Origin of the sequence: Kitasatospora sp. NPDC093550 (genome assembly GCF_044764985.1) — a bacterium.
Classification (GTDB): Bacteria; Actinomycetota; Actinomycetes; order Streptomycetales; family Streptomycetaceae; genus Kitasatospora.
Genome location: NZ_JBIWJF010000008.1, coordinates 56436 through 114106, shown reverse-complemented (window position 1 = coordinate 114106; position 57671 = coordinate 56436). Strand labels below are relative to the sequence as shown.

The 57671-nt window shown below is 73.6% G+C and carries 46 protein-coding genes and 3 tRNA genes (1 of these 49 only partly in view); 12 read left to right on the top strand and 37 right to left on the bottom strand.

All coding sequences use genetic code 11. The features are described from left to right. From ACIRD3_RS14985 to ACIRD3_RS14975, 3 genes are all read left to right on the top strand, one after another. Positions 1-1104 carry the 3' portion of an ABC transporter ATP-binding protein gene (locus tag ACIRD3_RS14985; RefSeq protein ID WP_402216346.1) on the top strand. 795 nt of this gene lie to the left of the window's left edge, so 1104 of the gene's 1899 nt are visible here — the last part of the coding sequence; its start codon lies beyond the left edge, outside the window; the stop codon is at positions 1102-1104. Between the two features lie 207 nt (positions 1105-1311). Further along, positions 1312-2223, top strand: coding sequence for an RNA polymerase sigma factor SigJ (sigJ, locus tag ACIRD3_RS14980; protein WP_402215786.1), 912 nt, complete (start codon positions 1312-1314; stop codon positions 2221-2223). A gap of 107 nt (positions 2224-2330) precedes the next feature. After that, on the top strand, positions 2331-3413 hold the full coding sequence (locus ACIRD3_RS14975) for an NAD(P)/FAD-dependent oxidoreductase (protein WP_402215784.1): 1083 nt from the start codon (positions 2331-2333) through the stop codon (positions 3411-3413). Between the two features lie 130 nt (positions 3414-3543). On the opposite strand, the gene lepA is transcribed toward ACIRD3_RS14975, so the two are convergent. Then, positions 3544-5412, bottom strand: coding sequence for a translation elongation factor 4 (gene lepA / locus ACIRD3_RS14970; protein WP_402215782.1), 1869 nt, complete (start codon positions 5410-5412; stop codon positions 3544-3546). 189 nt (positions 5413-5601) lie between these two features. On the opposite strand from lepA, the gene ACIRD3_RS14965 reads away from it, so the two are divergent. The 3 genes from ACIRD3_RS14965 to ACIRD3_RS14955 all read left to right on the top strand — a co-directional run bounded on the left by ACIRD3_RS14965 (position 5602) and on the right by ACIRD3_RS14955 (position 7516). Continuing rightward, positions 5602-5907, top strand: a complete 306-nt coding sequence (locus ACIRD3_RS14965) for an antibiotic biosynthesis monooxygenase family protein (protein ID WP_402215779.1) — start codon at positions 5602-5604, stop codon at positions 5905-5907. Between the two features lie 159 nt (positions 5908-6066). Beyond that, positions 6067-6336: a 30S ribosomal protein S20 gene (rpsT, locus tag ACIRD3_RS14960; protein WP_329931122.1), complete on the top strand. Its 270-nt coding sequence runs from the start codon at positions 6067-6069 to the stop codon at positions 6334-6336. A 508-nt stretch (positions 6337-6844) separates the two neighbouring features. After that, positions 6845-7516 carry a hypothetical protein gene (locus tag ACIRD3_RS14955; protein ID WP_402215777.1) on the top strand — a complete coding sequence of 224 codons (672 nt, stop codon included), beginning with the start codon at positions 6845-6847 and terminating at the stop codon, positions 7514-7516. A 122-nt stretch (positions 7517-7638) separates the two neighbouring features. Here ACIRD3_RS14955 and holA read toward each other — a convergent pair whose 3' ends face one another. Further along, positions 7639-8637: a DNA polymerase III subunit delta gene (gene holA, locus ACIRD3_RS14950; RefSeq protein ID WP_402215774.1), complete on the bottom strand. Its 999-nt coding sequence runs from the start codon at positions 8635-8637 to the stop codon at positions 7639-7641. A gap of 135 nt (positions 8638-8772) precedes the next feature. Between holA and ACIRD3_RS14945 the strand changes: the two genes are divergently transcribed. Further along, positions 8773-9009 (top strand): hypothetical protein, encoded by a 237-nt coding sequence (locus ACIRD3_RS14945; protein WP_402216343.1) that lies wholly within the window; start codon positions 8773-8775, stop codon positions 9007-9009. 586 nt (positions 9010-9595) lie between these two features. Here the strand turns inward: ACIRD3_RS14945 and ACIRD3_RS14940 are convergent. The 15 genes from ACIRD3_RS14940 to ACIRD3_RS14870 all read right to left on the bottom strand — a co-directional run bounded on the left by ACIRD3_RS14940 (position 9596) and on the right by ACIRD3_RS14870 (position 25858). Continuing rightward, complete coding sequence (locus ACIRD3_RS14940) at positions 9596-12235, bottom strand: ComEC/Rec2 family competence protein (protein WP_402215771.1); 2640 nt, start codon at positions 12233-12235, stop codon at positions 9596-9598. A gap of 43 nt (positions 12236-12278) precedes the next feature. Then, positions 12279-13382: a helix-hairpin-helix domain-containing protein gene (locus ACIRD3_RS14935; RefSeq protein WP_402215768.1), complete on the bottom strand. Its 1104-nt coding sequence runs from the start codon at positions 13380-13382 to the stop codon at positions 12279-12281. A gap of 257 nt (positions 13383-13639) precedes the next feature. Continuing rightward, positions 13640-14485, bottom strand: coding sequence for a DegV family protein (locus tag ACIRD3_RS14930; RefSeq protein ID WP_402215765.1), 846 nt, complete (start codon positions 14483-14485; stop codon positions 13640-13642). Positions 14486-14622: 137 nt separating this feature from the next. Next, the gene (locus ACIRD3_RS14925; RefSeq protein WP_402215762.1) at positions 14623-15444 is read right to left on the bottom strand and encodes a hypothetical protein; all 822 of its coding nucleotides are present in this window, start codon (positions 15442-15444) and stop codon (positions 14623-14625) included. Between the two features lie 373 nt (positions 15445-15817). After that, positions 15818-18706 (bottom strand): leucine--tRNA ligase, encoded by a 2889-nt coding sequence (gene leuS, locus ACIRD3_RS14920; protein WP_402215760.1) that lies wholly within the window; start codon positions 18704-18706, stop codon positions 15818-15820. Positions 18707-19161: 455 nt separating this feature from the next. After that, entirely contained in the window at positions 19162-20457 is a 1296-nt protein-coding gene (locus ACIRD3_RS14915; protein WP_402215757.1) for a hypothetical protein, read from the bottom strand. 98 nt (positions 20458-20555) lie between these two features. Beyond that, positions 20556-20628: transfer RNA gene (locus ACIRD3_RS14910), tRNA-Ala, on the bottom strand. 401 nt (positions 20629-21029) lie between these two features. Further along, positions 21030-21102, bottom strand: a tRNA-Ala gene (locus tag ACIRD3_RS14905). 43 nt (positions 21103-21145) lie between these two features. Continuing rightward, positions 21146-21218, bottom strand: a tRNA-Ala gene (locus ACIRD3_RS14900). A 182-nt stretch (positions 21219-21400) separates the two neighbouring features. Then, positions 21401-22051 carry a histidine phosphatase family protein gene (locus tag ACIRD3_RS14895; protein WP_402216340.1) on the bottom strand — a complete coding sequence of 217 codons (651 nt, stop codon included), beginning with the start codon at positions 22049-22051 and terminating at the stop codon, positions 21401-21403. Beyond that, on the bottom strand, positions 22048-22506 hold the full coding sequence (rsfS, locus tag ACIRD3_RS14890; protein ID WP_402215755.1) for a ribosome silencing factor: 459 nt from the start codon (positions 22504-22506) through the stop codon (positions 22048-22050). Before rsfS ends, ACIRD3_RS14895 begins: the two co-directional genes overlap by 4 nt. Before the next feature lie 138 nt (positions 22507-22644). Beyond that, positions 22645-24561: an LCP family protein gene (locus ACIRD3_RS14885; protein WP_402215753.1), complete on the bottom strand. Its 1917-nt coding sequence runs from the start codon at positions 24559-24561 to the stop codon at positions 22645-22647. A gap of 14 nt (positions 24562-24575) precedes the next feature. Continuing rightward, on the bottom strand, positions 24576-25208 hold the full coding sequence (gene nadD, locus ACIRD3_RS14880) for a nicotinate-nucleotide adenylyltransferase (RefSeq protein WP_402215750.1): 633 nt from the start codon (positions 25206-25208) through the stop codon (positions 24576-24578). 146 nt (positions 25209-25354) lie between these two features. Then, on the bottom strand, positions 25355-25510 hold the full coding sequence (locus ACIRD3_RS14875) for a hypothetical protein (RefSeq protein WP_179852881.1): 156 nt from the start codon (positions 25508-25510) through the stop codon (positions 25355-25357). Between the two features lie 201 nt (positions 25511-25711). Beyond that, on the bottom strand, positions 25712-25858 hold the full coding sequence (locus ACIRD3_RS14870; protein ID WP_360509512.1) for a hypothetical protein: 147 nt from the start codon (positions 25856-25858) through the stop codon (positions 25712-25714). 248 nt (positions 25859-26106) lie between these two features. On the opposite strand from ACIRD3_RS14870, the gene ACIRD3_RS14865 reads away from it, so the two are divergent. Beyond that, positions 26107-27216 (top strand): M48 family metallopeptidase, encoded by a 1110-nt coding sequence (locus tag ACIRD3_RS14865; RefSeq protein WP_402215746.1) that lies wholly within the window; start codon positions 26107-26109, stop codon positions 27214-27216. Positions 27217-27344: 128 nt separating this feature from the next. On the opposite strand, the gene ACIRD3_RS14860 is transcribed toward ACIRD3_RS14865, so the two are convergent. From ACIRD3_RS14860 to proB, 5 genes are all read right to left on the bottom strand, one after another. Then, positions 27345-28334 (bottom strand): hypothetical protein, encoded by a 990-nt coding sequence (locus ACIRD3_RS14860; RefSeq protein WP_402215744.1) that lies wholly within the window; start codon positions 28332-28334, stop codon positions 27345-27347. Between the two features lie 240 nt (positions 28335-28574). Then, on the bottom strand, positions 28575-29159 hold the full coding sequence (locus ACIRD3_RS14855) for a hypothetical protein (protein ID WP_402215742.1): 585 nt from the start codon (positions 29157-29159) through the stop codon (positions 28575-28577). A gap of 157 nt (positions 29160-29316) precedes the next feature. Then, on the bottom strand, positions 29317-30639 hold the full coding sequence (locus tag ACIRD3_RS14850) for a glutamate-5-semialdehyde dehydrogenase (RefSeq protein ID WP_402215739.1): 1323 nt from the start codon (positions 30637-30639) through the stop codon (positions 29317-29319). Between the two features lie 270 nt (positions 30640-30909). Next, positions 30910-31434, bottom strand: a complete 525-nt coding sequence (locus ACIRD3_RS14845) for a hypothetical protein (protein WP_402215737.1) — start codon at positions 31432-31434, stop codon at positions 30910-30912. 175 nt (positions 31435-31609) lie between these two features. Further along, a complete protein-coding gene (gene proB / locus ACIRD3_RS14840; RefSeq protein WP_402215734.1) occupies positions 31610-32746 on the bottom strand; it encodes a glutamate 5-kinase in 1137 nt (378 codons plus the stop codon). A gap of 312 nt (positions 32747-33058) precedes the next feature. On the opposite strand from proB, the gene ACIRD3_RS14835 reads away from it, so the two are divergent. Then, positions 33059-33838 (top strand): hypothetical protein, encoded by a 780-nt coding sequence (locus tag ACIRD3_RS14835; RefSeq protein WP_402215731.1) that lies wholly within the window; start codon positions 33059-33061, stop codon positions 33836-33838. Positions 33839-33922: 84 nt separating this feature from the next. Here ACIRD3_RS14835 and obgE read toward each other — a convergent pair whose 3' ends face one another. The 6 genes from obgE to ACIRD3_RS14805 form a co-directional block, all read right to left on the bottom strand. Next, the gene (gene obgE / locus ACIRD3_RS14830; protein ID WP_402215728.1) at positions 33923-35404 is read right to left on the bottom strand and encodes a GTPase ObgE; all 1482 of its coding nucleotides are present in this window, start codon (positions 35402-35404) and stop codon (positions 33923-33925) included. 121 nt (positions 35405-35525) lie between these two features. Then, the gene (gene rpmA / locus ACIRD3_RS14825; RefSeq protein ID WP_030058248.1) at positions 35526-35783 is read right to left on the bottom strand and encodes a 50S ribosomal protein L27; all 258 of its coding nucleotides are present in this window, start codon (positions 35781-35783) and stop codon (positions 35526-35528) included. Positions 35784-35797: 14 nt separating this feature from the next. Beyond that, entirely contained in the window at positions 35798-36115 is a 318-nt protein-coding gene (rplU, locus tag ACIRD3_RS14820; RefSeq protein ID WP_045696828.1) for a 50S ribosomal protein L21, read from the bottom strand. A gap of 228 nt (positions 36116-36343) precedes the next feature. Then, positions 36344-39844: a ribonuclease E/G gene (locus ACIRD3_RS14815; protein ID WP_402215724.1), complete on the bottom strand. Its 3501-nt coding sequence runs from the start codon at positions 39842-39844 to the stop codon at positions 36344-36346. Between the two features lie 398 nt (positions 39845-40242). After that, positions 40243-41043, bottom strand: coding sequence for a TIGR03936 family radical SAM-associated protein (locus ACIRD3_RS14810; RefSeq protein ID WP_402215721.1), 801 nt, complete (start codon positions 41041-41043; stop codon positions 40243-40245). 254 nt (positions 41044-41297) lie between these two features. Next, on the bottom strand, positions 41298-43226 hold the full coding sequence (locus tag ACIRD3_RS14805; protein ID WP_402215719.1) for a TIGR03960 family B12-binding radical SAM protein: 1929 nt from the start codon (positions 43224-43226) through the stop codon (positions 41298-41300). Between the two features lie 493 nt (positions 43227-43719). On the opposite strand from ACIRD3_RS14805, the gene ACIRD3_RS14800 reads away from it, so the two are divergent. Beyond that, complete coding sequence (locus tag ACIRD3_RS14800) at positions 43720-45018, top strand: M14 family zinc carboxypeptidase (RefSeq protein WP_402215717.1); 1299 nt, start codon at positions 43720-43722, stop codon at positions 45016-45018. A gap of 103 nt (positions 45019-45121) precedes the next feature. On the opposite strand, the gene rodA is transcribed toward ACIRD3_RS14800, so the two are convergent. The 8 genes from rodA to ACIRD3_RS14760 form a co-directional block, all read right to left on the bottom strand. Next, positions 45122-46321 (bottom strand): rod shape-determining protein RodA, encoded by a 1200-nt coding sequence (rodA, locus tag ACIRD3_RS14795; RefSeq protein ID WP_402215714.1) that lies wholly within the window; start codon positions 46319-46321, stop codon positions 45122-45124. Continuing rightward, entirely contained in the window at positions 46318-48621 is a 2304-nt protein-coding gene (gene mrdA / locus ACIRD3_RS14790) for a penicillin-binding protein 2 (protein WP_402215711.1), read from the bottom strand. The genes rodA and mrdA overlap by 4 nt, the downstream gene beginning before the upstream one ends. Positions 48622-48672: 51 nt before the next feature. After that, positions 48673-49317 carry a rod shape-determining protein MreD gene (gene mreD, locus ACIRD3_RS14785; RefSeq protein WP_402215708.1) on the bottom strand — a complete coding sequence of 215 codons (645 nt, stop codon included), beginning with the start codon at positions 49315-49317 and terminating at the stop codon, positions 48673-48675. A gap of 3 nt (positions 49318-49320) precedes the next feature. Further along, positions 49321-50256 (bottom strand): rod shape-determining protein MreC, encoded by a 936-nt coding sequence (gene mreC / locus ACIRD3_RS14780; RefSeq protein ID WP_402215707.1) that lies wholly within the window; start codon positions 50254-50256, stop codon positions 49321-49323. Between the two features lie 95 nt (positions 50257-50351). Then, entirely contained in the window at positions 50352-51377 is a 1026-nt protein-coding gene (locus tag ACIRD3_RS14775; protein WP_030233797.1) for a rod shape-determining protein, read from the bottom strand. A 320-nt stretch (positions 51378-51697) separates the two neighbouring features. Then, the gene (ndk, locus tag ACIRD3_RS14770; protein ID WP_402215704.1) at positions 51698-52111 is read right to left on the bottom strand and encodes a nucleoside-diphosphate kinase; all 414 of its coding nucleotides are present in this window, start codon (positions 52109-52111) and stop codon (positions 51698-51700) included. 110 nt (positions 52112-52221) lie between these two features. Continuing rightward, positions 52222-52575 (bottom strand): DUF4233 domain-containing protein, encoded by a 354-nt coding sequence (locus ACIRD3_RS14765; RefSeq protein WP_402215701.1) that lies wholly within the window; start codon positions 52573-52575, stop codon positions 52222-52224. A 1-nt stretch (position 52576) separates the two neighbouring features. Then, positions 52577-53968: a bifunctional folylpolyglutamate synthase/dihydrofolate synthase gene (locus ACIRD3_RS14760; RefSeq protein WP_402215699.1), complete on the bottom strand. Its 1392-nt coding sequence runs from the start codon at positions 53966-53968 to the stop codon at positions 52577-52579. Positions 53969-54177: 209 nt separating this feature from the next. On the opposite strand from ACIRD3_RS14760, the gene ACIRD3_RS14755 reads away from it, so the two are divergent. Next, positions 54178-55611, top strand: a complete 1434-nt coding sequence (locus tag ACIRD3_RS14755) for a glycosyltransferase family 2 protein (protein WP_402215696.1) — start codon at positions 54178-54180, stop codon at positions 55609-55611. Positions 55612-55678: 67 nt separating this feature from the next. After that, a complete protein-coding gene (gene wecB / locus ACIRD3_RS14750) occupies positions 55679-56824 on the top strand; it encodes a non-hydrolyzing UDP-N-acetylglucosamine 2-epimerase (protein WP_402215694.1) in 1146 nt (381 codons plus the stop codon). A 22-nt stretch (positions 56825-56846) separates the two neighbouring features. Here wecB and ACIRD3_RS14745 read toward each other — a convergent pair whose 3' ends face one another. Continuing rightward, a complete protein-coding gene (locus ACIRD3_RS14745; protein WP_402215691.1) occupies positions 56847-57371 on the bottom strand; it encodes a hypothetical protein in 525 nt (174 codons plus the stop codon). Positions 57372-57671: the final 300 nt, after the last annotated feature.

Below are 57671 nucleotides of genomic sequence, written 5' to 3'. Positions count from 1 at the left end.
CGCCAGCGCGAGGCCGCCGCCACCTTCCGCGAGCACAACGAGGCTCTCTACCAGGCCAGTTACCAGGCCCAGTTCATCTCCGGGATCATCCAGCCCGCGATGATGCTGATCGGCAACCTGCAGTACGTGCTGGTCGCCGTCGTCGGCGGCCTGCGGGTCGCCGGCGGCGCGCTGTCCATCGGCGACGTCCAGGCGTTCATCCAGTACTCCCGGCAGTTCAGCCAGCCGCTCACCCAGGTCGCCAGCATGGCCAACCTGGTGCAGTCCGGCGTCGCCTCCGCCGAGCGCGTCTTCGAACTCCTCGACGCCCCCGAACAGAGCCCCGAACCCGCCATGCCCGAGAAGCCGGACACCGTGCACGGCCGGGTCGCCTTCCAGGACGTCTCCTTCCGCTACGACCCCGACAAGCCGCTCATCGAGGACCTCTCCCTCAAGGTCGAACCCGGCCACACCGTCGCCATCGTCGGCCCCACCGGCGCCGGCAAGACCACCCTGGTCAACCTGCTGATGCGGTTCTACGAGGTCAGCTCCGGCCGGATCACCCTCGACGGGGTCGACATCTCCGCGATGTCCCGCGAGGACCTGCGCTCCGGCATCGGCATGGTCCTCCAGGACACCTGGCTGTTCGGCGGCAGCATCGCCGACAACATCGCCTACGGCGCCCAGGGCGCCACCCGCGAACAGGTCGTCGAAGCCGCCAAGGCCGCCCACGTCGACCGCTTCGTCCGCACCCTCCCGGACGGCTACGACACCGTCATCGACGACGAGGGCACCGGCGTCAGCACCGGCGAGAAGCAACTGATCACCATCGCCCGGGCCTTCCTCGCCCAGCCGTCCATCCTCGTCCTCGACGAGGCGACCAGCTCCGTCGACACCCGCACCGAGGTGCTCATCCAGCGGGCCATGGCCCGGCTGCGCACCGGCCGCACCAGCTTCGTGATCGCCCACCGGCTCTCCACCATCCGGGACGCCGACGTGATCCTGGTGATGGAGAACGGCTCGATCGTCGAGCAGGGCTCGCACGACGAGCTGATCGCCGCCGGCGGCGCCTACGCCCGGCTCTACCAGGCGCAGTTCGCGGAGGCCGTGGCCGAGGTGGACTGACGCGCGAGTCACCCGACGGGCCGGGGCGGAGCCTTCCGCCCCGGCCCCCGCGCGTCGGGGGCCGCTCGTGCGTCCGGGGCCCGGCTGTCCGTCCGGAGCACGCTCGTGCGTCCGGGCCCCGCTCGCGCGCCCGCTCCCCCTCGTGCGTCCGGTGCCGCCCCGCCCCCGGTCGTCGCCATCGGCGTCAGCGGGCGCTACCTTGGGCCCGTGACCGACGACCAGGCCCCGCCCGCCCCGGACGCCTTCGAGGCCAACCGCCGCTACCTGGGTTCGGTCGCCTACCGGCTGCTCGGCTCCTTCACCGACGCCGAGGACGTCCTGCAGGACGCCTGGCTGCGCTGGCAGGCCGCCGACCGCTCCGCCGTCACCGACCCGCGCGCCTTCCTGACCACCGTCGTCACCCGGCTCTGCTACGACCAGCTCGGCTCCGCCCGGGCCCGCCGCGAGGCCTACTACGGCGAGTGGCTGCCCGAACCCGCCGTCACCTACGCGGACGTCCCGGACACCCCCGCCGAACTCGCCGAGCGCGGCGAATCCGTCTCCCTCGCCCTGCTCGCCGTCCTCGAACAGCTCTCCCCCGCCGAACGGGCCGCCTTCGTGCTGCACGACGTCTTCGCGGTCGGCTTCGAGGAGATCGGCAGCTCGCTGGACCGCTCCCCCGACGCCGCCCGCCAGCTCGCCTCCCGGGCCCGCCGCCGGGTCAAGGACGGCCGCCGCCCCGGCGGCGGCACCGACCGGGCCGAGCACCGCCAGGCCGTCGAGGCCTTCGCCGCCGCCACCACCCGCGGCGACATCCTCGCCCTGATGGAGGTCCTGGACCCGGACGTGGTCTGGCACTCCGACGGCGGCGGCATCGTCCGGGCCGCCGTCCGCCCGATCCACGGCGCCGACCGGGTGGCCCGTACGGTCACCGGCCTGATCGCCAAGTGGTTCACCCCCGACATCGCCACCGGCCCCGCCCTGGTCAACGGCGAACCCGGGCTGGTCTGGTACGACCTGCCCACCGGCACCGTCGGCGGCGTGCTCGCCTTCACCGTGGCCGACGGCCGGATCACCGAGGCGTACGTGGTGGTCAACCCCGAGAAGCTCGGCCGCATCAGCCCCGTCACCGCCCCCTGACACCCCTCCGGCGGATGTGACGCGGGTCACGGTCACATCCCGAACGGCCGCGTCGTCCCCCTCCCGAAGAGCGCTCCCCGAGGGCGCACCGAACGGAGGCGGACGAGATGAGCAGCACCAGCAGCAGCCCGAAGCGGATCGTCGTCCTGGGCGCCGGCTACGCCGGACTCACCGCGGCCAAGGGCGCCGGACGGCACCACGACGTCACCCTGGTCGCCCCCGAGGAGCGGATCCTGCACCGCATCCGCCAGCACGAGACGGCGGCCGGCCGCGGCCGCGACTGGCCCGCCATCGGCGACCTGGTCCGCGGCCGCCGGATCCGCCACCAAAGGGCCCGGGCCGTCGAACTCGACCTGGCCGGACACAAGGTCGTCCTGGACGACGGCACCACCCTCGACTACGACACCCTGGTCTACGCCCTCGGCAGCCGCACCGCCTGGCACGGCGTCCCCGGCGCCGTCGAGCACGCCCACCCCGTGGAGCGCGCCGCCGAGGTGCGGCGCCTGATCGCCGAAGCCCCCCGCCCCGGCACCCTGGCCGTCGTCGGCGGCGGCGCCACCGGCATCGAACTCGCCACCGAACTCGCCGAGGCCCACCCCGGCTGGCGGGTGCGGATCGTCGCCGCCGGCCAGGTCGGCGGCATCTACTCCGCCAAGGGCCGCGCCCACATCCGGCGCGTCCTCGACCGGCTCGGCGTCGAGGTCCACGAGAACGCCACCGTCACCGAGGTCACCCCGGACGGCCCGCGCACCGCCGCCGGCCCGATCCACGCCGACCTCACCGTCTGGGCCGCCTCGATGGAACCCCACCCGCTGGCCGCCGAGGCCGGACTCGCCGTGGACGAACGCGGCCGCGCCCTGGTCGACGACCACCTGCGGTCGGTCTCGCACCCGGACGTCCACGTGGTCGGCGACGCCGCCGCCGTCACCGTCCCCGGCGTCGGCACCCTGCGGATGGGCTGCGCCACCGCCCTGCCGCAGGGCCAGTACGTCGGCAAGCTGCTGGACGGACGCACCGCCGCGCCGTTCTCGTTCCGGTACGTCGTGCAGTGCCTGAGCCTCGGCCGGCGGGACGGACTGCTCCAGCTGGTCCACCCGGACGACTCGATGAAGCCCACCGTGTTCACCGGCACCGCGGGCCGGCTGGCCAAGGCCGGGATCGTCTCGGTCGTCCTCAGCGCGCTGAAGTAGCCTCCACGGCACCGTCCGAGGACGCCGAGAGGCGCGTGCCGAGGAGGCGCTCCCGGCACGCGCCGAGGACGCCGAAGGGCCCGGGCGGGATGCCCGGGCCCTTCGGTACGCCCCTGGTACCGCTTCCCCGCTACTTCTTCTCCTTCGGCGCCTCGGCGTCGGTGGACAGCGCGGCGATGAAGGCCTCCTGCGGGACCTCCACGCGGCCGACCATCTTCATCCGCTTCTTGCCTTCCTTCTGCTTCTCCAGCAGCTTCCGCTTGCGGGAGATGTCACCGCCGTAGCACTTGGCGAGGACGTCCTTGCGGATCGCGCGGACCGTCTCGCGGGCGATGACCCGGGAGCCGATGGCGGCCTGGATCGGCACCTCGAACTGCTGGCGGGGGATCAGCTTCTGCAGCTTGCCGGCCATCATCACGCCGTAGCCGTAGGCCTTGTCCTTGTGGACGATCGCGGAGAAGGCGTCCACCGCGTCGCCGTGCAGCAGGATGTCGACCTTGACCAGGTTGGCGGTCTGCTCGCCGATGGGCTCGTAGTCGAGCGAGGCGTAGCCGCGGGTCTTGGACTTCAGCTGGTCGAAGAAGTCGAAGACGATCTCCGCGAGCGGCAGGGTGTAGCGCAGCTCGACGCGGTCCTCGGACAGGTAGTCCATGCCCTGGAGGTTGCCGCGGCGGGACTGGCAGAGCTCCATGATCGCGCCGACGAACTCGTTCGGCGCCAGGATGGTGCCGCGCACGACCGGCTCGTACACCTCGGCGATCTTGCCGGTGGGGAACTCGCTCGGGTTGGTGACGGTGTGCTCGGTGCCGTCCTCCATGATCACCCGGTAGATCACGTTCGGGGCGGTGGAGATCAGGTCGAGGTTGAACTCGCGCTCCAGGCGCTCCCGGATGATCTCCAGGTGCAGCAGGCCGAGGAAGCCGCAGCGGTAGCCGAAGCCGAGCGCGACCGAGGTCTCCGGCTCGTACACCAGCGCCGCGTCGTTCAGCCGCAGCTTGTCGAGCGCGTCGCGCAGCAGCGGGTAGTCCGAGCCGTCCAGCGGGTAGAGGCCGGAGAACACCATCGGACGCGGGTCCTTGTAGCCGCCCAGCGCCTCGGTCGCACCCTTGTGCTGCGAGGTGATGGTGTCACCGACCTTGGACTGCCGGACGTCCTTCACGCCGGTGATGATGTAGCCCACCTCGCCGACGCCCAGGCCGTCCGCGACCTTCGGCTCGGGCGAGATGACGCCGATCTCCAGCAGCTCGTGGGTGGCGCCGGTGGACATCATCGCGATCCGCTCGCGCTTGGTCAGCTGGCCGTCCACGACACGGACGTAGGTGACCACGCCGCGGTAGGCGTCGTACACCGAGTCGAAGATCATCGCGCGGGCCGGGGCGTCCGCGACGCCGACCGGGGCCGGCACGGTGTTGACGATGTGGTCCAGCAGGTCCTCGACGCCCAGGCCCGTCTTGGCGCTGACCTTGAGCACGTCGCCCGGGTCGCAGCCGATGATGTGGGCGATCTCCTCGGCGTACTTCTCCGGCTGGGCGGCCGGCAGGTCGATCTTGTTGAGGACCGGGACGATCGTGAGGTCGTTCTCCAGCGCCAGGTACAGGTTGGCGAGGGTCTGCGCCTCGATGCCCTGGGCCGCGTCGACCACCAGGATGGTGCCCTCGCACGCGGCGAGGGAGCGGGACACCTCGTACGTGAAGTCCACGTGGCCCGGGGTGTCGATCATGTTGAGGATGTGCGTCGTCCCGGCGTCCGGCCCGGTCTTCGGCGCCCACGGGAGGCGGACCGCCTGCGACTTGATGGTGATGCCGCGCTCACGCTCGATGTCCATGCGGTCGAGGTACTGGGCGCGCATCTGCCGGGGGTCGACGACGCCGGTGATCTGCAGCATCCGGTCTGCGAGCGTCGACTTGCCGTGGTCGATGTGGGCGATGATGCAGAAGTTGCGGATCAGCGCCGGGTCGGTACGGCTGGGCTCTGGCACATTGCTGGGGGTCGCGGGCACCTTGGTCCGATTCTCCGTTGGTCCGGGGCCGGGGGTGTCCGGATCATCGCTGACCGGTTTCCCGGGGACCGGACAGTCTCGTCCGATCGAAATAGTTCCTCCCATCTTCCCACGACCGCCGCCCGTGCTGCCGTTCGGGCACCGCCCGGCCCTTCCCCCGGCCGCCGCCGGGCGGAAGGATGGCCTCCCGTGATCCTCGAAAGCGCCCTGCTCGACGTCCTGCCCGGCCGGGAGGAGGAGTTCCTCGCCGCCTTCGCCGAAGCCCGCCCGCTGATCTCCGGCCGACCCGGCTTCCGCTCCCTGGAACTGCGGCGCTGCCTCGACGAGGGCCGCGCCTCGCGCTTCCTCCTCCAGGTCGGCTGGGACACCCTCGCCGACCACACCGAGGGCTTCCGCACCTCCCCCGAGTACCAGCGCTGGCGCGACCTGCTCCACCACTTCTACCGCCCGTTCCCGGAGGTCGAGCACTACGGCGAGCCCCTGCTCCGCGCGTAGCGGGCGCCGGGCTCTGCGCGGGGGCGGCCGGTTTGGGGCGCGCGGCGGGCCCCTGGTAGCGTGGTCAGCTGCACCTGGCCTCGGCATGCCCTCTCAGCTGGACCGAAGGCCGTCAGGCGCAGCCCGTTCAATCCTTTTAGACAAGACTGAGGCTCCTTCGTGGCGAACATCAAGTCCCAGATCAAGCGCAACAAGACCAACGAGAAGGCGCGCCTGCGCAACAAGGCCGTCAAGTCCTCGCTGAAGACCGCTCTGCGCAAGGCCCGTGAGGCCGCTGCCGCCGGCGAGACCGAGAAGGCCGTCGTGCTGGCCCGCGCCGCCTCCAAGGCGCTGGACAAGGCCGTGAGCAAGGGCGTCATCCACGCCAACCAGGCCGCCAACAAGAAGTCGGCCATCACCAAGCGCGTCAACACCGCCGCCCAGGCCTGACGCCCCCGGGGCCCCGGCCCCACCGCCTCGGGACGATCCGGCCCTCTACCCGGACCCTGGGGCGCGCGAGACTCGCACCGTACGCGGCCTGCGTTCGCCACGCGGGTGCGGTGCAACAAGCAGTACGGCAGGCGCCGCAGTCGGCCTCTTCCCCAGAGGCCGCTGCGGCGCCTGTCGCGTTCCACGGTCCGGCCGCTATCGTCGGTCCGATGCGATCGAGGTGCGGGGGAGCGCCCCGACGCCAGGCCCAGGGGGGAACCTCATGACGACGCCACCGCCACCGCCGGCACCCAACGGGCCGGGGTACGGATTCCCGCAGCAACCGCCGGGCGCGGGGGCACAGCCTCCGGCCGGGGCGCAGCCCGTCGCGGGCGCGCCTGGCGGGCCTGGTGTGCCGGGCGCGCCGGGCGCGCCGGGCGCGCCGGGCGCGGCCGGTTTCGGGCCGCCGCCCGGGCTGCCCGCCTCGCCGGCGATACCCGGGCCGCCCGGGATGCCCACCGCTCCGGGAATGCCGACCGTACCGGGGGGCGGTGCGCCGCGCTCCGGGGGGAACCTGCGGCGCAACGCCGTCTGGGCGTTCGTCGGCGCCGTGCTCGCCTCGGCCGGCTGGGCCACCGCCGTGATGGTCATCCCCGGCATGGTCAGCAGCGACTCCTCCCCGCGCAGCCTCGGCAACTACCACCTCTCGGACGACTTCTGCACCACCGGGAAGCCCACCAAGCTGCTGCAGACGTACTCCGTCTCGGACACCTCCACGCCGACCCACCACACCGACCGGCACCCGGCCCTGGACAGCATGAACTGCTCGATGAGCCTCAAGCGGACCGGCGGCAACAGCGACAGCGAGTACGCCTCCGTCTACCTGCGCGCCGACCTCCACAAGGCCGTCAACCCCGGCCCCGAACTGACGGCCAACAAGGAGCTCTACCGGGCCCGCGGCTACCAGGTCACCGACATCTCGGGGATCGGCGAGGAGGCGTACTACCTGTACAAGGACGACGGCTCCGACAAGTACCACAGCGTCTACGCCGAACTGGACGTCCGCGACGGCGGGATGACGTACTACATCAACTACTCGGCCAGCTACACCGAGGGCAAGGGCAAGCCGCCGTCCAAGGACGACCTGCGCAGCATCCTGCAGTCCGACGCCCAGGACGCCGTCCGGGCCATGCAGAAGTAGCCCCCGCCCGGCCGGGCCCGGCTCGTCGGCTGCTTCCTCTGCCCGGTCGGCTTCCTCAGCCTGGTCGGCTTCCTCTGCCCGGTCGGCTTCCTCGGCCGGACGGCTCCCTCGGCCTCGCCGTCTCAGTAGGCGGGGCGGGAGCCGGCCCGGGCGGCTCGGGCGACGGCGACCACGGCGCGCTCCAGGGCGAAGGCCGGATCGTCCGAACCGCCCTTGACGGCGGCGTCGGCCTGGGCGATCGCCGTCAGGGCGGTGGCCACCGCGTCGCCCGTCCAGCCGCGCATCTGCTGGCGGACCCGGTCCACCTTCCACGGCGGCATGCCCAGCTCGCGGGCCAGGTCGGCCGGGCGCATGTTCCGCCCGGTGGTCGCCAGCCGCCCGATGCTGCGCACTCCGGAGGCCAGCGCGTAGGTGATCCCGGTCGGCGGCTGGCCGACGGCCAGGGCCCAGCGCAGCCGCTCCAGCGCCTCCGCGGCCCGGCCGGTGACCGCCAGATCGGCCACCTCGAAGCCGGTCGCCTCGGCCCGTCCGCTGTAGTAGCGGGCCACCACCGTCTCGTCGATCGCACCCTCGACGTCCGAGGTCAGCTGGTGGCAGGCGGCCGCCAGCTCGCGCAGGTCGCTGCCGAGCGCGTCCAGCAGCGCCTGGCAGGCCTCCGGGGTCGCCGAGCGGCCCAGCGCGCGGAACTCGCCCTTGACGAAAGCCAGTCGCTCGCTCGCCTTGGCCAGCTTGGCGCAGGCCACCTCGCGGCCGCCCGCCTTGCGCCCGGCGTCCAGCAGGCCCTTGCCCTTGGCGCCGCCGGCGTGCACCAGCACCATGATCACTTCGTCGGCCGGCGCCTCGATGTACGCCTTGACCTCCTTCACCGACTCGGCGGAGAGGTCCTGCGCGGCCCGGACGACGATCACCTTGCGCTCGGCGAACAGCGACGGCGTGGTCAGCTCGGCCAGGCTGCCGGGCTGCAGCCCGCCGGGCGGCAAGTCCCGTACGTCGGTGTCCGGGTCCGCGGCCTTCGCCGCGGCCACCACCTGGGCGACCGCGCGGTCCAGCAGCAGCTCCTCCTGGCCGACCGCGAGGGTCAGCGGGGCGAGCAGGTCGTCGGGTGCACTCTTCCTGGCCATCGCCTACCAGCATCCCACGGGCCGCGGACACTCCCGCCCGCCTGATCGGCCGGGCCGGGCGGCCTGGACAATGGGCGGGTGACCGAGAACTCCGCCACCGACCTCCCGGCCGTCGACGACCCGCACGCCCGACAGCTGCTCGTCCTGCCCGATCGCGACGCCGCCGAGGAAACCGCCGAGGAGCTCGGCGCCACCCAACCCGACATCGGCGAGCTGGAGATCGTGCGCGACGCGCTGGCCGGCGAGGACGACGCCGAGGACGCCCAGTGGCTCGTCGTCGTCGAAGCCCCGGACACCGGGTGGACCGCCGCCCTGCTGCACGCTCTCGACGCCATCGCCGCCGACCACGAAGGCTGGCGCGAGGAGGCCTGACGGGCCCGGCCGGGAATCGCCCCGCTGCTGTCCCCTGCTTCTCCCTGTCTGCCCGTCCGTTCCGGGGAGGCCGTGGGGGTTCTGGTGCGGAATCTGGAGGGCAAGTTTTGCTCCCGGCTTTCTGGGCGGGGGGGGGGGGGGGGGGGGGGGGCGGCGCGCGCGCCCCCCCCCCCCCCCCCCCCCCCCCCGCCATCACACCCCCTCAGGTCTGACCTGCCCCCGGGCCCCCTACGGCCGGCCACCGGGCCCCGGGGGGTTGCAGCTCTCCTCGGCTCTCCTCGGCTCTCCTCGGCTCTTCTCGGCTCTTCTCGGCTCTTCTCGGCGCGCTCCGGGCCCCGCCCGGAGCGCGCCGCAATCACCCTCTCCGGCCTCACCCATTGCCGGGCCCCAGCCGTTTCCGGGGCCCCAGTCGCCGGCACCATGCCCCGGGGCTCTAGCAGTTCTCCTCGGCGCGCTCCGGGCTCGGCCCGGAGCGCGCCGAAACGTTTCTGCTGGCCTCGCCCCGCCACTACCGCTCTCCTCTCCCAACCCCAACCCCCAACCCCTTTCCCCACCCACTCTGTGGTTGGGAGGAGGAGAGCGGGACTCACTCGGGCGGGCCCCGGGGTGTGCCTGGTGCCTGCCCGGGCCGGGCGGGCGCCGCCGAGCCGGCCGCGCCGCGGGGGCGCGGCTTGTGGGCGGCGCGCGTGGGGTGCGGGTGGACGGACACCCCGAGGGTGGCCGGGGAGTCGCCCGTCACGGCGATGTCGCCCACCCGGTCGGTCCGCAGGACGGTCGCGCCGAGGGCGCGAAGCCGGTCGACCGTCTTCGGAGCCGGGTGCCCGTACGCATTGCCCTCGCCACAGGAGATGAGGGCCAGGCGCGGGCGCAGCGCGCCGGCCAGGTCCCAGTCCTGGTGCCCTGAGCCGTGGTGGGCGACCTTCAGGACGTCGACCCGCCCCAGGTGGCCCGACAAGGCCGACTGGGCCGGCGGTTCGAGATCTCCGAGCAGTGCCATGCGTAGTCCTCCTGTCAGTGTCACCATCAGTGCGACGCTCGCGTTGTTCGCGCCTGGCGCCTCGACGCCCGCCCCGGGTGCCGGCCACACCACGTCCCAGGCCAACTCCTTTCCGATCGACCGCCGTTCACCACGCCCCGCCCGCAGCAGCGGGACTCCGGCGCCGGCGGCCCAGCCGGCCACGCGGGCCGCCTCACCCGGCGGCTCGTCCAACGTCGTGCCCTCGAGCGCGCCGACCTTCCGGCCCCGCAACACCCCCGGCACGCCCTCGACGTGGTCGGCGTGGAAGTGCGTCAGCAGCAGGAGGGGCACCGTCGTGATGCCGAGATCGCGCAGGCACCTGTCCGCGGCGTTCGGATCCGGCCCGGTGTCGATCACCACCGCGCTGTCCGGCGCACCGGCCGCGAGGACCACCATGTCCCCCTGGCCGACGTCGCACATCGCCAGGCGCCACCCCGGTGGTGGCCAACCGGTGGCGATCCGGGCGAGTTGCGGCGGCCGCAGCAGGACGGCCAGCAGGACCGCGAGCAGCACCCCCGTCACCAGCACCCGCACCCCTCGCCGTCGACGCCGGGGACGGACGGGGGTTGGGAGGCCGGGTTCGGCGCGTCGCGGCAGCAGGAGCGGCGCCGCCCAGCAAGCCGCCAGGACGGCCACCGCGACCGTCACCGTCCCGAACCAGCCTCCCGGCCAGGAGAGTTGGCCACCCGGCAGCTCGGCGCCTCGTCGCGCGACCAGGGCGAGCCAGCCCGCCGGCAGCCCCGCCGGCACCGCGAGCAGCTGGGCCAGGGCCGGAAAGAGCGGCTGCAGGACGAGCACCCCGAAGCCGAGCAGTGTCGCCGGGGCCACCGCCAGCTCCGCCAGCAGGTTGCAGGGGACGCCGACCAGGCTGATGTGCCCGGACAGCACCACCGTCACCGGCGCGCACAGCGCCTGCGCGGCCGCCGTCGCCGCGAGGGCGCCCGCCAGGTGGTGCGGCCAGCGCCGGGCTCGCAGGGCCTCGGCCCAGTGCGGTCCGAGGACGAGCAGCCCGGCCGTGGCGAGCACCGAGAGCAGGAAGCCGAACGACCGCGACAGGAACGGGTCCAGCAGGACCAGCACCAGCACGGCCCCGGCGAGCGCGGGCACCGCCTGCCGGGGCCGGCCGGTGGCCAGGGCGAGCATGCCGATCAGCCCCGTCCCGGCCGCCCGGAGCACGCTGGGCTCGGGCCGGCAGACGGTCACGAAGGCCAGCGTCAGCCCGGTGCCGAGCAGGGCGCCGGTGCGCAGGGACAGGCCCAGCACCGCGGCCAGCCCGCGCCGTTCCGGGGTGCCGGCCTGGCCGGGTGCACCCAGCAACGCACCGAGGACGATGGCCAGATTGGCCCCGCTGACCGCCACCAGGTGCACCAGGTCGGTGGCCCGGAAGGCGTCTTCGAGGTCGTCGGGCAGACGCGAGGTGTCGCCGACGACCAGGCCCGGGAGCAGGCCGCGTGCGTCCGGCGGGAGCCCGTCGGTGGCTGTGCGCAGGCCGTCGCGCAGCCGTCCGGCGATCCGTTGCGGCAGGCTCGGCGGTGCCAGCTGCCGGGGCGGGCCTTGGGCGACCAGCAGCGCCGCCGACTCGGTGTCGTGGCCCTCCCCCGCCGGTTGGACCTCGGCTTCCACGGCCAGTCGCTCGGACGGGAGCAGCCGCTGCCAGGGCTCGCCGTCCGCTCCTCGGACCAGGACGGTCACCGGTGTTCGCACCCGGGTGGTCGGCCCGTCCGGGAGCAGCGTGACGCGGTCGGCGACGGCGTCGACGGTGAGCAGCGTCTGTCCGCCGGTGGTGCCGGCGCGGGAGGTGTGGAGTCTGGGATCACCCGCGATGGTCAGCTCCACCTCCACCGCCAGGGGCGGCGCGGTCGGCGAGCGCGGCACGGTGTGCTCGGCCGCGCGGGCGAGTTCCGGCAGCGGCCCTCGGTGCAGGTCGGCGGTGTGCAGTGGGGTCGCGATCGCGGCGGCCGCTCCGGTGAGCAGGACGGCGGCCAGCGTCACTGCGGCTCCGTGCCGACGCAGGGGACCCGGCCGGACGAGCAGCAGGAGGGCCGCGAGTACGGCGCAGCCCGCCGCCCCGAGGGCGACCGCCTCGTAGCCCGTGTCCAAACGCAGGAGCGCCGCCGTGACCACCCAGGCCGAGACGGCGGGCAGCAACAGCCGGAAGTCGGCGCCCGAGGAGCGAGCGTGCGGGATCGATGCGGTGGTGGCGGACACGCCGGGTGCCTCCCTTCGGAGCGAGGAGCTGAGCGGAGGAGCGTCAGAGGGTGAGCAGCGGACGGAGTTCCGCGTACGTACGGGCCCCGATGCCGCTGACCTGCCGGAGCTGGTCGAGGGAGCGGAAGGAGCCGTGCGAGGCTCGGTAGGCGAGGATGCGCTGGGCGAGGGTGGGGCCGACGCCCGGGAGGGTGTCGAGCTGTTCGAGGGTGGCGCGGTTGAGGCTGACGGGCGGTCGGGACGCGGCCGGGCCGGGTGGTCCGCTGCCGGATCCGACGGCCGGGGCGGGGACGGGTGCCTGCTCGCCCACCAGCAGCTGTTCACCGTCCGTCAGGACGCGGGCCAGATTGAGGTTCCTGGTGTCGGTCTCCGGCAGCACACCGCCCGCTGCCCGCAGGGCGTCGGCCACCCGGGAGCCGCCGGGCAGGGTGTGCAGGCCGGGGCTGTGGACCCGCCCGCCGACGTCGATCACGACGGCCGCCCCGACCCCGGCTCCTGACATCGTCCCGACCCCGGATCCTGGCCCCGCCCCGCTACCGGCTCCTGGCCCGGCCGCCAAGCCCGGTACGGCGGTGTCGGGGCCGGCCGGACCGGCCCCTGATGCCTCGTCCACGGGGACGGAGGCGGCCGCCGCCCCCGGCAGTGCCGAGGAAACCGCCAGCGCGGGAACGGCGACCGTCTCCGGTCTGGCGAGCCAGAAGTGCTGGACGGCGTAGCCCACCGCGAACAGCAGCAGGATGACCAACCCGGCCACCGCCCGCCGGTCGAGCGCCACCGCGGGGGCGAACGAAGCGAACCGCGGACGCGGCCCGGGATCGGGTGGATCCGCCCGAGCGCCCGGTGGATCCGCGTCGCCGCCCCGATCCCCCGCGCCGCCCCGAGCTCGCACCCCGCCCACGCCCGGTAGCACCGGGGCCGAGCCCGCAGGAGGCCCGGTCGCCGGCCGTTCCCCCACCAGCGAGGCGGTCGCGCCCGGCGCCGGCCCCGGGGTGCCACCGTGACCGGCCACCGGCACGTCGGCCGCCAGCGGGTCATCCGGCGACAGGTCGTCCGTCGGCAGCAGCGCGGCCATCCGCAGTCGTACCGTCTCGTTGAGCGCGTGGCGCTTCGCCGCGCCCCGGCCCAAGCCCAATCCCATGGTCGTCATGCCGAGGACGGTAGGAGCCTCCCGGCGAACGTGCGGAAATTACCGAAACCCTGTGGATAACCCGGGGGTTGTGGACAAAATCCGTCACTCACACGAGTGGGAAGGCCCCGGAAAGTTGACCACACGACAGTCGGCCGGACGAAAGCCGGCCACGAGCCGGTCGACCGGACGACGCTCAGCCCGCCCAGCTCAGCCCGACACCGCCCCGCCTCGCCGCGCCCCAGCCCCTCACCCGCCGCCACCCGTCTCCGCGCCCCTCAGCGCGGCGCGACCACCACCGCGAGCAGCCCCGGCCCGACGTGCGCGCCGATCACCGCCCCGACCTCTCCGACGTACAGCTCCCGCAGCCCCGGCACCCGCGCCCGCAGCCGCTCCGCGAGCGGCTCGGCCCGGTCCTCGGCCGCCAGGTGGTGCACGGTGATGTCGACCTCCCGCTCCCCCGACCGCTCGACGGCGATCTCCTCCAGCCGCGCGATCGCCCGGGACGCCGTCCGCACCTTCTCCAGCGGCTCGATCCGCCCCGCGTCCAGGTGCAGCAGCGGCTTGACCGCCAGGGCCGATCCGAGCAGCGCCCGCGCCGTCCCGATCCGACCGCCCCGGCGCAGGTGCTCCAGGGTGTCGACGTAGAAGAACCCGTGGGTCGCCTCCGCCCGCCGGGCCGCCGCCCCGGACGCGTCGGCGAGGTCCTGCCCGTCCGCGATCGCCTCGGCCGCCGCCAGCACCGCGTACCCGAGCGCCATCCCGACCAGTCGGCTGTCCACCACGCGCACGGGTACGGGTGCCTCGGCGGCGGCCAGCCGGGCGGCTTCGACGGTGCCGGACAGTTCGCCCGAGATGTGCACCGAGACGATCCCCTTCGCACCGGCCTCGGCGGCCGCCCGGTAGGTGGCCGCGAAGGTCTCGGGGTTCGGCCGGGAGGTGGTCACCCGCTGCTTGCCCCGCAGCGCCTCGGCGACGTCCTTCGGGGAGATCTCGACGCCCTCGCTCAGTACCGAGTCCCCGACCGCGACGCTCAGCGGGACCACCGTGATCCCGTGCCGGTCGAGGGCCTCCTGCGGCAGATAGGCCGTGGAATCGGTGACAAGCGCGAGGTCGGAGGGCATGAGGCGGAGGTTACTCCCCGTTCGTGCGTGAGGACAGCGGCCGCCGGAGGGCGGAGGCGGTGCGGCCGCTGGAGGTCGGAGGCCGTGCGGCCGCCGGAGGACGGAGGTGGTGCGGACGCCCGGGCGACCGCGGGAGCTCAGCCCGCCGAGGACCCCGTCGAGGGCTTCCGCAGCCGCTGCGCCAGCTTGGCCAGCGGATCGGCCAGCCCCAGCAGCTCCTCCGCGCTCGCCCGCCCCTTCCCGTCCGTCAGCCCGGCCCGGGAAGCGCGCCCGCCGGCGCCCGCCGCCGGTCCCGCCGCACCGGTGCCCGAACCCCCCGCCGAGCCCGGGCCCGACGCCGAACCCGCCGCCGGCGCCGAACCCGAACCAGAACCCGATCCGGACCCCGCCCCCAGGCCCGCCCCGGACGTGTCCCAGTGCCGCAGCGCCCCCGCCTCGCTCTCGCACTCCTGGCTGAGCCGGCTCAGCTCGTCGTCCGCGAACCGCTGCATCCGGTCCTGTGCCGCCCAGCGCATGCTCTCCGCCGCGTGCGTGATCCGTTCCGCCCGCTCGCGCAGCTCCGGCAGCTTGGCGGCGATCCGCGCGGTGTCGGGCTCGCGTTCGAGCATCCGCAGCTCGCCGTCGAGTTCCGCCGCGTGGGCGTCGAGCCGGGTGAGCAGGGCGAGTGCCTCACCGAGTTGGCCGTCCTGGCCGAGCCCGCTCTCCAGCACCTGCCGGGTGCCGTCGAGCGAGGTGCGCAGGCCGAGCCGGACGGTGGCGATCTGCGCGGGCGGGCCGACCTTGGTGTACGTCTTCGCCTTGAGGGCGACGGTCTCCACGGCGCGCCGCGCGTTGGCCTCGTGCTTCTCGATCTTCGCTCCGACGGCCTTGGCGGCCTTGACCGTGCCGACCACCGCCAGGACGACCGCCGCGATCCCGAAGAGCAGGACCAGGCCGATCATCACGCCGAACACGTCCATCGCGTGCCACCTTCCGCTGCCGTATCGGCCCCCACCGCGCCCAACGCGGGCCGCATCGCCGAGGGTTCCACGGTAGCCCTCGGACCAGCCCCAGGGACCGTCCGAACGGCCCCGCGGACGGAGATCAGGGACAGATCCGGGATCACCCCGAGGCCCCGTCCCCACCCTCCGACCGCCGCTCCCTCGCCCCACCGAACCCGGCGCCCCGCACGCCACACACCCTCACCCCCACCCGCACACCGCGCACGCCACACCCCGCCCGCCGCACCGCGCACGCCGCACCCCCAAGCGAAACGGGCGGACGCCCCGAAGGACGCCCGCCCGCTCACCAGACCCGAGCCCGGGCCTCACACCCGGGCCCAGGGCCGCACCATCAGCCCGTGACGATGTTCACCAGCTTCGGCGCCCGCGCGATCACCTTGCGCACCTCCGCGCCGCCGATCGCCGCGACCACCGCCGGGTCCGCCAGCGCCAGCGCCTCCAGCTCCGCGTCCGAGATGCTCGGCGCGACCTCCAGCCGGGCCTTCACCTTGCCCTTGATCTGCACCACGCAGGTCACCGCCTCGTCCACCACGTACGCCGGGTCGGCGACCGGGTAGTCGGTGTGCGCCAGCGATTCGCCGTGGCCCAGGCGGCGCCACAGCTCCTCGGCGATGTGCGGGGCCAGCGGGGCGACCATCAGCACCAGCTGCTCGGCCACGGCCCGCGGCGTGGAGCCGCGCTTGACCAGGAAGTTGTTCAGCTCGATCGCCTTGGCGACGGCCGTGTTGAAGCGCAGCCCGGCCATGTCGCCGCGGATGCCGTCGATCGCCTTGTGCAGGGCGCGCAGCGTGGCGTCGTCGGGCGTCTCCTCGGTGACGACCAGTTCGCCGCTGGTCTCCGAGACGATGTTGCGCCACAGCCGCTGCAGGAAGCGGTACGAGCCGACGACGGCGCGGGTGTCCCACGGGCGGGAGACGTCCAGCGGGCCCATCGACATCTCGTACAGGCGCAGCGTGTCGGCGCCGTACTCGTCGGCGATGTCGTCCGGCGCGACGGCGTTCTTCAGGGACTTGCCCATCTTCCCGGCCTCGCGCTTGACCGGCTCGCCCTGCCAGGAGTACTGGCCGTCGCGCTCCTCGACCTCGGCGGCGGGCACCGGGAAGCCGCGCTCGTCGCGGTAGACGTCGGCGGTGATCATGCCCTGGTTGAACAGCTTGTGGAACGGCTCGACGGACGAGACGTGGCCCAGGTCGTGCAGCACCTTGTGCCAGAAGCGCGCGTACAGCAGGTGCAGCACGGCGTGCTCGGCACCGCCGACGTACAGGTCGGCGCCGCCGGCCGGCTTGGTGTCCGTCGGGCCCAGCCAGTACTTCTCGTTGGCCGGGTCGACGACCTTCTCGGGGTTGGCCGGGTCGACGTAGCGCAGCTCGTACCAGCACGAACCCGCCCAGTTGGGCATGGTGTTGGTCTCGCGGCGGTACTTCTTCGGCCCGTCGCCCAGGTCCAGTTCGACGTTGACCCAGGCCTCGTTGCGCGACAGCGGGGTCTCGGGCGAGGAGCTGGAGTCGTACGCGTCGTAGGTGCGCGGCGAGTAGTCGTCGACCTCGGGGACCTCGACCGGCAGCATCGACTCGGGCAGCGCGTGCATGACGCCGTCCTCGTCGTAGACGATCGGGAAGGGCTCGCCCCAGTACCGCTGGCGGCTGAACAGCCAGTCGCGCAGGCGGTAGTTGACGGTGCCCTCGCCGATGCCGCGCTCGGCCAGCCAGCCGGTCACGCGGGCCTTGGCGTCGACGACGCTCAGCCCGTCCAGGGACAGGTCGCCCTGCTCCCGCGCGGAGTTGACGATGACGGAGTCGTAGGTGTCGAAGGCGTCGTCCCACTCGGCCGGGTCCGAGCCCCGGCCGTCGGTCGGCTCGACGACGCAGCGCATCGGCAGGGCGAAGGCGCGGGCGAAGGCGAAGTCGCGGTGGTCGTGGGCGGGAACGGCCATGATGGCGCCGGTGCCGTAGCCCATCAGCACGTAGTCGGCGATGAACACGGGGACGGACGCGCCGCTGACCGGGTTGACGGCGTAGGCGCCGGTGAAGACGCCGGTCTTGACCTTGGCCTCGACCTGGCGCTCGACGTCCGACTTGGCGGCGGCGGTGGCCCGGTAGGCGGCGACGGCCTCGGCGGGGGTGGCGGCGCCGCCGGTCCACTCGGCGGGCACGCCCTCCGGCCAGGCGGCGGGGACGATCGAGTCGACCAGGCCGTGCTCGGGGGCCAGCACCATGTAGGTGGCGCCGAACAGGGTGTCGGGGCGGGTGGTGAAGACGGTGATCTTCTGGTCACCGGGGGCGGCGAAGTCGACCCGGGCACCCTCGGAGCGCCCGATCCAGTTCCGCTGCTGCAGCTTGATGGCCTCGGGCCAGTCCAGCAGGTCCAGGTCCTCGATCAGCCGGTCGGAGTACGCGGTGATGCGCATCATCCACTGGCGCAGGTTGGACTTGAACACCGGGAAGTTGCCGCGCTCGGACCGGCCGTCCGCGGTGACCTCCTCGTTGGCCAGTACGGTGCCCAGGCCCGGGCACCAGTTGACCGGCACCTCCTTGGCGTACGCCAGGCGGAACTCGCCCAGCACCTCGTCGCGCTCGGCGGCGGACAGCGACGCCCACGGGCGGCCGTCCGGGGTCTGCCGCTCACCGGACTCGAACCGGGCGACCAGTTCGGCGATCGGACGGGCCTTGCGGGCGTCCTCGTCGTACCAGGAGTTGAAGATCTGCAGGAAGATCCACTGGGTCCAGCGGTAGTAGTCCGGGTCGATCGTGGAGATCGAGCGGCGCGGGTCGTGGCCCAGGCCCAGCCGGCGCAGCTGCTGGCGCATGTTGGCGATGTTGGCCTCGGTGGAGACCCGCGGGTGGGTGCCGGTCTGCACCGCGTACTGCTCGGCGGGCAGGCCGAAGGCGTCGTAGCCCAGCGTGTGCAGCACGTTGTGGCCGGTCATCCGCTGGTAGCGGGCGAAGACGTCGGTGGCGATGTAGCCCAGCGGGTGGCCGACGTGCAGGCCCGCACCCGAGGGGTACGGGAACATGTCCATGATGAAGCTGTGCGGCTTCGCGGCGACGTCACCGGCGGACGGGTCGGCCAGCGCACCGGTGGGGTTGGGGGCGTGGAAGGTGCCCTCCTTCTCCCAGAGGTCCTGCCAGCGGGACTCGATCTCGGCCGCCAGCGCGGCGCTGTACCGGAACGGCTCGGTCGCGGTCTCGGCCGCGCCGGACGCAGGGGTCGTCTCGCTCATGGTCCTTCAAGCTCCATCGGTGTCGGTTGGCGAACCGCGCAGGCGGCCGGCCCGTGGACCCGGCCCGGGACGGGATCGGGGGCGGAAAACAAAAAATCCCCTCGCAGGAGGGGACGCCACGCCGACTCCGGCACCGCCCGAGGGCTCAGCCGGTCCTGGTCAGCGCGGCCGGCTAAGGAGCAGGCGCACGGTTCGCATGGGCTCAGGGTACCGCAAGCGGTCCGGCCCCCTGCGGGGTATTCCACCGGGGGCGCCGCACGAGCGGCGCCCCCGCACCGCCCCTCCACCGCACGACCGGCGCCCGGAGGCCGGCCTCTCCGCCCCAACGGGCGGCGCCCGGAGGCCACCCCTCCGCCCCGCGAGAGCCCCGCCAGAACCGCGCCAGAGCCCCGCGCTAACCCCGCCAGAGCCCCTCAAGAGCCCCCGGAACACCCGGCGGCACCCCTACCGCAGCCTCACCGCGCCGCCGCCCGCCCCGCCGCGTCGAAGTCCCGCAGCGCCTTCGCCAGCCGTTCCGACTGCATCCCCGCCGCGAGCGAGCGCGCGAGCGCCGCGGTGCGCGCCGCCTCCCGCTGGTCGCCGAGCCGCCGGTGGGTCTCGGCGAGGCGCACCATCAGCAGCGCCTTGGAGCGCGCCCGCCCCGGCCCGAGCCCGGCCACCGCCTCGGCGAGCAGCGCCTTGGCCAGCCGGTACTGGCCGAGCGCCAGCCGCCCCTCCCCCACCATGCCGGCGAGCGAGGCGCGGGCCTCCTCGGTGCCGGGCACGCCGTCGAGTTCGGCGAACGCCCTGCGGGCGGCACCCTCGGCCCGTTCCGGCTCGTCCCGGCGGCCGTACGCCCGGGCGAGCCGGCCGAGCTGGCGGGCCCGTCCGGTGGCGCTCAGCGCCGCCCCGTGGGTGTCCAGGGCGCCCTCCAGTGCGGAGACGGCGTCCAGCCCGCGGCCGCCCGGGCCCTGGGTGGCGAGCACCACCAGCGCGCCGAGCACGGAGACTCCGAGCCGGGCGTCGCCGCTGACGTGGGCGGCCCGCAGCGCGGCGACGAAGGCGCGCTGCGCGGCGGCGTCGTGGCCGAGGTCGTAGGCGGCCCAGCCGGCCAGCCGGGCGAGCCTGCTGGCCGTGCCGTACAGCTCGCGGCCCAGTCGTTCGTCGTACGCGCCGAGTTCCAGCAGCTTGGCGAGCATGGCGAGTTCGGCCCGGACGGGGCCGAGGACGAGGCCGCCGCCGCAGGACCGTTCGAGCCGCTGCTTGCTGCGGTAGGACAGGCCGAGTTCGCCGACCAGCGCGGCTTCGACGCGCAGCGCGCCCTCGCCGCCCCCGACGGGCGGGGGCGGCGAGCCGAGGCGGGCGGCGGCCTGGTCGAGGTCGGCGTTGCGGAAGAGGTCGGTGAGGCGGACCGGGCCGGCGTCGGTGGCGGCCTCGCGCAGCGCGGTCTGGGCGGTGTCGGCGGTCCACGGGTCGGTGAGCAGCCGGGGCGAGAGGATCTTGGCGCCGCGGTGGCCGCCCATCCGGCCCCAGAGCTGCTCGTAGGTGACGGCGATGCCGAGGGTGCGGCTGAGCACCTCGCAGACCGCCTGGTCGTGCGGGCTGCGCGGGACCATGCCGCGGTCGCGCCACTTGTACGGGGCGGTGGAGCTGATGGCCAGGCCCGGTGGCAGCGCGAGGCTCACCTCGCGGGCGAGTCGTTCCGGACTCCAGCCGAGCTGGTGGAGTATCCGGGCCAGCTCCTCGTTCCGCCTTCGCTCCAGATCGGCCATGGCACGACGGTAGCGGGATTCCGGGTCCTCCCGCCGGTGGCCCGGGGGAAACGGCGGAGAGCCGCCCCCCGTTTCCGGGAGGCGGCTCTCGACTGCTGTGGAGCTATGGGGAATTGAACCCCAGACCTCTTGCATGCCATGCAAGCGCTCTACCAACTGAGCTATAGCCCCTTGACCTGCGTGTCACCGGGGGGTTTCGGTCGTTTCCTTCCGGTTTCCCTCGGCGACATCGACTACTTTACACGGTCCTGGGCGTGCTCCTGAAATCCGTTTCCCGGCCCCTCCCCCACCGCCCCGAGCCGCCCTCGCGCACCCGGTCCCCGGCGGACCCGACCCGCGCAGGACCCCGACGCGAAGCCCGGCCCCCGGCTCGAAGCCCGAAGCCCGAAGCCCGAAGCCCGGCGCCCGACCGGAAGCCCGGCTCCCGCGCGCCGACCCGACCGCCCCAGCCCCCGGGTCGGGAACCGCCGCGCCGGCAGCCGGCAGTCGTCGGCCGCCCCAGCCAGGAGCCGCCAATCGCCGCAAATGCCGGAAGGCCGCCACCCGTTGGGTGACGGCCTTCCGAACTGCTGTGGAGCTATGGGGAATTGAACCCCAGACCTCTTGCATGCCATGCAAGCGCTCTACCAACTGAGCTATAGCCCCGCGACACGGGCGACCCTGGCTGACCACGACCGCCGATGCGGAGTGGAGCTATGGGGAATCGAACCCCAGACCTCTTGCATGCCATGCAAGCGCTCTACCAACTGAGCTATAGCCCCGCACTCATCGGATCTCCCGCTTCCCTTCCGGGCCGCGTTCCTTCCGTGCGAACGAGGAAGACTCTAGCTGGTCAGGGCCGGAACTGCGAAATCCGCTCCTTGGGGAATCCCGCGGACCCGCGTTCCACCCCCTCACCCGCACCCCGCGCAGCGCGCCCGGGTGCCGGCTCAGGGGTCCCGCCTCAGGTGTCGTCGCCGATGACCGGCTGCGGGAGCGTGCCCGCGTTGTGCTCCAGCAGGCGCCAGCCGCGCGCCCCCCGGCCGAGCACCGACCAGCAGCAGTTGGACAGCCCGCCGAAGCACTCCCACTGGGCCGGCTCCAGGTCCAGCAGCCGTCCGAGCATGGTGCGGATCGTCCCGCCGTGGCTGACCACGACCAGCGTCCCGTTCTCCGGCAGCTTGGCGGCGGCCTCCAGGACCACCGGCACCGAGCGGTCGGCGACCTCGGTGGCGAGTTCGCCGCCACCGCCGCGCCGCACCGGCTCACCGGCGGCCCAGGCCGCGTACTCCTCCGGGAAGCGCTCGCGGATCTCGGCGTTGGTCAGACCCTGCCAGGAGCCCGCGTACGTCTCCCGCAGGCCCTCGTGGTGCGTCACGTCCAGCCCGGTGACCCTGGCCAGTTCGTCGGCGGTGCGCCGGGCACGCTTGAGGTCGGAGGAGATCAGCAGGTCGGGGCGGAGCCCGGAGAGCAGCCGGGCCGCCCGCTGGGCCTGCAGGACGCCCTGGCCGGTCAGCTCGATGTCCGTGGTGCCCTGGAACCGCGATTCGAGGTTCCAGGACGTCTGGCCGTGCCGCCAGAAGACGATGCGCGGGCCTCGCGCGCCGCGGCTCAGTGCAGGTCCTCGGGCTTGCCGAAGTCGTCGGCCGGGGCGACGGCGTTGCCGGCCTGGTCGGTGTGGGCGTCGGGGCGGTTGCGCGAGGCCAGGGCGTCCTCGGGCAGCGGAAGCTCGGGGCAGTCCTTCCAGAGCCGGTCGAGCGAGTAGAAGGAGCGCTCCTCGGAGTGCTGGACGTGCACGACGATGTCCAGGTAGTCGAGCAGGATCCAGCGGCCCTCGCGCTCGCCCTCGCGGCGCACCGGCTTGATGTCCAGCTGCTCGCGCAGCTGGTCCTCGATCTCCTCGGCGATCGAGCGGACCTGGCGGTCGTTGTTCGCGGAGGCGATCAGGAAGGCGTCGGTGATCGACAGCACCTCGCTGACGTCGAAGGCGATGATGTTGTGCGCGAGCTTGTCGGCCGCCGCCTGCGCGGCGACGGTGATGAGCTGCTGGCTGTGGTCGGTGACGGTCACGGTGTTCTTCCGGCTCGGCGGCTTGGGGCGGCGCCCCGGCGCAGGGCCGGGGTCGCCTTCCAGGATCTCACGCCGCCCGGGCGGGCCCGGAACCGATTTCCGGGCCCGCCCGGGCCGCCGCGCCGACTCCCGCCGCGCCTACTGGTTCTTCGGCGCCTGGTAGTCCTTGCCCAGCACGACCAGCAGGTCCGCGTTCTGGGTGTCCCCGGTCACCTTCTTCACCGCCGTGTCCGGCAGGCCGAGGCTGGTCGCCAGCGACTTGGCCGCGCCCTGCCGGGCGTCGTCGGTGTAGCGGATCTCACTGGTGGCCTGCGCGGCCGTCTTGGCACCGCCCGGGATGAACGTCAGGCCCGAGTTGACGATCTGGACCTGCGCGGCGGCGGCCGCCGCGTCGTTGCCGCTGGCGTCCTGGAGCGCGACCCGGGCCGGGGCGTCGCCCGCGGCCGCGGACTTCACGGTGCCGCCGAGCACGTCCTTGACCTGCTTGCCCGCGGTCGCCTCGTCCAGGGTGCCGTCCGGCTTGACGGTCAGCGCCGTGGTGCCGAAGTGGCCGTCCTTCGCCTGCTGGGCGAGCTGGGCCAGCACTCCGGCCAGGGCGTCCTCGGGCAGCGAGGGGTCGAGCACCGCGTTCATCCGGTGCACGTCGTCCTTGGCGTCCTTGAACTCGGTCGGCATGGTGCGCACCACCGCGTCCATGACCTGCCCGAACCGGGCGAGCTGGGCGTCCCGGCTCTCCCCGGGGTTCTGCAGCGTGGCGTAGGCGACCGCGGCCTTTCCGCTGAGCAGGGTGTTCTTCCCAGCCGCGGACAGCAGCTTGCCGTCCGGCTTGCCGCCCTCGTGGGTCTCGGCGTTGGTGTCCACCCGGACGCCGCCGAGCTGGGAGACCAGCAGTTCCAGGTACGGGGTGTCCAGCCGCCAGGTGCCGGCCACCGGGGCACCGAGCACGGTGGACAGGCCGTCGCGGGTCGCGGAGGCGCCGACGGCGTCCATGGCCTGGCCGACGGTGGTGACCGGCGGGTCGCCGGGGCCGGGCAGCCGCAGGTTGTCGGGCAGCAGCAGCACGGTGCCCTTCTTCCCGGAGGCGTCGTCGACCAGCAGCGCGCTGGACACCTTGCCCTGCAGGTCGCGCAGGTGGACGACGTTGACCTGGCGCCCGCCGGCCGCGGCGGCAGCGGTCGGCTTGTCGCCGGTGAACCACAGGTAGCCGCCGACGCCGCCCGCCGCGAGCGCCAGCACCACGCCGAGGCCGATCAGCCGGTTGCGCAGCTTGCGGCGGCGCTCGGCGCGCACCTCGCTGCGCGACTCGGCGAACTTGAGCCAGTCGATGACGTCCTCGGTCTCCTCCGCCTCCTCGTCGACGAAGGTGAACTCACCCGTGGTGTAGCTGTCCTTGGGCGCCTTGCTCCCGGCCTTGCCGCGCGCTCCGGCGACCTGCTCGGACGGCGCCTCGGGCTTGGCCGGCCCGGCCTCCGCCGCGGTCCTGGCCGCCCGCGGGCGCGGCGGCACGGCGGCGGGCGCGGGCGCAGCGGGTGCCGCGGGGGCAGCGGGGGCGACGGGGGCCGCAGCGGCCTCCGGCTCGGCGACGGCCGGAGCGGCGGCGGCCTGGTACGGCTGCTGGTAGCCCTGGCACCCCTGCTGCTGGTAGCCGTACGGGTCCTGGGCGTACACCGGCTGCCCGTACTGGTCGTACTGCGGCTGCCCGTACGACTCGTACGGCTCGTACGACTGCTGCTGCGCGAACTGCCCGGTCTGCCCGCCCTGCTGGTACCCGTCGTACCCCTGCTGCCCGTGCTGCCCGTGCTGTCCCTGGTACCCCTGCTGCTGGTAGCCGTACGGGTCCTGGGCGTACACCGGCTGCCCGTACTGGTCGTACTGCGGCTGCTCGTACGACTCGTAGGACTGCTGCGGGTGCTGCTGCGGGTGCTGCTGATAACCCTGGCCCTGGCCCTGCCCCTGGCCCTGCCCCTGGCCCTGCCCCTGGCCCTGGTACGGCTGCTGGTACTGCCCGGTGGACCAGTCCTCCGGCCGCTGCTGGCCGCCGCTGCGTTCGGTCATGCGCCGCTCCTGGCTCAGGTCCCGCGCGGCGCGTACAGCGCCCGCTTGTCGATGTAGCGGACCACGCCGTCCGGGACGAGGTACCAGACCGGCTCGCCCTTGGCGACCCGGTTGCGGCAGTCCGTGGAGGAGATGGCCAACGCCGGGACCTCCACCAGGGAGACCCCGCCCACCGGAAGCCCGGCGTCCGACAGAGTGTGCCCCGGGCGGGTGCATCCGATGAAGTGGGCCAGCGAGAAGAGTTCGTCGGAGTCGCGCCAGGACAGGATCTGGGCGAGCGCGTCGGCGCCGGTGATGAAGAAGAGGTCGGCGTCCGGGTGCAGGGCGTGCAGGTCGCGCAGGGTGTCGACGGTGTAGGTCGGGCCCTCGCGGTCGATGTCGATCCGGCTGACCGAGAACTGCGGGTTCTCGGCGGTGGCGATGACCGTCATCAGGTAGCGGTCCTCGGCCGGGGTGACGTGCCGGTCGCTCTTCTGCCACGGCTGCCCGGTCGGGACGAAGATCACCTCGTCCAGGTGGAACGCGCTCGCGACCTCACTGGCGGCGACGAGGTGGCCGTGGTGGATCGGGTCGAAGGTGCCGCCCATCACGCCGAGCCGCCTCTTCAGCGGTACCGGTCCGCCGGAATTCCCGGCCTGCTCTCCCATGCCGCCACACCTTACGCGACACCCGTTACGGTGCGGGAACGCCCGGGTGGGGGTCGTCCGCAGACCCGGTGGGGGTTGTCCGCAGACGCGTCGGGGAGCGGCCGGCCGGTGGGCCGGGCGCTCCCCGATCAGTCCGCGGAACGGGCTCAGCGGTCCCGGTTGAAGCGGGTGGTGATGAAGAGCAGGAGCAGCAGGATGAACAGCGCGGCGCCACCCGTCAGGGCCGGGTTCAGGCTGTCGTGGTTGCCCCCCTCGCCCTCGGCGAGCAGGTTCAGAACGGGGAGTGCGGCGGCAGTGTTCATGGTCGGCGGGACCTTCTCGGCTCGGTGAACGGACCTGGGGGGTTGTTCCGGGCCGGTGAGGGCCCACCCGTCATCGTACGGGGGGTCACACGGCAACCGCTCGGCGGCCCACCGCCGCTGACCGGGCGTGAACCGGGGCCTGCGGCGGGGGCCTGACCACCGGGCGGGGAGCCCGTCCCGGGGGGAGGGAGCCCGTCCGTCCTAGTTGCCGCGGAAGGCCCGGGCCATGAGCCAGACCAGCAGGCCGATGCCCACGAAGGACGCGATCACGATGATCCGCAGGAAGAGGCCCGGCCCGGCCTCGTCGGAGATGGGCGCGGCCAGGCTGACAAGCGTGTCGGTGGACATTGCGGGGCTCCTCGAACTGCTCGGTACCGCGGCCGGGTCCGGTCTCGGTGGTCCAGGGCATTCAGGGTAAACCGGCCTCACACCGGCGTCGCCCACCGGCCCCTGTGGCGCGCTCGGGCCCCCGCGTACGCTGACCCCGGGGACGAGTACGCAACCACGGACGTTGCACAGACAGTCGTTTCAGGCGAAGACCAGCGGGGGGCCGGCCAGCGGGCCGCAGCCGCCGTCGACCAGGAGGTACTCACACCATGACCGACCCGACCGTGAAGGCCCCGAGCCGCCGCCGCGAGCGCTTCCCCGGGATCTCCACCCGCGCCTGGGAGCACCCGGCGGACCGCTCCGCGCTGGTCGCCCTGCGCAAGCTGACCGGTTTCGACGACGTCCTGAAGAAGCTCGCCGGGCTGGTCTCCGAGCGCTCGATCCGGCTGATGTTCCTGGCCACCGCGGTCAAGACCTCCGAGCGCCAGTTCCCCGAGCTCCACAGCATGGTGCGCGACGCGGCCTACGTGCTCGACCTGGAGCGGGTCCCGGACCTGTACGTGACCCAGGACCCGGCCGTCAACGCGTTCACCATCGGCATCGACACCCCGATCATCGTGATCACCAGCGGCCTGGTCGAACTGCTCGACGAGGAGGAGCTGCGCTCGGTCATCGGCCACGAGGTCGGCCACGCGATGTCCGGCCACGCCGTCTACCGGACGATGCTGATGATCCTCACCAACATCGCCACCCGGATCGCCTGGGTGCCGCTCGGCAACCTGGCGATCATGGCCATCGTCACCGCGCTCAAGGAGTGGTTCCGCAAGGCGGAGCTGTCCAGCGACCGGGCGGGCCTGCTCGCCGGGCAGGACCTCCAGGCGTCCATGCGGGCCCTGATGAAGCTGGCCGGCGGGCACAACCTGGCCGAGATGAACGTCGACGCCTTCCTGGAGCAGGCGGAGGAGTACGAGAAGGCCGGCGACCTGCGCGACGGCGTGCTCAAGCTGCTCCAGGTGCTGCCGCAGACGCACCCCTTCGCGGTGGTCCGGGTGGCCCAGCTGAAGAAGTGGGCGGAGAGCGACGAGTACCGCTCGATCATGACGGGCGCCTACCCGCGCCGCGCGGACGACCGGGACACCTCGGTCGGCGAGCAGTGGAAGGCCGCCGCCGACCACTACACGACCTCGGTGAAGGAGAGCAAGGACCCGCTGATGGGCCTGCTCCGGGACGTGGCCGGCGGTGCCGCGACGGTGGGCGGCAAGCTCCGCGACACCTTCACCGGCGCCGGCACCCGTAGCGGTTCCAACGGCGCGAACGGCTCGAACGGCTCGAACGGCTCCAGCGGGCCGTCCGGCTCGTCCGACCGCGGCGAGGGCTGACCCCGAGCGGCCGGTGATCCCCGCGTAGCCGGCCCCTGAGAGCAGCACGGCGGCCGGTGACCCACCCGGGTCACCGGCCGCCGTGCTGTCCCGATCCGTCCGCAAGCCCCCGGCCCGCCCGGAGGAGCTCAGCTCCCCGCCAGCACCCCGCACACCTGCCAGCCCGGCCGGGCGTGGTTGCCGGGGTCGACCGCCGTCGGCGGCGCGACCACCGTGCCCTGCGCGGTGGCCAGCACCGGCTGCAGGAAGCCCGCCATGGAGGTGCCGCAGGGCGCGGGCCCGGCCTGCAGCACCGAGTCCACCAGCCGCAGCTGCGCGGAGGCCAGGTCGATCCGGTCGAACTGGAAGGTCAGCTGCCGCCGGACGGTCGCCAGGGTGACCGGCGCTCCGGCCGGGGCTCCGGCGGGCTTCAGCGCGTAGACGAAGGTGTGGTCGGTGGTGATCTGCAGCGTCCCGCTGTCCGCCTCGTCGATCCGCATCGCGCCGACCACCTTCACGGTGTCCGCGGCCAGCGCGACCTGCGCCGGGTCGAAGCGCACCATCCAGCCGGTCACCGCGTGGTGCCGGTCGTCCACCGGCTGGGTCACGCTCTCGTCGAACTCCGCCTGCTCACCGGGTGTGACGAAGGCCCGCACGTCCGCGGTGGCGCCCTGGACGAGGGTGGCGGGGGCCAGCGAGGAGGCGACCAGGTAGCGCTGGACGGTGTCGAGGGCCTTGGTCACCTCGACCCGGCTGAAGTGCTCGGTGGGCGCCCCGGTCGGGGTGTTCAGTCCGATCGTGCCGTCCCCGTACCCGGCCGGCAGCGCGGCGAAGGGGTTCGCCGGATCGGCGACCGGGTGGACGGCCGAAGCGGGGCTCAACGCGACCAGGCTGACGGTCAGTTGGCTGCCCTCGGGCCGGGCCGGGGCGCCCTTCGGGGAGGTGACGCCGAAGTACACCGCGGCCCCGAAGGCGATCAGGATGAGCAGCAGCAGGGCGAGCGCCTGGCGCGGGACGCTGCCCAGCGGGCCGAGCCGCACCCGCTGCCGGGTGGCCTTGCCGAAGGAGCCCGCCAGCCGCTCCCGGGCGGACAGTTCCTGGATCCGGGCAGCCCGGACGAACGATTCGTCGAAGACCACGGACCGGAATTCGTCGTCGTTTCCGGAACCGCCCTCGGGCGTACCCTCAGGAGGCTCTCGCGGGTCACCCATAACACCAGGGTAGGCGGACACCCGCGCCGCCACGAGAGTCCCGGCGCAGATTCCCGGAGACGCTCCGTGACCACCCGCCCCGGGCGCACTCCCGCACGCCACCGAGCCCGCCACCGAGTCCGGTGGTGCGCCCCGGAACGGCGGGGCCCACGCCCGCAGGCGCCTGCCCTAGCCGGCCGGGGCGGTGGCCGCCAGCGACGGCTCGGCCGGCGCGGGGCCCGGGTCCACCCCGGCGCTGCTGCTGCCGGACTCCGGCCTGCGGGGCGTGCCCGCCGAGCCGCCCACGCCCTGGTAGACCGCCGCGACCGCCACCGCGACCAGGCTCACGCCCATGATCACGGCGAGTACCCAGGCCACCGGCCGGTGCCAGCGCTGCTGGGCCACGTACCGGCCGCGCCCGCGCACCGGGTCGTAGCCGCGCCGCCACCCCCGCCGGCCCCGGCGGTCGGTCGCCCGGCCGGGTCCCGACCAGGGATCGGGGTAGTGGTGGTCCTCGTCGAGTCCGCTCGGGTACGGGCGCAGCTCCAGCGGCAGCCCGTCCCCGGCCGAGACGTCATAGCCCCAGCCCGGCCCCGCGGCGTCCGGCTCGAACCGGGCCTCGGCGGCGGCGAGTTGCCGCTCCTTGGCGGTCGGCTCGTGCACGGCGGCGGACCGGACGAAGGCCTCATCGAAGACCACGGTGGCGAACTCGTCGTCCGCACCACCGTGGTCGGCGCCGTCGGGGTACGGCAAGCCCCCCACATCCTCAGCCACGGATTCAGCGTATTACCGGGCGGGCGTTTTGTCTGTGGCTCCCGGCAGTTGGTCCGTCACACGTGTGACGCCCCTGCGCGGTCCCCGCCCCGCGGCCGGGGTCGCGGCGCCGTTCCCGGCGGGAACGCTGGGCCGGCGCCGTTCCCGGCTGGAACCCTCAGCCGGCGTCCGGGGTCCCGCCCACGGTCTGCGTCGCCTCGCCCCGCACGTGCCCGTCACCGGTGACGATGTACTTGGTGCTGGTCAGCTCGGGCAGGCCCATCGGGCCGCGGGCGTGCAGCTTCTGGGTGGAGATGCCGATCTCCGCGCCGAAGCCGAACTCGCTGCCGTCGGTGAAGCGGGTGGAGGCGTTGACGGCCACCGTGGTCGAGTCGACCAACCGGGTGAAGCGTCGGGCGGCGGCCTGCGAGGTGGTGACGATCGCCTCGGTGTGGCCGGAGGACCAGCGGCGGATGTGCTCGACGGCGGCCTCCAGCGAGGGCACCACGGCCGCGGCCAGGTCCAGCGAGAGGTACTCGGCGCCCCAGTCCTCGTCGGTCGCGGGCAGCACGGTGGCCGGGCCGCCCTCGGCGGCCTTGAGCACCGCCTCGTCGCCGTGCACGGTCACTCCGGCCTCGGCCAGGGCGGCGAGCGCGAGCGGCAGGAAGGCGTCCGCCACGTCCTGGTGGACCAGCAGCGTCTCGGCGGAGTTGCAGACGCTGACCCGCTGCGCCTTGGAGTTCAGCAGGATGCCGACGGCCATCGCGAGGTCGGTCTCGGCGTCCACGTACACGTGGCAGTTGCCGGTGCCGGTCTCGATCACCGGAACGGTCGAGCCCTCGACGACGGTGCGGATCAGCGAGGCTCCGCCGCGCGGGATCAGCACGTCGACGAGGCCGCGGGCGCGCATCAGCTCCTGCACGGAGTCGCGGCTCTCCCCCGGCACCAGCTGGACGACGTCGGCGGGCAGCCCGGCCGCGACGACGGCGTCCCGCAGGACGGCGACCATCGCGGTGTTGGAGCGGTAGGCCGAGGCCGAACCGCGCAGCAGGACCGCGTTGCCGGACTTGAGGCAGAGCGCGGCGGCGTCGGCGGTGACGTTCGGGCGGGCCTCGTAGATGATGCCGACCACGCCGAGCGGCACCCGCACCTGCCGCACGTCCAGGCCGTTCGGCAGGGTGTAGCCGCGCACCACCTCGCCGACCGGGTCGGGCAGGCCGACCACGTCGCGCACGTCGGAGGCGATCGCGGCGATCCGCTCGTCGGTCAGGGTCAGCCGGTCGATCACCGACTCCGGCGTCCCGGCCTCCCGGGCCCGGGCCACGTCCTCGGCGTTGGCCGCGAGGATCTCGGCGCTGCGGGCGACCAGCGCGTCCGCGATCGCCAGCAGCGCGGCGTCCTTCGCCTTGCGCGGCAGCGGGGCGAGCGCGGCGGCGGCCTCCCGGGCTCGGCGCGCTACGGCGAGGACGGGGCTGTCGGCGGTGGAGAGATCGCTGGTCATGCCGCCAAGGGTAGCGACTGCGCCCGCCCCGCCGGTCCGCATTTCGCCCGGTGAGACACGGCTGCCGCCGCCCGTCGGGGCCGGTCGGTCCGGGTCGTCCGGAGGCGTCCACGCCCGCGCCGGCTCCGCGCGCACGCGCCCCGCCCACCCCGAAGAGGATCACGCCCCGCCCACCCCGAAGAAGCACGCGCCGGGCTCACGCCGGAACGCCCGCCCGGGCTCGCTCACCCCGGGATCCTCACGCCCCGCTCGCCCCGGGCACGCCCCGGCTCAGTACGGGTGCACCCCGCCCAGGTGCGGCGGCGGCGTGCCGAAGCCCTCCGCCACCCGCTTGTGGTACGTCGCCCGGTCGACCACCTCCAGCCCGACGATCTCCCACGGCGGCAGGTTCGCGGTGACCTTGTGCTCGCCCCACAGCCGCAGCGCGATCGCCGCCGCGTCGTGCAGGTCCCGGGCCTGTTCCCAGTACCGGATCTCGGCGTGGTCGGCCGCGTAGCGGGCGGTCAGGAAGAACGAGTGGTCGTGCGCCAGCTGTTCCAGCGAGGCCCGCAGCGAGGACAGCGGGGTGACCTGCCCGGCCACGCTGAGCACCACGTGCCACAGCCGTGCCTGTTCGGGCACCGTGGGCGGGTCGGCCGCGTCCGCGCGCTGGGGCCGCTGCCTGCGCATCCCGGCGGGTCCCTGCGGCGGCGGACCGGCCGGCTCGGCGGGGCCGTCCCCGCGCCCGCCGTCGATACTGGTCAGCCGCCGGCCCGCCGTCCCTCCGGTCAGCGCTGCCTCGCGCCTGCGTTCCACCGGCGGCCTCCTGTTCGGCGATCTCGTGTCGTCCCCCACCGGCCCCGCCGGCCCTCGGCCGACCGGTACGGCTGCGCCCCTCCTCGCCCCTGGCCGGGGCCGCTCCCGGTACGGAGCGGCCCGCCGTCCGCACTGCGCCGATCGGCCGGCGGCCGGTGCCGGCCCGCCGGGCCGGTCAGCCGCGCAGAACGACCAGGTCGTCGCGGTGGACGACCTCGCGCTCGTACCCGGCGCCGAACTCCTGGGCCAGGTCGCGGGTGGACCGGCCGAGCAGGCGGGGCAACTCCCTCGCATCAAAGTTGACCAGTCCGCGAGCCACGATGTGGCCGTTTTCGGCAAGAAGGTCCACCGGATCACCCGCGGCGAAGTCCCCGTCGACCTTGGTGACCCCGGCCGGCAGCAGCGAGGCGCCGCCGGAGACGACGGCGTCGACGGCGCCCGCGTCCAGGTGCAGGGCGCCGCGCGGGCTGCTGGCGTGGGCGAGCCAGAGCATCCGGTCCGAGGTGCGGGCACCGGTGCGCAGGAAGAGGGTGCCGGTGGGGCGGCCGGCCAGCGCGTCGGCGGCGTGGCTGGCCGCGGTGAGGACCACCGGGATGCCCGCGCCGGTGGCGATCCGGGCCGCCTCGACCTTGGTGACCATGCCGCCGGTGCCGACCCCGGCCTTGCCGGCGCTGCCGATCTCGATGCCGTCGAGGTCGTGCGGGCCGGTGACCCGGGCGATCCGGCTGGTGCCGGGGCGGGACGGGTCGCCGTCGTAGAGGCCGTCCACGTCGGAGAGCAGGACCAGCAGGTCGGCCCGGACGAGGTGGGCGACGAGTGCGGCGAGCCGGTCGTTGTCGCCGAACTTGATTTCGGCGGTGGCGACGGTGTCGTTCTCGTTGACGATCGGCATCGCACCCATCGCCAGCAGCTGGTCCAGGGTGCGGTAGGCGTTGCGGTAGTGGGCGCGCCGGCTGGCGTCCTCGGCCGTCAGCAGCACCTGGCCGACCCGGATGCCGTACCGGGCGAAGGAGGCGGTGTACCGGGCGACGAGCAGTCCCTGGCCGACGCTGGCGGCGGCCTGCTGGCGGGCCAGGTCCTTGGGCCGCTTGTCCAGGCCGAGCGGGGCGAGTCCGGCGGCGATGGCACCGGAGGAGACGAGCACGACCTCCGGGGCCCCCGGGCGGTTGCGCACCTTGGCGAGTGCGTCGACGAGTGCGTCGACGCGGTCGGCGTCCAGGCCGCCGGCCGCCGTGGTGAGTGAGGAGGAACCGACCTTGACCACGATCCGCCGTGCGGTCAGCACCTCCTCCCGCAGAGAGTCCTCGGTCATCTCGCTGTACGCCTTTCCGGTGTGGTGCGGGTACGGCGGACCGGGGCCCGGCCGTCACCCCCGAAATCTACGCGATTCGCGCGGGTCTCCCGCAGGCCGTTTCACCGGCTGGACCCGGCCTGGTCACGGGCTTGCCACAGCCCGTACACCAATCCGGATGGCTGGTATGGTCCCTGACCGAAAGCCAGATCGGGGGACGGCTTCTTGCCCGCTGGACCCATTTCTCTTCGACCCTGCTGTCACGAGGGGGCGGCGCCGCACTGGGCAGGCCGGCAACGGTTCGCGGTCGCGCGCCCAGGAGAAAAGCGCATCATGCGTTCGTACACCACCAAGCTCACCGTCGCCGCCCTGGCCGCGGCCACCGCCCTGTCCCTCGCCGCCTGCGGCCCGGACAACGCCGACCCGGCCGCCCCGTCGGGCGGCTCCACCGGTGCCGCCCCTGCGCCGACCGGTGGCGCCCCGGGCGCCACCGCGGGGACCACCGCCGGGGGCGCGGCCACCGGGGGCGCGGCCGGCGGCTCGACCGCCGCCCCGTCGGGTGCGGCCACCGGCGGGGCAGCCGGCGCGGCCACGGGCGGGGCCGCCACGGCCGGCGCCGCGGGCGGCGGTGCCGGGGCCGGCAAGCTGCCGCAGGCCGGCGCCTCGGTGAAGTTCGGTCAGGCCGCCACCGTGGACTTCGTCGACAAGACCTCGAACACCAACGCCAAGCTGGAGTTCACCGTCACCGGCGTCGTCCCGGGCTCGCTGCAGGACTTCCAGGACGCCAAGGCCAACACCACCGGCCTGGAGGGCCGGGCACTGTTCTACGTCAGCTGGACCATGAAGAACCTCGGGGACACCAAGCTGACCTTCAGCGCCCCCGACTCCAAGCTGAAGGCCTACGACGCCGCCGGCAACACCGCGATGTTCGCCAACCCGGTCGCCTCGGTCAAGATCCCCAAGTGCAACACCCCGAGCTTCTCGGGTGCCACCAAGGGCGTCGAGTTCAAGGGCTGCGACATCGTCAGCTTCGCGGCCGGCGGCTCCCCGGTGATGATCGGCTACGGCGACTCCACCGACATCACCAAGGTCCAGGCCGCCTGGACCAAGTGACGCCCCGTCACCGCCTGCCACGCGCACGGCCCCCGCCACCCGGAGAGGTGACGGGGGCCGTGCGCGTCAGGCGGCCCGACGGGCTCAGTAGTCCTCGTCGTCGTCGCCCTCGATGGCGGACTGGCGGCCGCTGGACAGCGCCTCGAAGGCGAGGAACTCGGCCTCGGCCGCGTCCCGGCCCTTCTGCTTCTCACGACGGCGGTCGACCGCCGGGCGGGGGGACTCGAAGCGGTGGTCCTCACCGCGGCGGCCGAGCATCTCGGCACCGGCGGCCATGGTCGGCTCCCAGTCGAAGACGACGGCGTTCTCCTCGGGGCCGATGATGACGGTGTCGCCCTCCTGCGCCCCGACCTTCCACAGCTGCTCCTCGACACCGAGGCGGGCCAGCCGGTCCGCGAGGTAGCCGACGGCCTCGTCGTTGGCGAAGTCGGTCTGGCGGACCCAGCGCTCCGGCTTGACGCCGCGGATGCGGTAGGCGCCGTCCTCTTCGGTGATGGTGAAGCCCGCGTCGTCGACGGCCTTGGGCCGCAGCACGATCCGGGTGGACTCCTCGGCCGGCTTGGCGGCGCGAGCCTCGGCGACGATCCCGGCCATCGCGAAGCTCAGCTCGCGCAGGCCCTTGCGGGAGGCGGCGGAGACCTCGAACACCCGGTAGCCGCGCTCCTCCAGGGAGGCGCGGGTCAGGTCGGCGATGTCCTGGCCGTCCGGCACGTCGACCTTGTTGAGCGCGACCAGCCGCGGGCGGTCGTCCAGGCCGCCGTACTCGGAGAGCTCGGCCTCGATGGTCTCCAGGTCGGTCAGCGGGTCGCGGCCGGGCTCCAGGGTGGCGCAGTCCAGCACGTGCACCAGCACCGAGCAGCGCTCGACGTGCCGCAGGAACTCCAGGCCGAGGCCGCGGCCCTGGCTGGCGCCCGGGATCAGGCCGGGCACGTCGGCGATGGTGTAGACGGTGTCGCCCGCGGTGACCACGCCGAGGTTGGGGATCAGGGTGGTGAACGGGTAGTCCGCGATCTTCGGCTTGGCCGCGGAGAGCACCGAGATCAGCGAGGACTTGCCGGCGCTCGGGTAGCCCACCAGGGCCACGTCGGCGACGGACTTGAGCTCCATCACGATGTCGCGGGCCTCGCCGGGCTCGCCGAGCAGCGCGAAGCCGGGCGCCTTGCGGCGGGCCGAGGCCAGCGCGGCGTTGCCGAGGCCGCCGCGGCCGCCCTGGGCGGCGACGAAGCTGGTGCCGTGCCCGACCAGGTCGGCCAGCACGTTGCCCTTGCGGTCCAGCACCACGGTGCCGTCCGGCACCAGCAGGACGAGGTCCTCGCCGTCGGCGCCGGTGCGGTTGCCGCCCGCGCCCGGCTTGCCGTTGGTGGCCTTGCGCTTGGGCGAGTGGTGGTACTCGAGCAGGGTGGTGACCTGCGAGTCCACGGTGAGGATGACGCTGCCGCCCTCACCGCCGTTGCCGCCGTCCGGGCCGCCGAGCGGCTTGAACTTCTCGCGGTGCACGGAGGCGCAGCCGTGGCCCCCGTTACCCGCGGCGACGTGAAGTTCGACGCGGTCCACGAAGGTGGTCATGGGTGTGCCTCCAGTGCGCGAGAGTCTGCTTGCTACCTGCGTAAAGCGTGAAGGGTGGACCGGAGAATTCCGGCCCACCCCTCACTGTGAGTCTTTATACGACTCGGGAGTCCGCGGGGACTCAGGCCTCGACGGCCACGATGTTGACGACCTTGCGGCCGCGGCGGTTGCCGAACTGCACGGCACCGGCGGTCAGCGCGAACAGGGTGTCGTCGCCACCGCGACCGACGCCCGCACCCGGGTGGAAGTGGGTGCCACGCTGGCGGACGAGGATCTCGCCGGCCGAGACGACCTGGCCGCCGAAGCGCTTCACGCCGAGGCGCTGGGCGTTCGAGTCACGGCCGTTACGGGTAGAGCTTGCGCCCTTCTTGTGTGCCATATCTCGCTAACCCCTTACTTGCTGACCGAGTCGATGCTGGTGATGCGCACCGCGGTGTGCTGCTGGCGGTGGCCCTGACGGCGGCGGTAGCCGGTCTTGTTCTTGTAACGCAGGATGACGATCTTGTCACCCTTGGTCTGGTCGACCACCTCGGCGTGAGCCTTCACGCCGGCCAGGACCCACGGGTCGGAGGTGACGGCGTCACCGTCGACGACCAGGATGGTCGAGAGCTCGACCGAGTCACCCGGCTTGGCCTCGATACGGTCGATCTCCAGCACGTCGCCCACGGCGACCTTGTGCTGGCGGCCGCCTGCGCGAACGATCGCGTACATGCGGTACCTGCTTTCCTTGCTCGGTCGGAACCCCCGACGCCAGCCACCTGGGTACGGACACAGGAGCCTCTTCCCGGTTCTCCGCGCGGACGCGGCGACCTCGGGAAGGTGATGTGCTCGGGAGCATGGCGTAGACACGCCGATGGTCAAGAATACGGACCGGCCGCCCCAGGGGCAAACCGGCCCGTACGGCCCGGGGCGGGATGGCTCCCGCCCCGGGCGTGGGCACTACTCGGCCGCCGTATCACCCTCGGCGGCCGCGGCCTTCTTGGCCGCCGCGCTGGTCCGCTTGGTGGCGGTCTTGCGGGCGGTGGTCTTCTTGGCCGCCGTCGTCGTCTTCTTGGCGGCGGTCTTCTTCGCGGCGGTCTTGCGGGCGGCCCGCTTCTTCGGCGCCGGTGCCTCCTCGGCAGCGGCCTCCTCGGCCGGGGCCTCGGCGGCGGGAGCCTCGGCGGCCTCCGTGACCGGGGTCTCGACGACCGCGGCCTCCGCGACGACGACCGGCTCGCCCGGCGCCTCGGCGGCGGCCTCGGCGGCGGCTGCCGCGACGGCCGGGGCGGCGGCCTCCAGGGCCGCCTCCAGCGCCGCCTCGGCCTTCGCCTGCAGCACCACGATCTCAGCGGTGTCCGGGGACCCGGCCGGAGCCGTGGCCTTGCGCACCGCGCGGCGGCGCGGACGGCCCGCCGGAGCGGCCGGCGCGGCCTCCGTGACGACCGGCGCCTCGACGACCGGAGCCACCTCGGCGGCCTCGGCGGCCTCGACGCCCGGGACCTCCAGGGCCAGCTGGCCCTCGATCTCCTCGCGCACCGGCTCCGCCGCCTCCTCGACGGCCTCCACGGCCACCGACTCGGCCACCGCGGCCTCGACGGCCTGCGGCTCCTCGTGACCCGCGCCGCCCTTGCCCCGGCGACGGCGCTTGCCGCCGCCCGAGGCCGCCTCGCCCGCCGGGGCGGACGGGGCGTGGACGTGGGCGCTCGGCTGCTCCATGTGGACGATCACACCGCGGCCGTTGCAGTGCACGCAGGGCTCGGAGAAGGACTCCAGCAGGCCCTGGCCCACCCGCTTGCGGGTCATCTGGACCAGGCCCAGCGAGGTGACCTCGGCCACCTGGTGCTTGGTCCGGTCCCGGCCCAGGCACTCCAGCAGGCGGCGCAGCACCAGGTCGCGGTTGGACTCCAGCACCATGTCGATGAAGTCGATCACGATGATGCCGCCGAGGTCGCGCAGCCGCAGCTGGCGCACGATCTCCTCGGCCGCCTCGATGTTGTTCCGGGTGACCGTCTCCTCCAGGTTGCCGCCCTGGCCGACGAACTTCCCGGTGTTGACGTCGATGACGACCATCGCCTCGGTGCGGTCGATCACCAGCGACCCGCCGCTGGGCAGCCAGACCTTGCGGTCCAGCGCCTTCATCAGCTGCTCGTCGATCCGGTAGGTGGCGAACACGTCCACCTCGGAGGTCCACCGCTGGAGCCGCTCGGCGAGGTCCGGGGCCACGTTGGAGACGTACTCGTGGATGGTCTTCCACGCCTCGTCGCCGGAGACGATGACCTTGGTGAAGTCCTCGTTGAAGATGTCGCGGACGACCCGGACGGTCATGTCCGGCTCGCCGTAGAGCAGCGCCGGGGCGTTGCCGGTCGCGGCCTTCTTCTGGATGTCCTCCCACTGCTGCTGCAGCCGCTGGACGTCGCGGGTCAGCTCCTCCTCGGAGGCGCCCTCGGCGGCGGTGCGCACGATAACGCCCGCGTCGTCCGGGACGATCTTCTTGAGGATCTGCTTCAGACGCGCGCGCTCGTTCTCCGGCAGCTTGCGCGAGATGCCGGTCATCGAGCCCTCGGGCACGTACACCAGGTAGCGGCCGGGCAGCGAGATCTGGCTGGTCAGGCGGGCGCCCTTGTGGCCGATCGGGTCCTTGGAGACCTGCACCAGCACGGACTGGCCGGACTTCAGCACCGACTCGATCCGGCGCGGGCCGCCGTGGCCGCCCAGCGCGCCGAAGTTGACCTCACCGGCGTACAGCACCGCGTTGCGGCCCTTGCCGATGTCGACGAACGCGGCCTCCATCGACGGCAGCACGTTCTGGACCTTGCCCAGGTAGACGTTGCCGACGTACGAGGTGGCCTGCTCCTTGTTGACGTAGTGCTCGACCAGCACGCCGTCCTCGAGGACGCCGATCTGGGTGCGCTGGCCGTTCTGGCGCACCACCATGACGCGCTCGACCGACTCGCGGCGGGCCAGGAACTCGGCCTCGGTGATGATCGGCACCCGGCGGCGGCCCAGCTCGCGGCCCTCGCGGCGGCGCTGCTTCTTCGCCTCCAGACGGGTCGAGCCCTTGATGGACTGCACCTCGTCCGGGTCGAAGGACGGCTCGGTGGAGCGGCGGCGCGGCTCGCGCACCTTCACGACCGTGCGGACGCCGTCCTCGGTGGTCTCGGCGGTCTCGACGGCGCCGGCCTCACCGCTGCGGCGGCGACGGCGGCGGCGACGACGCGAGGAGGACAGGCCGGCGGCCAGGTCGTCGTCCTCGTCGCCCTCCTCCTCGGCGGCCTCGGCCGGCTCCTCGGCGGCGGGCTGCTCGGCCTCGACGGCCTCGGCGGCCTCGAACTCCTCGGCCTCGCCACGGCGGCGGCGACGGCCGCCCCGGCGGCGACGGCGCGACGGACGGCCGTCCTCCTCCCACTCGCCCTCGGTCTCCGGACCGGCGGCGGGGGCCTCGACGGCGGGCGCCTCGACGGCCGGCGTCTCGACCGGGGCCTCGACGACGGGGGCGGGAGCGGGCGCGGCCACCGGCTTGCGGCGGGTCGACTCGACCCGGGCACGGACCCGGCGGCGGCGGCCGACGCCGCTGTACTCGTACTCGTCCTCCTCGGCACGCTCGGCCGCGGCCGCGGCCGGGGCCTCGACCGGCGCCGGGGCGGCGGCGGGCTGCTGCTGCGCGGGCGCCACGTAGGGGGCCGGCTCCTGGAAGACCGGGGCCTGGAAGACGGCGGTGGCCGGGCGGACGGCGCGGCGGCGCACCCGGTGGTGCGGCTCGGCCTCGGCGGCCGGGGCGGGCGCGGCGGCCGGCTCGGCGGCGGCCGGGGCGGCCTCCTCCTCGGGCTCCTCCGCGACGGCGGGCTCCTCGGCCTGCGGTTCCTCGGCGGCGGGCTCCTCGACCGGGGCCTCGACGACCGGCGCGGCCTCGACCACGCGACGGCGGCGCGGGCGGCGGGCCGGAGCGGCGGGGGCCTCCTCGGCCGCCGGCTCGGCGGCGACGGGGGCGGGGGCCTCGACGGCCGGCGCCTCCACGGCGGGGGCCTCGGCCTCGGCGGTGGCGGGCGCTCCGGCCGGGGCCTCGGCGCGCTTGCGGGCGCGGCGGGCCCGGACCGGCTTCTCCGCCACCGGCTCGGCGGCGGCCTCGGCCGGGGCCGCTGCGGCCTCCGGCGCGGCGACCACGATCGCGGTCGCCTCGGGCGCTCCGGCCGGGGCCTCGGCGCGCTTGCGGGTCCGGCGGGCCCGGACCGGCTTCTCGGCCACCGGCTCGGCGGCGGCCGGGGCGGCCTCGGCCGTCGGCGCCTCGGCCGGCAGCACGGTCTCGGCCGCCTCGGCGGCCGCGCCCTGCGGGGTGCCCGCCGGGCGGGAGACCGCGCGGCGACGACGGCGCGGCGGCGCGGCGGACGCGCCCTCGCCACCGGTCGCGGCGGAGTCGTTCGGTTCCGTGGCCGCAGTCTGCTGCGGATCGGTGTTATCGAGCATGCGGGTGGATCTCCCGTCAGGCCCCCGGGCTCCGCATCCGGGCACGGCACGGCACCTGTGGGGCGGCCGGCATCCAGGGGATGCCCGGGCCGGACCCGTTCACGGTGCCGCCGCGCGGACGCGAGGCCGCACAGGGGCTCGTAGTCTCGCTCGGCGCCCCGCGCTCGGCGGGGTGTCGAAAGTCTTCTGGTCTGACCAGTCTTCTGAAGGTTTTCCCAAGCTGCGCCGTCCCCCAACCCCGGGTGGCTCCCGGACGGGGTCCCGGGCCAACCGGCCGTCCTGGCCGGCAGGCCCCGGGTGGCAGGCCTGTGCTGCGACGACGCTCGCTCCCCTGGGGAGCCGCGGGAACCCTGGAGGACCATCGGGTCCAGTGAGGCACTGGACCCGGCCTCCGCCCGCTAGGCGGGCGCGGTAGCGCGCGGCCCGGCGCCCGGCTCCGAGCCGGCCTGGGCCGCGGCGCGGTCGAGCGCCAGCGGGTCGGTCACCGTGCCGGTCCCCTCGTCGAGCGGCCCCTGCGCCAGCCTGGTCACCTCTGCGGGGACCGGCGGCGCCAGGTCGGCCGTCGCACGGAGACCGGACAATACGTCGTCGGGTCGTACGGCGGGTGTGGCGTGTCGTACTACCAGGCGCAGTATCGCACAGGGACGGCCGGTCCGAACATCGCGGTCGGTTCCTGCCTCCGTGTCCGCACCGCCGTCGACCTGGGCCGGGACGACGTCCAGCGCCGCCACCGCGCCGCGCGCGTCGAAGACCCGCACGCCGTTCTTGGTGAGGCGTTCGACCTCGACCCGCTCCTCGGCGAGGAAGCGCGCGACCGCACCGGCCGCCTCGTCCGGCTCGACGCCGTCGAGCCGGACCAGCCACTCGGAGGCCTCCAGGCGCTCCACGAAGTTCGGCGTCCGCACCTCGACCGCGTCGATCACGTCGAGGCCGTTCGGCAGCGACTCGTCCAGCTGCGCCCGCAGCTGTTCGGGGTCGCGGACGGCGGCCAGGCCGATCTCCAGGTACTCCGCCTCGCTCGCCACCCCGGTGGGGGCCGCGTTGGCGTAGGAGACCTTCGGGTGCGGGGTGAAGCCGGCCGAGTAGGCCATCGGAACGGCGGACCGGCGCAGGGCGCGCTCGAAGGCGCGCTGGAAGTCGCGGTGGCTGGTGAAGCGGAGCCGGCCGCGCTTGGTGTAGCGGAGACGAATCCGCTGCACCGTCGGCGCGGGCGGCGGACCGTCGGGCGTACGGCGTGCCAGGGTCGCTCAGTCCTTAGTCAGTTGTCCCCGTCCGGCGTGGCGTGTTCCCGCCACTGTCCGGACTCTGTCACCACAAAGGGTACGCGCCCCACCGGCCCGCTCGCTCCGCCCCTGGTCAGCCGCATACCGGAACCCCCGGCCGGAACGTTCCGACCGGGGGTCCGGGGTGTGGGGCCCGTCACTCGCCGTCGGCGTCCGCCGACGACGGACGGCTACTTGTTGACGACCGACAGCGGCAGCAGCTTCTTGCCGGTGGGGCCGATCTGGATGTGGGTGTCCATCTGCGGGCACACGCCGCAGTCGAAGCACGGCGTCCAGCGGCAGTCGTCGACCTCGACCTCCTCCAGCGCGTCCTGCCAGTCCTCCCACAGCCAGTCCTTGTCGAGGCCGCTGTCCAGGTGGTCCCAGGGCAGCACCTCCTCGTAGCCGCGCTCGCGGGTGGTGTACCAGTCGACGTCGACGCCGGTGCCGGCCAGGCCCTTCTCGGCGCAGGCCATCCAGCGGTCGTAGGAGAAGTACTCGCGCCAGCCGTCGAAGCGGCCGCCGTCCTCGTAGACCGCGCGGATGACCGCGCCGACGCGGCGGTCACCGCGGGAGAGCAGGCCCTCGATGATGCCCGGCTTGCCGTCGTGGTAGCGGTAGCCGATGTTCTTCCCGTACTTGCGGTCGCCGCGGATGGAGTCGCGCAGCTTGGCCAGGCGGGCGTCGGTGGCATCGGCGGACAGCTGCGGGGCCCACTGGAACGGGGTGTGCGGCTTGGGCACGAACCCGCCGATGGAGACGGTGCAGCGGATGTCGTTCTGGCCGGTGACCTCGCGGCCCTTCTGGATGACGTTCTTCGCCATCTCGCCGATCTGGAGCACGTCCTCGTCGGTCTCGGTGGGCAGGCCGCACATGAAGTACAGCTTCACCTGGCGCCAGCCGTTGCCGTAGGCGGTGGCGACGGTGCGGATCAGGTCCTCCTCCGACACCATCTTGTTGATCACCTTGCGCATGCGCTCGCTGCCGCCCTCGGGGGCGAAGGTGAGGCCCGAGCGGCGCCCGTTGCGGGACAGCTCGTTGGCGAGGTCGATGTTGAAGGCGTCGACGCGGGTGGACGGCAGCGACAGGCCGATCTTGTCGTCGGTGTAGCGGTCCGCCAGGCCCTTGGCGATCTCACCGATCTCGGTGTGGTCGGCGCTGGACAGCGACAGCAGGCCGACCTCCTCGAAGCCGGTCGCCTTCAGCCCGCGCTCGACCATCTCGCCGATGCCGGTGATGCTTCGCTCCCGCACGGGGCGCGTGATCATGCCGGCCTGGCAGAAGCGGCAGCCGCGGGTGCAGCCGCGGAAGATCTCCACGGACATCCGCTCGTGCACCGTCTCCGCGAGGGGGACGAGCGGCTGCTTGGGGTACGGCCACTCGTCCAGGTCCATCACGGTGTGCTTGGACACCCGCCACGGCACGCCCGGGGCGTTCGGCACGACGCGGCCGATCCGGCCGTCGGCCAGGTACTCCACGTCGTAGAACTTCGGCACGTAGAACCCGCCGGTACGGGCCAGGCGCAGCAGCACCTCGTCGCGCCCGCCCGGGCGGCCCTCGGCCTTCCAGGCGCGGATGATCTCGGTCATGTCGAGGACGGCCTGCTCGCCGTCGCCGACCACCGCCGCGTCCAGGAAGTCCGCGATCGGCTCCGGGTTGAAGGCCGCGTGGCCGCCGGCCAGGACGATCGGGTCCTCGTCGGTGCGGTCCTTGGACTCCAGCGGGATACCGGCCAGGTCGAGCGCGGTCAGCATGTTGGTGTAGCCGAGCTCGGTGGAGAACGACAGGCCGAACACGTCGAAGGCCTTCACCGGGCGGTGGGCGTCGACGGTGAACTGCGGGACGCCGTGCTCGCGCATCAGCGCCTCGAGGTCCGGCCAGACGCTGTAGGTGCGCTCGGCGAGCACGCCCTCGCGCTCGTTCAGCACCTCGTAGAGGATCATGACGCCCTGGTTGGGCAGCCCGACCTCGTAGGCGTCGGGGTACATCAGCGCCCAGCGGACGTCGCAGGCGTCCCAGTCCTTGACGGTCGAGTTGAGCTCGCCGCCGACGTACTGGATCGGCTTCTGGACGTGCGGGAGGAGGGCCTCCAGGCGTGGGAAGACCGATTCGACAGTCATGTACTAGGAACCCTTACGACGTGATTCGGTGCCGCGAGCCGGCACGGGAGGGGTGACCCTCAAGGGTAGCCCAATCCGGGGATCGGACCGTCTGCCCCGGAGTACGGGCCCTCCGCGCTCCGGCGCGACCCGGCCGTCCGGTGCCCGCCCCGGCACGCGCAGTGCGCGCCCGCCGCCCGGGGCCGTCCGCCGTTGACACGCCCGGACGGCCCGTGCGGTACTGACAGGGCTCCGCCAAAGGCACCGGTACCCCTTCCGGACAAGGAAGTTGGGTCGTACGCTCGGGCCCTCGCCGGAGTTCCCCCGGCGCGACCCTCTCCCTCCCCCGCACGCACGGCCCCGTCCACCCTCACCAGGCCCGTCCCGTGTCCGCCCGGCCGCCGCCCCCGGCCCGCGGTGCCCCGCCTCCCGCCCGCACTCCGTGTCCGGCGGCGCACCCGCTCGCCCGCGCCCCGGCGGCCGTACGAGCCGTACGACCGGCGCAAGGAGAACCATGACCGACACCGGTCGGCGGATCCGCCCCCTCCGGACCCTCGACACCCGGCCGGCCCGCTACCCCACGCAGGCGCAGGCCGAGGCCGCCGCCCGGCGGCTCGCCCTGCGCCACCCGGACCGCTGCCGGTTGCGCGAGGTGGGCCGTTCCCGGGCCGGGCGCCCGCTGCTGCTGCTCTCGGTCGACCGCGGGCCGCGCGCGGTGCTCGTGGTCGGCGGCCCGCACCCCAACGAGCCGATCGGCACCGCCGGGGCGGTCCGGCTGGCCGAGCTGCTGCTGGAGCGCCCGGCCAGCCCCGGCCTGTCCTGGCACCTGCTGCTCTGCCTGGACCCGGACGGCGCCGCGCTCAACGCCGGCTGGCTGGACGGCCCGCTCACCATGCGCCGCCACTACGAGCACTTCTTCCGCCCCGCCTTCGAGGAGCAGCCGGAGCTGCTGCCCGCCCCCGGCTCGGGCCGCCCGCCGATGCCGGAGAGCCTGGCGCTGACCGGTCTGATCGACGAGCTGCGCCCGTTCCTGCAGTGCTCGCTGCACGGGGTGGACTTCGGCGGCGCCTTCGTGCAGCTCACCGGCCCGGTGCCGGGCCTGGCCGAGCGCTTCGCCCGCTCCGCCGACCGGGCCGGCCTGCCGCTCGACGTGGACTCCTACGACGCGATCGGCTGGGCCAGCCCCTCCCCCGGCACCTATCTGATGCCGGCGCCCGGCAGCTCCGAGGCCTCCCGTGCGCTGCCGGACGAGCCGGAGCTGTCCACCTGGTCCTACGCCGCCCGCCACGGCGCGGTCACCGCCGTGCTGGAGGTCCCGATGTGGGCGGTGGACGCGGTCGGCGACGCCCGGTCCCACCCGGCCGGGCCGCGGGCCCTCGCCGTGGCCGCCCACGAGCTGACCGCGCGCGCCGAGGAGCTCACCGCCCTGCTCGCCCGCGTCCCCGCGCACGGCCACGAGGCGTACGGCCCGTTGGTGCGCACCGCGGAGTTCAACCTGGCGGTGGCCCCGCGGGTGGCCGCGGAGTGGCTGGACCGCTGGGGCGCCCAGCCGCTCTCCGCCTCCCGGGTGACCACCGCCGGCCTGGTCGCGGCCCGGCTGCCGCTGCGGGTCGCGTCGATCCTGCTGCGGCTGCTCGCGGACGCCCGCGGGCCGGGCGCGGAGGCCGCCCGCGAGCGCGCCCGGGCCGTCGTCGCCGACAGCCTGGACCGGCTGCGCCACCGCTTCGGCGCCCGCTGGGTCCCGGTGCAGGAGCAGCTGGCCCACCAGACCCGCGCCGTCCTGACCGCCGCCGACTGCCTGCTGCACCCCTGAAAGGATTCCTGACGTCCAGTCAACTCCGCCAGCCCACAAGGACATTGTGCACAGCGCAGGGGCCGGCCCGGGTTTCCCCGGACCGGCCCCTGCGCGCAGCCGCTCAGGCCGCTATCGGCCGCTGGCTCCGGACCGCCTGGAGCAGTCCGACCGCCATCCAGTTCGCGAACATCGAGGACCCTCCGTACGAGACGAACGGCAGCGGGATGCCCGCGACGGGCATGATGCCCAGGCACATCCCTATGTTCTCGAAGGCCTGGAAGGACAGCCAGGCGATGATCCCGGCCGCCACGATCGTCCCGTACAGGTCGGTCGCCTGGCGGGCGATCCGGCAGGCCCGCCAGAGGATCACGCCGACCAGCGCGATGATCGCCAGCGCGCCGACGAAGCCCAGCTCCTCACCGGCGACGGTGAACACGAAGTCGGTCTGCTGCTCCGGCACGAACTGCCCGGTGGTCTGCGTCCCGTGGAACAGCCCCTTGCCGGTGAGTCCGCCCGAGCCGATCGCGATCCGGGCCTGCGCGGTGTTGTAGCCGACGCCGTTCGGGTCCAGCTGCGGGTTGGCGAAGGCGGCGAAGCGGTCGATCTGGTACTTGCTCAGCAGCCCGAACTTCCAGATCGCCACGCACCCGGCGCCGCCGGCCACCAGCAGGCCGAGGACCCAGCGGTTCGCCGCGCCCGAGCCGAGCAGGATGCCGAGCACGATCGCGGCCATGACCATCACCGAGCCGGCGTCCGGCATCAGCAGCACTATGCCCATCGGCAGGGCGGCCCAGACCAGGCCGCGGAACACCGCCCGGTTCGAGGGGAACTCCCGCTCCCCCGCGTCCACCTGGTCCGACAGCACGACCGCCATCGCCAGCACGATCCCGAGCTTCGCGAACTCGGCGGGCTGGATCGAGAAGCCGCCGCCGAGCTGGATCCACGAGTGCGCGCCGTTGATGGTCGAGCCCAGTGGACTGAGCGTCGCCAGCAGCATCAGGATCACGCCGACGTACAGGAACGGCACGATCGTGCGGAAGCGGCGGCTCCCTATCGCTATCACCACGGCGCACAGGACCAGCCCGACCACGAAGTTGGTCAGGTGCCGGTACAGGAAGTACTGCGGGTCCCCGTGGGTGAGCGAGTCGCGCCCGCGGGTGGCCGACCAGACCAGCAGCGAGCTGCCGGCCGAGAGGGCCAGCGCGGCCAGTAGCAGTATCCAGTCCAGCCGCCACAGCGGGGAGTCCTTGGCGAGGGCCTTGGGGACCCCGTTGCGCTGCGGGGCGAGCCGCAGCTGCCGGTAGGAGCCGTAGGAGGTCATGCCCGTCCCCTTCCCGGGCCGCGGCCGGGTTCCAGCGCGGCGTCGGCCGCGGTGTACGAGACCGCGGGGTCGGTCGGCGGCGCCTGGTCCAGGAAGGCCGCCGCCGGGGCCGGAGCCTGCGCCGCGTCCAGCAGCGCGGGCACCGGGGCGGGGGCCGGAGCCGGGGCGCCCGGCGCCCGGTCGGCCGCGTACGCGGCCGGCTTGATGATCGCGGTGCCGTCCGGGTTGAACTTCGGCAGCTCGGTCTGCGGGGCCGGCAGCAGCGCCTTGGCGTTGTCGACGTTGCCCTTGTCGTCCACGCCGTACAGCGCCTGGTAGATCCGGCGGACGGCGTCACCGGAACCACCGGAGCCGGTGCCACCCTGGCTTATCGTCATGACGACCGCGTAGTCCTTGCTGTACGTGGTCAGCCAGGAGGTGGTCTGCTTGCCCTCGACCTCGGCGGTGCCGGTCTTGGCGTGCAGCTGGATCTTGTCCTGCGGCCAGCCGGCCCCGGCGAACTTCCAGGCGGCGGTGCCGCTGGTGATGACGCCCGCGGTGGCCTGGTCGATGTAGCTCAGCAGCTTCTGGTCGCCGGGGAACTTGGCGTCCGCCTGCGGGGCGATCTCGCGGACGAGGTCCCCGCCCGGGCTTATCACCGCCTTGGCGATGGTCGGGCGGTAGAAGGTGCCGCCGTTGGCCAGCGCCGAGTAGATCCGGGCCATCTGGACCGGGGTGACCAGGGTGTCGCCCTGGCCGATCGCGAAGTTGACGGCGTCACCGGCGCGCATCTGGTAGCCGTCGACGCAGTTCTCCCGGGCGATCTGGTCGGAGAAGCTGTTGCCGCCCTTCTTGGCCTGGGCGCACCAGGCGTCCTTGTTGTTGTCGTAGAAGGACTGCTTCCACTGCCGGTCGGGCACCCGGCCGGGCACCTCGGCCGGCAGGTCGATGCCGGTCTTGGCGCCGAGGCCGAACTCGTGGGCGGTCTTGAAGAACCAGTCGCCCGGGTCCTTCTTCGGCTTGATGCCGCCGTCCTTCAGCCACTGGTCGTTCGCCAGGCCGTAGAAGACGGTGTCGCAGGAGACCTCCAGCGCCTTCTCCAGCGTGATGGAGCCGAAGCTCTCGCTCTCGAAGTTCTTGAACTCGCGACCGCCGATGGTCATGCTCTTCGGGCACGGGTAGGTGCCGTCCAGCGGGTAGCCGGCCTGCACGGCGGCGGTGGTGGAGATGACCTTGAAGGTCGAGCCGGGGGCGGACTGACCCTGTATGGCCCGGTTCAGCAGCGGGAAGTTGGATTCCTTGCTGGTCAGCGCCTGGTAGTCCTTGCCGCTGATGCCGCCCACCCAGAGGTTCGGGTCGTAGGTCGGCGCGCTCGCCATGGCGATGATCCGCCCGGTGTGCACGTCCATGACCACGGCGGCGCCGGAGTCGGCCTCGTAGTTGCGGTTGGTGACCTTGTCGAAGGTGTTCCGGGCGTCCTTCATGGCCTGCGCCAGGTTGTCCTCGACGACCTTCTGCACCCGGGCGTCGATGCTGGTGACCAGGTTGTCGCCGGTCTTCGGGGCGACGGTGCCGGCGGTGCCGATCACCCGGCCGAGGTTGTCCACCTCCAGCTTGGTGATGCCGGCGGTGCCGCGCAGGTCGCGGTCGTACACCGACTCCAGGCCGGCCCGGCCGATCTGGTCGGCCGGCAGGTAGCGGTCCAGGCCGGTCTTGTCGGCGGTCTTGCTGACCTCCTCGTCGGTGACCGGCGAGAGGTAGCCGAGCACCTGGGCCAGGTTGGCGCCCTCGACGCCGGTGTAGCGGCGCACGGCGGTGGGCTGCGCGGTGATCCCGGGGAAGTCCTCGCGGCGCTCCATTATCTGCATCGCCTGCTGGGTGGTCGCCTCCTTGGTGACCGGGATCGGCTGGTAGGGCGAGCCGTTCCAGCAGGGCTGCGGGGTCTTGGCGTCGCAGAGCCGGACCTTCTCCTGGACGTCCTTGGCGGGCATCCCGAGCACTTCGGCCAGCCGGGACAGCACCGCCTTGCCGCCGTCCTTCTGCTGCAGCAGCGAGGTACGGCTGACGGAGACCACCAGTCGGGTCTCGTTGCCGGCCAGCAGCCGCCCGGAGGCGTCCAGGATCTCGCCGCGGACGGCCGGCTCGACCACCTCGCGGATGTGGTTGCCGGTCGCCTTGGCCGTGTACTCCTTGGCGTTGCGGATCTGCAGGTACCACAGCCGCCCGCCGAGGGTGGCGAGCAGCGACAGCACCAGGATCTGCAGCACCACCAGCCGGATCGTCACCCGCCGGGTGCGGCCGGTCTCGGGGATGTTGCTCACGTCTCGTGCGCTCCAGGGTGCGGGGAGGTCGGGAGGTCGGGGCCGGACGGGTTACGGGCGGCGGACGAAGCCGGGTACGCGCCGCTTCTTGTAGCTCGGGCCGGACGAGACCTCACGGGTGGTGCGGTAGCGGGCCAGCGAGCCCAGGCCCAGACCCGGGCCGTTCTCGTCGTCGTCGGCCGCGGCCACCGGGTCGCGGCCGAAGCGGCGGCCGAGCATCATCACCAGCGGCACCACGAAGGGCGCCAGCAGCAGGTCGTACAGCAGGGCGCTGATCACCAGTCCGCCGAGGCCGACGTGCCGGGCGGCGGTGTCGCCCACCAGGGCGCCGACCATCGCGTAGAGCAGCGTGGAGGCGACCGCCGCCGCGCCCACCACCAGCAGCGCGCTGGAGACCGAGCGCTGCCGGCCGTGGTCGGGGCGCAGCAGCCCGGCGGCGTAGCCCATCAGGCAGAGCACCAGCGCGTAGCGGCCGATCGCGTGGTCGGAGGGCGGCGCGAGGTCGGCCAGCAGGCCGGCCGCGAAGCCGACCAGGCAGCCGCCGGTGGGCCCGTAGACCATGGCCAGGCCGACCACGACGAGCAGCAGTATGTCCGGGGTCGCTCCCGGGAGCTGGAGCCGGCCGAAGACGCTGACCTGGAGGATCAGGCCGAACAGGATCAGGCCGGCGGAGACGGGGATGCGGGCGAGGCGCATGGCTCAGTTCCCCCCATTGGGCTTGGCGGGCGGGGCGACGGGCGCGGTGGCCGGGGCCTGGCCCGGAGCGGGCGCTGCGGGGGCCGGCGGCAGGACGGCGTCGCGCGGGTCGGCGCGCGGCGGCACGACGACCACGCCGACCAGGTCCAGCCGGGTGAACTGGACGAACGGCTCGACCAGGACGGTCTTGGTGAGCTGGCCGGCGTTGGCCTGGACCTCGATGACCTTGCCGACCGGGACGCCGGGCACGAACGGGCGGCCGCTCTGCGAGCCGAAGGTGACCAGCCGGTCGCCGGCCTTGACCTGGGCCTTGCCGTTGAGCAGGGAGACCTTCATCGGGCTGTCGCCGCCGCCGGAGGCGAAGCCGATCTCGCCGGTGGCTTCCAGCCGGGTGCCGGCCGAGAAGCCGGGGTCGGAGGCGAGCAGCACGGTGGCGGTGGTCGGGCCGACGGTGGTGATCCGGCCGACCAGGCCCTGACCGTTGATCACGGTCATGTCGCGGGTGAGGCCGTCGTCGCTGCCGGCGTCGATGGTGATGGTCCAGGAGAAGCCCTGGGCCGGGCCGATCGCGATGACCTGGGCGGCCTTGACGGTGTATCCGCCGGCGCCGGCGGTGCGCAGCAGGTCGTCCAGCTGCTTGGTGCGCCCGGCGGCCATGTCGGAGGAGGCGAGCTTCTGCCGCAGTTCGGTGTTCTCGCGGGCGAGCTGGTCGGTGCGGCCGCTGTTGGTGGCGGCGTCCCGGAAGGCGCGGACGGTGTCCGCGACCGGGTCGACGACGGTGGCGGCGCCGCGCTCGACCGGGCCGAGGACGCCGGCGGCGGCGTGCCGGGCGGGGCCGAGCGGGGAGTCCTCACCGCCCTTGATGTCGACGGTGATCAGCGCGAAGGCGACGGCCACCAGCAGGATGAGCAGCAGCCGGCTCTCTCGTGTGTCCCTCACGGTGCTGGTACTGCCCCTTCGTACCTGGCGGCCGCCCGGGGCTGTGGGGCCCGGGCGGCCGCCCGTTCAGTCGAGTGTCGGATGTGTACGTGCTGCTAACGGCGCGGCTGGGCGTCGAGTACCTGCTGGAGCGCCTCGAACTCCTCGACGCACTTGCCGGAGCCGAGCGCGACGGAGTCGAGCGGGTTCTCGGCGATGTGGATCGGCATGCCGGTCTCGCGGCGCAGCCGCTCGTCGAGGCCGCGCAGCAGGGCGCCGCCGCCGGTGAGCACGATGCCGCGGTCCATGACGTCGCCGGCCAGCTCGGGCGGGCACTGGTCGAGAGTGGTCTTGACCGCGTCGATGATCGCGTTGACCGGCTCGTCGATGGCCTCGCGGACCTCGGCGGCGGAGATGACCACGGTCTTGGGCAGGCCGCTGACGAGGTCGCGGCCGCGGATCTCGGCGTGCTCGTCCTTCTCGCCCTCCAGGCCGAAGGCGCTGCCGATGCTCATCTTGATCTGTTCGGCGCTGCGCTCGCCGAGCAGGAGCGAGTACTCCTTCTTGATGTGCTGGACGATGGCGTTGTCGAGTTCGTCGCCGGCCACCCGGATGGACTGGGCGGTGACGATGCCGCCGAGCGAGATGACCGCGACCTCGGTGGTGCCGCCGCCGATGTCGACGACCATGTTGCCGGTGGCCTCGTGGACGGGGAGGCCGGCGCCGATGGCGGCGGCCATCGGCTCCTCGATGATGTGCACCTGGCGCGCGCCGGCCTGGGAGGAGGCCTCGATGACGGCGCGGCGCTCGACACCGGTGATGCCGGAGGGCACGCAGACGACGACGCGGGGGCGGGCGAGGTAGCGGCGGCGGTGGATCTTGAGGATGAAGTACCGCAGCATCCGCTCGGTGATCTCGAAGTCGGCGATCACGCCGTCCTTGAGGGGGCGGATGGCGACGATGTTGCCCGGGGTGCGGCCGATCATCTTCTTGGCCTCGGCGCCGACGGCGAGGATGCCGCCGGTGTTGGTGTTCACCGCGACGACCGACGGCTCGTTCAGGACGATGCCCTTGCCCCTGACGTACACCAGCGTGTTGGCAGTTCCGAGGTCGATCGCCAAGTCGCGGCCGATGAACGACAGGTTGCTCGCCATGGGGTGTGGGTGCCTTCCCGGGCTCGGAGTTCATGGGGGGTGGACGACTGCGTGCGCCCACGCTTGGGCGGAGACCAGCTGAGCTGCCTTACCGGGCCCTTGGGTCGCGTCCATCGTAGTCACGCCTCGCGGTACGGACGTCGACGTGGGGCATACCGTCCATTGTCCGGAGCGTGATCGCTTCTCCCCGGATTGGGACGCCGTGTCGGGACCCCCAGTTCCCTATTTCACGATAAGAATGCCCCGGCCGGGCCAATGGTCCCGACCGGGGCAGTCCCGAGTCCTCCGGGCGTGTCGCCCGGCCCGGCTCAGGCGTGGGCCGGGAAGAAGATCTTGATCTCGCGCTCGGCGGACTCCGGGGAGTCGGAGGCGTGGATCAGGTTCTCGCGGGTGATCGTCGCGTAGTCGCCGCGGATGGTGCCGGCGCCGGCCTCCAGCGGGTTGGTGGCGCCGGCGAGCATGCGGATGCCGGGCACGACGTCCTCGCCCTCGACGATCAGCGCGATCGACGGGCCGGAGGTCATGAACTCCAGCAGCGGCTCGTAGAACGGGCGGCCGACGTGCTCCTCGTAGTGGTGCTCCAGCGTCGCCCGGTCGAAGGTGCGCAGTTCCATGGCGGCGAGCTGCCAGCCGGCCTTGCGCTCGATGCGGCTGATGATCTCGCCCGCCAGGCCGCGGCGGACGGCGTCGGGCTTGAGCAGGACGAGAGTGCGCTGGGACACGGTGCGTCTCCTGGGGATTCGGTTCGGCGGACAGTCGGGTCGACGAGTGGGCCCCGACACGGCAGAGGTTACCTTGCGTACACGGCGTGTCGGTGCGCCGGTCCGGGGCCTCAGGCCTGTACGGCGGCCGCCTCGGTGGCGGCGGCGCGGGCGGCCTTGAAGGCGTCGACCTTGCGGCCGTAGTGGACCGAGCACCACCACAGGAGGGCGAAGACCACGCCGAGGCCGAACATCGTCGGCAGGACGAAGCCGCTGGCGATCAGGCCGATCTGCAGCGCCCAGCCGATCTGCACCGCGCCGGGGCGGTCGATCATGCCGCAGAGCGCGACGCACAGGGCCATCGCGATGCCGCTGACCGTCCAGATCTCCCCGGTGGAGACGTCGGAGAGCCGCATCGCGACCAGTGCCGCGAACATGATCAGCAGCGCTTCGCCGATCAGCGTCGAGGAGCAGAGCGTCCTCATGTCACTTCCTCCCGAGCAGCAGGCGGGCCTCGCCCACCGTGATGACCGAACCGGTGACCAGCACCCCGGCGCCGCCGAGGTCGCCCTCCTCCTCGGCGAGGGTGACGGCGGCGGCGATGGCGTCGTCGAGGCGGGGCTCGACCTGGACGCGGTCCTCACCGAAGACCTCGACGGCCAGGGCGGCGAGCGCGTCGACGTCCATCGCGCGGTGGGTGGAGTTCTGGGTGATGACGACCTCGGCCAGGATCGGCTCGAAGGCCTCCAGCACGCCGGCCACGTCCTTGTCACCGGAGGTGCCGATCACGCCGACGAGCCGGGTGAAGCCGAAGGACTCGGTGAGGGCGGCGACGGTGGCGCGGGCGCCGTGCGGGTTGTGCGCGGCGTCCAGGACGATGGTGGGGCTGCGGCGGACGACCTCCAGGCGGCCCGGCGAGGACACGCCGGAGAAGGCCTGACGGATCTTCTCCACGTCGAGCTGCCCGCCGCGGGCGCCGCCGACACCGAAGAAGGCCTCGACCGCGGCCAGCGCCAGCGCCGCGTTGTGCGCCTGGTACTCGCCGTGCAGCGGGATGAAGACGTCCTCGTACTCCTCGCCGCCGAGTCCGCGCAGCGTCACCAGCTGGCCGCCGACGGCGAGTTCGCGGCGGATCACGCCGAACTCCATGCCCTCGCGGGCGACCGTGGCGTCCACCTCGACGGCGCGGCGCAGGATGACCTGGGCGGCGTCCAGCTGCTGCTGGGCGACGACGGCGACGGCGCCGGTCTTGATGATCCCGGACTTCTCGACGGCGATCTCGCCGGTGGTCTCGCCGAGCTTGTCGGTGTGGTCGAGGCCGATCGGGGTGATCACGGCGACGGCCGCGTCGATGACGTTGGTGGCGTCCCAGGAGCCGCCCATGCCGACCTCGACCACGGCGACGTCCACCGGGGCGTCGGCGAAGGCGGCGTAGGCCATGCCGGTCAGCACCTCGAAGAAGGACATCGGCACCGGCTGGGCCGCGTCGACCATCTGCACGTAGGGCTCGATGTCGCGGTAGACCTCGACGAAGCGCTCGGGGCTGATCGGGGCGCCGTCGAGGCTGATCCGCTCGGTGACGGACTCGACGTGCGGGCTGGTGTAGCGGCCGGTGCGCAGCTCGAAGGTGTTGAGCAGCTGCTCGATCATCCGGGCGGTGGAGGTCTTGCCGTTGGTGCCGGTGATGTGGATGGACGGGAAGGACCGCTGGGGCTGGCCCAGGATGTCCATCAGCGCCTCGATCCGGTCGAGCGAGGGCTCCAGCTTGTTCTCCGGCCAGCGCTTGGAGAGTTCCACCTCGACGTCGCGCAGGGCGTCTCCGGTGCCGCCGTCGGCGGGGCGGATGGTGTACGGGTTCGGGTCGGCCTTGTCGCTCACGACCACAGTCTACGGAGCGGTGGCGGGGCGTCCTCACAGGGTGAGGGCCGGGGTGGCGGCCAGGGTGATGACGACCACTTTGTCCGGTCTTGGCCTTAACAGGGCAGTTTGATCGCTTTACTATTGCTTTAGCGAGTTTGAGCCGCAACGAAGCATCGATTCGCAACCACCAGGAGCCGCCAGCCTTAGATCACGAGGAGCACTGCGCCATGCCCGACGCCCTGCACGACTGGATCGAGCTTCACCGGGACGCCGTCGTCTGGGTCGCCGGACTGATCTCGCTGGCCCTCGTCGGCTACATGGCCCTCGTCTTCGGACGCTTCCTCGTGTACTGGGCCGGCTCCCGCCACGCCTTCCGGCACGACCGGCCCGCCGAGCCCGGCGACCCCGCCGCCTTCCAGTGGCACCTGGTGGTCCCCTGCCGCGACGAGGAGGCCGTGGTCACCCAGACCCTGGACGGCCTGCGGACCAGTGCGCCCGAGGCCCACCTGTGGGTGATCGACGACGACAGCGAGGACGCCACCCGCGAACTCGTGCTCGCCGCGGCCGCCCGCGACCCGCGCGTCCACCTCGTCCAGCGCCGCCGCCCGCACGCCCGGATCGGCAAGGGCGCCGCCCTCAACGCCGCCTACCGGGAGATCTCCGCTTGGCTGCCCGAGGGCACCGACCGCTCCCGCGTGGTGATCGGCGTCGTCGACGCCGACGGACAGCTCGACCCGGGCACCCTCGGCCGGGTCGCCAACGCCAAGGCGCTCGGCCGCCCCGACACCGGCGCCGTCCAGATCGGCGTCCGGATGCGCAACGCCGACGAGGAGCTCCCGCTGCCCGGCCGCGGTCGCGCCGCCAACGCCGTCGCCCGCGCCCTCGTCCGGATGCAGGACGTCGAGTTCCAGGCCAACAACGCCGGCATGCAGCTGCTGCGCCGCCGCACCGGCAGCGTCGGCCTCGGCGGCAACGGCCAGTTCGTCCGGCTCAGCGCGCTCGACTCGCTCACCACCGAGGAGGGCCGGGCCGGCCGCCCCTGGCCCGAGCGCGCGCTGCTGGAGGACTACGAGTCCGGACTGGACCTGCGCCTGGCCGGCTGGCGGCTCACCCACGTCACCGAGACCCAGGTCTCCCAGGAGGGCCTGGTCTCGCTGCGCCGCTTCCTCACCCAGCGCACCCGCTGGGCCCAGGGCAACATGCAGTGCCTGCGCTACACCGGCCGGGTGCTGCGCTCCCCGCACTACACCTGGGCCGGCAAGGCCGAGGTGATGTACACCTTCCTGCAGCCCGTGGTCTGCGTGCTGCTGGTGCTGCTGTTCCCGCTCTCGCTCGGGATCACCGCCGCCGGGCTGGTGCTCTTCCCCGCCGAGACCGCCGACTTCCAGCTCCGGTACGGGCCGTGGATGCTGCTCGCCTTCGGGCTCGCCACGCTGCCGATGGTGTTCTGGGGCCTCGCCTACCGCCGGGTCGTCCACCCCGACCGCAGCCGGCTGACCGGGCTGCTCTGGGGCGTCCTGGTCTGGCTGTACGCCTACCACCTCTTCGTGGTCGCCGCCCGGGCCGCCGTCCGGATGCTGCTCGGCCGCAACGGCTGGGCCAAGACCCGCCGCAACGCCGAGAAGGTCGCCCTCGGCGCCCCCACCGCGCTCGAATCCTGAGCCGCCCCCTCCCCCCGCCCCCTCCCCCGCGCTCTCCACCACCGTCGTCCCCACCGGAGCCTCCCGCATGAGCCTGTGCCTGCCCCCGAACAGTGTCGCCGTCGTCCTCGGCACCCGCCCCGAGCTGGTCAAGCTCGCCCCGCTGATCCACGAGCTCGGCGACGCCACCCGGCTGGTGCACACCGGCCAGCACTGGGACGAGGCGATGTCCGGCCGCTTCCTGCGGGACCTGGACCTCCCCCGGCCCGAGCTGCTCACCGGTGTCGGCGGCCGCCCCCGGGCCGGCCAGATCGCCCAGTCCCTCGGCCAGCTGGACGCCGTCTTCGCCGAGGACCGCCCCGCCGCCGTGGTCGTCCAGGGCGACACCAACGCCACCCTCGCCGGGGCCCTGGCCGCCAACGCCCGGGAGATCCCGCTGGTCCACGTCGAGGCCGGGCTGCGCAGCTTCGACCGGGCGATGCCCGAGGAGCACAACCGGGTGATGGTCGACCACGTCTCCGACCTGCTCTGCGCCGCCACCGAGGACAACGTCGCCAACCTGCGCGCCGAGTCCCTGGCCGAGGACCGGATCGAGCTCACCGGGAACACCGTCGTCGAGGTGGTCCGCCGTCAGCTGCCGGACGGGGCCGCCCGGGCGGCGCTGCTCGCCGCACACGGGCTGCGCCCGGACGGGTACGTGCTGGCCACGGTGCACCGCCCGGAGAACACCGACACCGCCGAGGCGCTCGGCGCGGTGCTCGCCGAGCTGGACCGGATCGCCCGGGCCGGCACCCCGGTGCTGTTCCCGATGCACCCGCGCACCCGGGCCGCCGTCGAGCGCTTCGGTCTGGACCGCCTGCTGGAGCGGCTGGCCGTCACCGGGCCGGTCGGCTACGCGGACTTCCTGGGCCTGGCGAGCCACGCGGCGCTGCTGGTCTCCGACTCCGGCGGCGTGCAGGAGGAGTGCACCGTGCTCGGCCGTCCGCTGCTGGTGGTGCGCCGCTCCACCGAGCGCCCGGAGGCCGTGGCGGCCGGCTTCGCCGCGCTGGTGCGGCCCGGCGAGGAACTGGGCGAGCTGGCCCGCGGCTGGCTCTCCGACACCCCCGAGCGCCTGGCCCGGCTCGCGGCCACCCCGAGCCCGTACGGCGACGGCCTGGCCTCGGCCCGGATCGCCGCGCTGACCGCCGCGCTCGCCGAGTCCGCCGACGCCGACGCAGCCCTGCTGGCCGCCTGACCCTCTTCCAGGAGCCGGACGCTCAGACCCCGGCCCGGGCCTCCGGCACGTGCGCGGCGCCGCCGTGCCGGCGGCGCAACTCGGCGGTGATCTCGGCCAGTTCGCCCTCCGGCAGCAGCGGCAGCATCATCGCGACGCCCTGCAGCAGACCGCCCAGCAGGAAGGTGGTGTCGGCCGTCGAGGCGACCAGGCCGCGCACCTCGGCCACCTCGCCGGCCGCCACCGCCTCGATCAGCCCGGCGGCGCTCGCGCTCTCCTCGTCCACGGCGACCGCGCCGGTGTCGGCCGGGGCGCGCCGGGCCATCGCCCGCAGCACGCGGTCACCGACCTCGGGGGCGTACGCCTTGCGGACGGCCTCGGCGGCGATCCAGGCGAGCAGCGTGGTCACCTCCCGCCCGGCGTGCTCGGCGAACAGCAGGTCCAGCTCGTGGTCGAACGCGAGCTGGTTCCCGTGCCGGAACGCGAGCAGCAGGGTCGCCGCCCTGGCCTTGGCCTCCTCGACCGCCTCGGCAGGCAGTTCGTCGGCCAACTCCTCGGTCACCACCACGCCGTGCCCTCCCGTCCGTCGCTGGGCAGAACGTTCAGCAGAAACGCCCTTCGGAAACTCCGTGCACACCGTACACATCCGACCTGCAAACTTCCGCGAACGCGCGCGGGCAAGACCGGAATCAATTCGCTCGGAATAGGACCTCACCCGGTCCAGGATGAATATTCGCCGGAAGGGAGCAATGTCGCTGCTCTATTCGGTGTAAGGAGATATCCGGTGACGCGGCCCCGGACGGGGCGGGCCGGCCGGAAACGGCGAGGGGCCGCACCCCGCGCGAAGCGGTGTGCGGCCCCTCGACGA

Coding starts and splice junctions, on each gene's coding strand:
- ACIRD3_RS14975 (WP_402215784.1), top strand. CDS start 2,331: ATGAGCAGCACCAGCAGCAGCCCGAAGCGGATCGTCGTCCTGGGCGCC.
- ACIRD3_RS14955 (WP_402215777.1), top strand. CDS start 6,845: ATGCCGACCGTACCGGGGGGCGGTGCGCCGCGCTCCGGGGGGAACCTG.
- holA (WP_402215774.1), bottom strand. CDS start 8,637: ATGGCCAGGAAGAGTGCACCCGACGACCTGCTCGCCCCGCTGACCCTC.
- ACIRD3_RS14935 (WP_402215768.1), bottom strand. CDS start 13,382: ATGACGACCATGGGATTGGGCTTGGGCCGGGGCGCGGCGAAGCGCCAC.
- ACIRD3_RS14930 (WP_402215765.1), bottom strand. CDS start 14,485: ATGCCCTCCGACCTCGCGCTTGTCACCGATTCCACGGCCTATCTGCCG.
- ACIRD3_RS14925 (WP_402215762.1), bottom strand. CDS start 15,444: ATGGACGTGTTCGGCGTGATGATCGGCCTGGTCCTGCTCTTCGGGATC.
- leuS (WP_402215760.1), bottom strand. CDS start 18,706: ATGAGCGAGACGACCCCTGCGTCCGGCGCGGCCGAGACCGCGACCGAG.
- ACIRD3_RS14915 (WP_402215757.1), bottom strand. CDS start 20,457: ATGGCCGATCTGGAGCGAAGGCGGAACGAGGAGCTGGCCCGGATACTC.
- ACIRD3_RS14885 (WP_402215753.1), bottom strand. CDS start 24,561: ATGACCGAACGCAGCGGCGGCCAGCAGCGGCCGGAGGACTGGTCCACC.
- nadD (WP_402215750.1), bottom strand. CDS start 25,208: ATGGGAGAGCAGGCCGGGAATTCCGGCGGACCGGTACCGCTGAAGAGG.
- ACIRD3_RS14875 (WP_179852881.1), bottom strand. CDS start 25,510: ATGAACACTGCCGCCGCACTCCCCGTTCTGAACCTGCTCGCCGAGGGC.
- ACIRD3_RS14870 (WP_360509512.1), bottom strand. CDS start 25,858: ATGTCCACCGACACGCTTGTCAGCCTGGCCGCGCCCATCTCCGACGAG.
- ACIRD3_RS14865 (WP_402215746.1), top strand. CDS start 26,107: ATGACCGACCCGACCGTGAAGGCCCCGAGCCGCCGCCGCGAGCGCTTC.
- ACIRD3_RS14850 (WP_402215739.1), bottom strand. CDS start 30,639: ATGACCAGCGATCTCTCCACCGCCGACAGCCCCGTCCTCGCCGTAGCG.
- proB (WP_402215734.1), bottom strand. CDS start 32,746: ATGACCGAGGACTCTCTGCGGGAGGAGGTGCTGACCGCACGGCGGATC.
- ACIRD3_RS14835 (WP_402215731.1), top strand. CDS start 33,059: ATGCGTTCGTACACCACCAAGCTCACCGTCGCCGCCCTGGCCGCGGCC.
- obgE (WP_402215728.1), bottom strand. CDS start 35,404: ATGACCACCTTCGTGGACCGCGTCGAACTTCACGTCGCCGCGGGTAAC.
- rpmA (WP_030058248.1), bottom strand. CDS start 35,783: ATGGCACACAAGAAGGGCGCAAGCTCTACCCGTAACGGCCGTGACTCG.
- rplU (WP_045696828.1), bottom strand. CDS start 36,115: ATGTACGCGATCGTTCGCGCAGGCGGCCGCCAGCACAAGGTCGCCGTG.
- ACIRD3_RS14815 (WP_402215724.1), bottom strand. CDS start 39,844: ATGCTCGATAACACCGATCCGCAGCAGACTGCGGCCACGGAACCGAAC.
- ACIRD3_RS14805 (WP_402215719.1), bottom strand. CDS start 43,226: ATGACTGTCGAATCGGTCTTCCCACGCCTGGAGGCCCTCCTCCCGCAC.
- ACIRD3_RS14800 (WP_402215717.1), top strand. CDS start 43,720: ATGACCGACACCGGTCGGCGGATCCGCCCCCTCCGGACCCTCGACACC.
- rodA (WP_402215714.1), bottom strand. CDS start 46,321: ATGACCTCCTACGGCTCCTACCGGCAGCTGCGGCTCGCCCCGCAGCGC.
- mreD (WP_402215708.1), bottom strand. CDS start 49,317: ATGCGCCTCGCCCGCATCCCCGTCTCCGCCGGCCTGATCCTGTTCGGC.
- ACIRD3_RS14765 (WP_402215701.1), bottom strand. CDS start 52,575: ATGAGGACGCTCTGCTCCTCGACGCTGATCGGCGAAGCGCTGCTGATC.
- ACIRD3_RS14755 (WP_402215696.1), top strand. CDS start 54,178: ATGCCCGACGCCCTGCACGACTGGATCGAGCTTCACCGGGACGCCGTC.
- wecB (WP_402215694.1), top strand. CDS start 55,679: ATGAGCCTGTGCCTGCCCCCGAACAGTGTCGCCGTCGTCCTCGGCACC.